The organism is Veillonella sp. (genome assembly GCF_041333735.1).
In the GTDB taxonomy this organism is placed as follows: domain Bacteria; phylum Bacillota; class Negativicutes; order Veillonellales; family Veillonellaceae; genus Veillonella.
The window spans coordinates 1,194,043-1,250,728 of the sequence record NZ_JBGKFB010000001.1 but is presented as its reverse complement, the minus strand read 5'-3'; the positions used below and the strand labels follow the sequence as shown (position 1 = coordinate 1,250,728).

General features: G+C 40.6%; 72 protein-coding genes and 9 tRNA genes (2 of these 81 running past the window's edge). 2 read left to right on the top strand and 79 right to left on the bottom strand.

What is annotated here, in order from left to right; all coding sequences use genetic code 11:
• From hemL to rpsD, 31 genes are all read right to left on the bottom strand, one after another.
• A protein-coding gene (gene hemL, locus ACDF53_RS05730; RefSeq protein WP_370815699.1) for a glutamate-1-semialdehyde 2,1-aminomutase crosses the window boundary here: on the bottom strand, positions 1–234 show its beginning. 1,074 nt of this gene lie to the left of the window's left edge; 234 of the gene's 1,308 nt are visible here — the first part of the coding sequence; the start codon lies at positions 232–234; the stop codon falls past the left edge of the window.
• Positions 235–243: 9 nt separating this feature from the next.
• Positions 244–1,218, bottom strand: coding sequence for a porphobilinogen synthase (hemB, locus tag ACDF53_RS05725; RefSeq protein WP_039969007.1), 975 nt, complete (start codon positions 1,216–1,218; stop codon positions 244–246).
• A 9-nt stretch (positions 1,219–1,227) separates the two neighbouring features.
• Complete coding sequence (gene cobA, locus ACDF53_RS05720) at positions 1,228–2,736, bottom strand: uroporphyrinogen-III C-methyltransferase (protein WP_370815698.1); 1,509 nt, start codon at positions 2,734–2,736, stop codon at positions 1,228–1,230.
• Entirely contained in the window at positions 2,733–3,671 is a 939-nt protein-coding gene (hemC, locus tag ACDF53_RS05715) for a hydroxymethylbilane synthase (RefSeq protein WP_370815697.1), read from the bottom strand. Before hemC ends, cobA begins: the two co-directional genes overlap by 4 nt.
• Before the next feature lie 4 nt (positions 3,672–3,675).
• Positions 3,676–4,947: a glutamyl-tRNA reductase gene (gene hemA / locus ACDF53_RS05710; protein ID WP_105094157.1), complete on the bottom strand. Its 1,272-nt coding sequence runs from the start codon at positions 4,945–4,947 to the stop codon at positions 3,676–3,678.
• Positions 4,916–5,563: a bifunctional precorrin-2 dehydrogenase/sirohydrochlorin ferrochelatase gene (locus tag ACDF53_RS05705; protein ID WP_370815696.1), complete on the bottom strand. Its 648-nt coding sequence runs from the start codon at positions 5,561–5,563 to the stop codon at positions 4,916–4,918. The genes hemA and ACDF53_RS05705 overlap by 32 nt, the downstream gene beginning before the upstream one ends.
• A 57-nt stretch (positions 5,564–5,620) precedes the next feature.
• Positions 5,621–6,406, bottom strand: coding sequence for an RNA-binding protein (locus tag ACDF53_RS05700; RefSeq protein ID WP_105084894.1), 786 nt, complete (start codon positions 6,404–6,406; stop codon positions 5,621–5,623).
• 2 nt (positions 6,407–6,408) lie between these two features.
• On the bottom strand, positions 6,409–7,203 hold the full coding sequence (gene proC / locus ACDF53_RS05695; protein WP_370815695.1) for a pyrroline-5-carboxylate reductase: 795 nt from the start codon (positions 7,201–7,203) through the stop codon (positions 6,409–6,411).
• Positions 7,204–7,229: 26 nt separating this feature from the next.
• Positions 7,230–7,727 (bottom strand): cell division protein SepF, encoded by a 498-nt coding sequence (locus tag ACDF53_RS05690; protein ID WP_295867637.1) that lies wholly within the window; start codon positions 7,725–7,727, stop codon positions 7,230–7,232.
• Between the two features lie 51 nt (positions 7,728–7,778).
• Complete coding sequence (locus tag ACDF53_RS05685; protein ID WP_295837935.1) at positions 7,779–8,465, bottom strand: YggS family pyridoxal phosphate-dependent enzyme; 687 nt, start codon at positions 8,463–8,465, stop codon at positions 7,779–7,781.
• A gap of 129 nt (positions 8,466–8,594) precedes the next feature.
• On the bottom strand, positions 8,595–9,449 hold the full coding sequence (gene pgeF, locus ACDF53_RS05680; RefSeq protein WP_370815694.1) for a peptidoglycan editing factor PgeF: 855 nt from the start codon (positions 9,447–9,449) through the stop codon (positions 8,595–8,597).
• A 9-nt stretch (positions 9,450–9,458) separates the two neighbouring features.
• Positions 9,459–11,186, bottom strand: coding sequence for a radical SAM protein (locus ACDF53_RS05675; protein ID WP_370815693.1), 1,728 nt, complete (start codon positions 11,184–11,186; stop codon positions 9,459–9,461).
• A gap of 137 nt (positions 11,187–11,323) precedes the next feature.
• The gene (locus tag ACDF53_RS05670; protein WP_370815692.1) at positions 11,324–12,043 is read right to left on the bottom strand and encodes a DUF421 domain-containing protein; all 720 of its coding nucleotides are present in this window, start codon (positions 12,041–12,043) and stop codon (positions 11,324–11,326) included.
• Positions 12,044–12,055: 12 nt separating this feature from the next.
• Entirely contained in the window at positions 12,056–12,517 is a 462-nt protein-coding gene (locus tag ACDF53_RS05665) for a DUF3290 family protein (protein ID WP_129823898.1), read from the bottom strand.
• A gap of 123 nt (positions 12,518–12,640) precedes the next feature.
• Positions 12,641–13,150 carry a hypothetical protein gene (locus ACDF53_RS05660; RefSeq protein WP_370815691.1) on the bottom strand — a complete coding sequence of 170 codons (510 nt, stop codon included), beginning with the start codon at positions 13,148–13,150 and terminating at the stop codon, positions 12,641–12,643.
• Positions 13,151–13,294: 144 nt separating this feature from the next.
• A complete protein-coding gene (gene ilvC / locus ACDF53_RS05655; RefSeq protein WP_370815690.1) occupies positions 13,295–14,302 on the bottom strand; it encodes a ketol-acid reductoisomerase in 1,008 nt (335 codons plus the stop codon).
• A gap of 184 nt (positions 14,303–14,486) precedes the next feature.
• The gene (locus ACDF53_RS05650; protein WP_370815689.1) at positions 14,487–15,272 is read right to left on the bottom strand and encodes an ABC transporter ATP-binding protein; all 786 of its coding nucleotides are present in this window, start codon (positions 15,270–15,272) and stop codon (positions 14,487–14,489) included.
• 11 nt (positions 15,273–15,283) lie between these two features.
• The gene (ilvN, locus tag ACDF53_RS05645; protein WP_316596506.1) at positions 15,284–15,772 is read right to left on the bottom strand and encodes an acetolactate synthase small subunit; all 489 of its coding nucleotides are present in this window, start codon (positions 15,770–15,772) and stop codon (positions 15,284–15,286) included.
• Positions 15,772–17,481, bottom strand: a complete 1,710-nt coding sequence (ilvB, locus tag ACDF53_RS05640) for a biosynthetic-type acetolactate synthase large subunit (protein ID WP_370815688.1) — start codon at positions 17,479–17,481, stop codon at positions 15,772–15,774. Before ilvB ends, ilvN begins: the two co-directional genes overlap by 1 nt.
• Before the next feature lie 18 nt (positions 17,482–17,499).
• Complete coding sequence (gene ilvA / locus ACDF53_RS05635) at positions 17,500–18,723, bottom strand: threonine ammonia-lyase (protein WP_370815687.1); 1,224 nt, start codon at positions 18,721–18,723, stop codon at positions 17,500–17,502.
• A gap of 42 nt (positions 18,724–18,765) precedes the next feature.
• Positions 18,766–20,436, bottom strand: a complete 1,671-nt coding sequence (gene ilvD / locus ACDF53_RS05630) for a dihydroxy-acid dehydratase (protein ID WP_370815686.1) — start codon at positions 20,434–20,436, stop codon at positions 18,766–18,768.
• Positions 20,437–20,628: 192 nt separating this feature from the next.
• A complete protein-coding gene (locus tag ACDF53_RS05625; protein ID WP_267471744.1) occupies positions 20,629–20,760 on the bottom strand; it encodes a hypothetical protein in 132 nt (43 codons plus the stop codon).
• A gap of 240 nt (positions 20,761–21,000) precedes the next feature.
• Positions 21,001–22,404 (bottom strand): DASS family sodium-coupled anion symporter, encoded by a 1,404-nt coding sequence (locus ACDF53_RS05620; protein ID WP_370815685.1) that lies wholly within the window; start codon positions 22,402–22,404, stop codon positions 21,001–21,003.
• 87 nt (positions 22,405–22,491) lie between these two features.
• Positions 22,492–22,935 carry a cupin domain-containing protein gene (locus ACDF53_RS05615; protein ID WP_370815684.1) on the bottom strand — a complete coding sequence of 148 codons (444 nt, stop codon included), beginning with the start codon at positions 22,933–22,935 and terminating at the stop codon, positions 22,492–22,494.
• 66 nt (positions 22,936–23,001) lie between these two features.
• The gene (locus ACDF53_RS05610; RefSeq protein WP_370815683.1) at positions 23,002–23,310 is read right to left on the bottom strand and encodes a heavy-metal-associated domain-containing protein; all 309 of its coding nucleotides are present in this window, start codon (positions 23,308–23,310) and stop codon (positions 23,002–23,004) included.
• Between the two features lie 14 nt (positions 23,311–23,324).
• Positions 23,325–23,567, bottom strand: coding sequence for a twin-arginine translocase TatA/TatE family subunit (locus tag ACDF53_RS05605; RefSeq protein ID WP_004695192.1), 243 nt, complete (start codon positions 23,565–23,567; stop codon positions 23,325–23,327).
• Between the two features lie 36 nt (positions 23,568–23,603).
• Positions 23,604–24,359, bottom strand: a complete 756-nt coding sequence (gene pgl / locus ACDF53_RS05600; protein ID WP_060923795.1) for a 6-phosphogluconolactonase — start codon at positions 24,357–24,359, stop codon at positions 23,604–23,606.
• Positions 24,360–24,529: 170 nt separating this feature from the next.
• Complete coding sequence (locus ACDF53_RS05595) at positions 24,530–25,321, bottom strand: enoyl-CoA hydratase (RefSeq protein WP_296008561.1); 792 nt, start codon at positions 25,319–25,321, stop codon at positions 24,530–24,532.
• A 185-nt stretch (positions 25,322–25,506) separates the two neighbouring features.
• Positions 25,507–25,899 (bottom strand): 30S ribosomal protein S9, encoded by a 393-nt coding sequence (gene rpsI / locus ACDF53_RS05590; protein WP_005377846.1) that lies wholly within the window; start codon positions 25,897–25,899, stop codon positions 25,507–25,509.
• 20 nt (positions 25,900–25,919) lie between these two features.
• A complete protein-coding gene (rplM, locus tag ACDF53_RS05585) occupies positions 25,920–26,360 on the bottom strand; it encodes a 50S ribosomal protein L13 (protein ID WP_005381375.1) in 441 nt (146 codons plus the stop codon).
• A gap of 214 nt (positions 26,361–26,574) precedes the next feature.
• Positions 26,575–27,162 carry a 30S ribosomal protein S4 gene (gene rpsD, locus ACDF53_RS05580; protein ID WP_295287217.1) on the bottom strand — a complete coding sequence of 196 codons (588 nt, stop codon included), beginning with the start codon at positions 27,160–27,162 and terminating at the stop codon, positions 26,575–26,577.
• Positions 27,163–27,459: 297 nt separating this feature from the next.
• Here rpsD and ACDF53_RS05575 point away from each other — a divergent pair, with 297 nt between their 5' ends.
• Together ACDF53_RS05575 and ACDF53_RS05570 are read left to right on the top strand one after the other, a co-directional pair.
• Positions 27,460–28,359, top strand: a complete 900-nt coding sequence (locus ACDF53_RS05575; protein WP_105094174.1) for a LysR family transcriptional regulator — start codon at positions 27,460–27,462, stop codon at positions 28,357–28,359.
• A 110-nt stretch (positions 28,360–28,469) separates the two neighbouring features.
• Complete coding sequence (locus ACDF53_RS05570) at positions 28,470–28,793, top strand: YnfA family protein (RefSeq protein WP_105089692.1); 324 nt, start codon at positions 28,470–28,472, stop codon at positions 28,791–28,793.
• Between the two features lie 122 nt (positions 28,794–28,915).
• Here the strand turns inward: ACDF53_RS05570 and ACDF53_RS05565 are convergent.
• The 48 genes from ACDF53_RS05565 to rplW all read right to left on the bottom strand — a co-directional run.
• A tRNA-Val gene (locus ACDF53_RS05565) sits at positions 28,916–28,991 on the bottom strand.
• 3 nt (positions 28,992–28,994) lie between these two features.
• Positions 28,995–29,069, bottom strand: a tRNA-Glu gene (locus ACDF53_RS05560).
• A 9-nt stretch (positions 29,070–29,078) separates the two neighbouring features.
• Positions 29,079–29,154: transfer RNA gene (locus ACDF53_RS05555), tRNA-Asn, on the bottom strand.
• Between the two features lie 7 nt (positions 29,155–29,161).
• A tRNA-Gly gene (locus tag ACDF53_RS05550) sits at positions 29,162–29,236 on the bottom strand.
• A 3-nt stretch (positions 29,237–29,239) separates the two neighbouring features.
• Positions 29,240–29,315: transfer RNA gene (locus ACDF53_RS05545), tRNA-Val, on the bottom strand.
• A gap of 5 nt (positions 29,316–29,320) precedes the next feature.
• Positions 29,321–29,395, bottom strand: a tRNA-Glu gene (locus ACDF53_RS05540).
• Positions 29,396–29,399: 4 nt separating this feature from the next.
• A tRNA-Lys gene (locus tag ACDF53_RS05535) sits at positions 29,400–29,475 on the bottom strand.
• A gap of 5 nt (positions 29,476–29,480) precedes the next feature.
• Positions 29,481–29,556 (bottom strand) — tRNA-Asn (locus ACDF53_RS05530).
• A gap of 5 nt (positions 29,557–29,561) precedes the next feature.
• Positions 29,562–29,636 (bottom strand) — tRNA-Gly (locus tag ACDF53_RS05525).
• A gap of 198 nt (positions 29,637–29,834) precedes the next feature.
• Positions 29,835–30,938 (bottom strand): nicotinate-nucleotide--dimethylbenzimidazole phosphoribosyltransferase, encoded by a 1,104-nt coding sequence (locus ACDF53_RS05520; protein WP_325192562.1) that lies wholly within the window; start codon positions 30,936–30,938, stop codon positions 29,835–29,837.
• Positions 30,935–31,972, bottom strand: a complete 1,038-nt coding sequence (locus tag ACDF53_RS05515) for a nicotinate-nucleotide--dimethylbenzimidazole phosphoribosyltransferase (protein ID WP_105094176.1) — start codon at positions 31,970–31,972, stop codon at positions 30,935–30,937. The genes ACDF53_RS05520 and ACDF53_RS05515 overlap by 4 nt, the downstream gene beginning before the upstream one ends.
• Positions 31,973–32,162: 190 nt before the next feature.
• Positions 32,163–33,050: a prephenate dehydrogenase/arogenate dehydrogenase family protein gene (locus tag ACDF53_RS05510; protein ID WP_105089695.1), complete on the bottom strand. Its 888-nt coding sequence runs from the start codon at positions 33,048–33,050 to the stop codon at positions 32,163–32,165.
• 101 nt (positions 33,051–33,151) lie between these two features.
• Positions 33,152–34,498 (bottom strand): MATE family efflux transporter, encoded by a 1,347-nt coding sequence (locus ACDF53_RS05505; RefSeq protein ID WP_370815681.1) that lies wholly within the window; start codon positions 34,496–34,498, stop codon positions 33,152–33,154.
• Between the two features lie 72 nt (positions 34,499–34,570).
• Complete coding sequence (locus tag ACDF53_RS05500; RefSeq protein WP_370815680.1) at positions 34,571–35,290, bottom strand: LemA family protein; 720 nt, start codon at positions 35,288–35,290, stop codon at positions 34,571–34,573.
• Complete coding sequence (locus tag ACDF53_RS05495; protein WP_370815679.1) at positions 35,283–37,133, bottom strand: MAG1210 family protein; 1,851 nt, start codon at positions 37,131–37,133, stop codon at positions 35,283–35,285. The genes ACDF53_RS05500 and ACDF53_RS05495 overlap by 8 nt, the downstream gene beginning before the upstream one ends.
• 340 nt (positions 37,134–37,473) lie before the next feature.
• Complete coding sequence (locus tag ACDF53_RS05490) at positions 37,474–38,346, bottom strand: 2-oxoacid:ferredoxin oxidoreductase subunit beta (protein WP_105089698.1); 873 nt, start codon at positions 38,344–38,346, stop codon at positions 37,474–37,476.
• Between the two features lies 1 nt (position 38,347).
• Positions 38,348–40,099, bottom strand: a complete 1,752-nt coding sequence (locus ACDF53_RS05485) for a 2-oxoacid:acceptor oxidoreductase subunit alpha (RefSeq protein ID WP_295782839.1) — start codon at positions 40,097–40,099, stop codon at positions 38,348–38,350.
• Positions 40,100–40,369: 270 nt separating this feature from the next.
• Entirely contained in the window at positions 40,370–41,155 is a 786-nt protein-coding gene (gene truA, locus ACDF53_RS05480; RefSeq protein ID WP_370815678.1) for a tRNA pseudouridine(38-40) synthase TruA, read from the bottom strand.
• Positions 41,152–41,955 (bottom strand): energy-coupling factor transporter transmembrane protein EcfT, encoded by an 804-nt coding sequence (locus ACDF53_RS05475; RefSeq protein WP_370815677.1) that lies wholly within the window; start codon positions 41,953–41,955, stop codon positions 41,152–41,154. The genes truA and ACDF53_RS05475 overlap by 4 nt, the downstream gene beginning before the upstream one ends.
• Positions 41,945–42,805 carry an energy-coupling factor transporter ATPase gene (locus ACDF53_RS05470; protein WP_296005979.1) on the bottom strand — a complete coding sequence of 287 codons (861 nt, stop codon included), beginning with the start codon at positions 42,803–42,805 and terminating at the stop codon, positions 41,945–41,947. Before ACDF53_RS05470 ends, ACDF53_RS05475 begins: the two co-directional genes overlap by 11 nt.
• Positions 42,805–43,749, bottom strand: coding sequence for an energy-coupling factor transporter ATPase (locus ACDF53_RS05465; RefSeq protein WP_370815676.1), 945 nt, complete (start codon positions 43,747–43,749; stop codon positions 42,805–42,807). The genes ACDF53_RS05470 and ACDF53_RS05465 overlap by 1 nt, the downstream gene beginning before the upstream one ends.
• 282 nt (positions 43,750–44,031) lie before the next feature.
• Positions 44,032–44,367 (bottom strand): 50S ribosomal protein L17, encoded by a 336-nt coding sequence (rplQ, locus tag ACDF53_RS05460; RefSeq protein ID WP_004695155.1) that lies wholly within the window; start codon positions 44,365–44,367, stop codon positions 44,032–44,034.
• A gap of 12 nt (positions 44,368–44,379) precedes the next feature.
• Complete coding sequence (locus ACDF53_RS05455) at positions 44,380–45,384, bottom strand: DNA-directed RNA polymerase subunit alpha (RefSeq protein WP_303930891.1); 1,005 nt, start codon at positions 45,382–45,384, stop codon at positions 44,380–44,382.
• Between the two features lie 71 nt (positions 45,385–45,455).
• On the bottom strand, positions 45,456–45,845 hold the full coding sequence (rpsK, locus tag ACDF53_RS05450; RefSeq protein ID WP_004695151.1) for a 30S ribosomal protein S11: 390 nt from the start codon (positions 45,843–45,845) through the stop codon (positions 45,456–45,458).
• A gap of 19 nt (positions 45,846–45,864) precedes the next feature.
• A complete protein-coding gene (gene rpsM, locus ACDF53_RS05445; protein ID WP_004695149.1) occupies positions 45,865–46,233 on the bottom strand; it encodes a 30S ribosomal protein S13 in 369 nt (122 codons plus the stop codon).
• A 23-nt stretch (positions 46,234–46,256) separates the two neighbouring features.
• Positions 46,257–46,370, bottom strand: a complete 114-nt coding sequence (gene rpmJ / locus ACDF53_RS05440) for a 50S ribosomal protein L36 (RefSeq protein WP_004695148.1) — start codon at positions 46,368–46,370, stop codon at positions 46,257–46,259.
• A gap of 26 nt (positions 46,371–46,396) precedes the next feature.
• Complete coding sequence (infA, locus tag ACDF53_RS05435; RefSeq protein ID WP_004695147.1) at positions 46,397–46,615, bottom strand: translation initiation factor IF-1; 219 nt, start codon at positions 46,613–46,615, stop codon at positions 46,397–46,399.
• A 23-nt stretch (positions 46,616–46,638) separates the two neighbouring features.
• Positions 46,639–47,409, bottom strand: a complete 771-nt coding sequence (map, locus tag ACDF53_RS05430; protein WP_005385514.1) for a type I methionyl aminopeptidase — start codon at positions 47,407–47,409, stop codon at positions 46,639–46,641.
• A 3-nt stretch (positions 47,410–47,412) separates the two neighbouring features.
• Positions 47,413–47,976 carry an adenylate kinase gene (locus ACDF53_RS05425; protein WP_005385513.1) on the bottom strand — a complete coding sequence of 188 codons (564 nt, stop codon included), beginning with the start codon at positions 47,974–47,976 and terminating at the stop codon, positions 47,413–47,415.
• Between the two features lie 12 nt (positions 47,977–47,988).
• Entirely contained in the window at positions 47,989–49,251 is a 1,263-nt protein-coding gene (gene secY, locus ACDF53_RS05420) for a preprotein translocase subunit SecY (RefSeq protein ID WP_039968988.1), read from the bottom strand.
• A gap of 1 nt (position 49,252) precedes the next feature.
• Positions 49,253–49,696, bottom strand: coding sequence for a 50S ribosomal protein L15 (gene rplO / locus ACDF53_RS05415; RefSeq protein WP_060923780.1), 444 nt, complete (start codon positions 49,694–49,696; stop codon positions 49,253–49,255).
• 22 nt (positions 49,697–49,718) lie between these two features.
• The gene (gene rpmD, locus ACDF53_RS05410) at positions 49,719–49,898 is read right to left on the bottom strand and encodes a 50S ribosomal protein L30 (protein ID WP_004695138.1); all 180 of its coding nucleotides are present in this window, start codon (positions 49,896–49,898) and stop codon (positions 49,719–49,721) included.
• Positions 49,899–49,912: 14 nt separating this feature from the next.
• Entirely contained in the window at positions 49,913–50,416 is a 504-nt protein-coding gene (gene rpsE / locus ACDF53_RS05405) for a 30S ribosomal protein S5 (RefSeq protein WP_004695136.1), read from the bottom strand.
• A gap of 18 nt (positions 50,417–50,434) precedes the next feature.
• Complete coding sequence (gene rplR / locus ACDF53_RS05400; protein WP_005385510.1) at positions 50,435–50,815, bottom strand: 50S ribosomal protein L18; 381 nt, start codon at positions 50,813–50,815, stop codon at positions 50,435–50,437.
• A gap of 17 nt (positions 50,816–50,832) precedes the next feature.
• Positions 50,833–51,378, bottom strand: a complete 546-nt coding sequence (rplF, locus tag ACDF53_RS05395) for a 50S ribosomal protein L6 (RefSeq protein WP_295782855.1) — start codon at positions 51,376–51,378, stop codon at positions 50,833–50,835.
• Between the two features lie 24 nt (positions 51,379–51,402).
• Complete coding sequence (gene rpsH / locus ACDF53_RS05390) at positions 51,403–51,789, bottom strand: 30S ribosomal protein S8 (protein ID WP_004695128.1); 387 nt, start codon at positions 51,787–51,789, stop codon at positions 51,403–51,405.
• Between the two features lie 27 nt (positions 51,790–51,816).
• Complete coding sequence (gene rpsN, locus ACDF53_RS05385) at positions 51,817–52,086, bottom strand: 30S ribosomal protein S14 (protein WP_005377140.1); 270 nt, start codon at positions 52,084–52,086, stop codon at positions 51,817–51,819.
• Positions 52,087–52,102: 16 nt separating this feature from the next.
• Positions 52,103–52,642: a 50S ribosomal protein L5 gene (gene rplE, locus ACDF53_RS05380; protein ID WP_314357409.1), complete on the bottom strand. Its 540-nt coding sequence runs from the start codon at positions 52,640–52,642 to the stop codon at positions 52,103–52,105.
• Positions 52,643–52,665: 23 nt separating this feature from the next.
• On the bottom strand, positions 52,666–52,986 hold the full coding sequence (rplX, locus tag ACDF53_RS05375) for a 50S ribosomal protein L24 (RefSeq protein WP_005385506.1): 321 nt from the start codon (positions 52,984–52,986) through the stop codon (positions 52,666–52,668).
• Positions 52,987–53,004: 18 nt separating this feature from the next.
• The gene (gene rplN, locus ACDF53_RS05370; RefSeq protein ID WP_004695117.1) at positions 53,005–53,373 is read right to left on the bottom strand and encodes a 50S ribosomal protein L14; all 369 of its coding nucleotides are present in this window, start codon (positions 53,371–53,373) and stop codon (positions 53,005–53,007) included.
• A gap of 24 nt (positions 53,374–53,397) precedes the next feature.
• The gene (gene rpsQ / locus ACDF53_RS05365) at positions 53,398–53,658 is read right to left on the bottom strand and encodes a 30S ribosomal protein S17 (protein WP_005385504.1); all 261 of its coding nucleotides are present in this window, start codon (positions 53,656–53,658) and stop codon (positions 53,398–53,400) included.
• Positions 53,659–53,697: 39 nt separating this feature from the next.
• The gene (gene rpmC, locus ACDF53_RS05360; RefSeq protein WP_004695115.1) at positions 53,698–53,901 is read right to left on the bottom strand and encodes a 50S ribosomal protein L29; all 204 of its coding nucleotides are present in this window, start codon (positions 53,899–53,901) and stop codon (positions 53,698–53,700) included.
• Complete coding sequence (rplP, locus tag ACDF53_RS05355) at positions 53,891–54,328, bottom strand: 50S ribosomal protein L16 (protein WP_004695114.1); 438 nt, start codon at positions 54,326–54,328, stop codon at positions 53,891–53,893. Before rplP ends, rpmC begins: the two co-directional genes overlap by 11 nt.
• Positions 54,328–54,993 carry a 30S ribosomal protein S3 gene (gene rpsC / locus ACDF53_RS05350; RefSeq protein WP_105084923.1) on the bottom strand — a complete coding sequence of 222 codons (666 nt, stop codon included), beginning with the start codon at positions 54,991–54,993 and terminating at the stop codon, positions 54,328–54,330. Before rpsC ends, rplP begins: the two co-directional genes overlap by 1 nt.
• A gap of 16 nt (positions 54,994–55,009) precedes the next feature.
• Entirely contained in the window at positions 55,010–55,345 is a 336-nt protein-coding gene (rplV, locus tag ACDF53_RS05345) for a 50S ribosomal protein L22 (RefSeq protein ID WP_004695112.1), read from the bottom strand.
• A gap of 13 nt (positions 55,346–55,358) precedes the next feature.
• Positions 55,359–55,640 carry a 30S ribosomal protein S19 gene (gene rpsS / locus ACDF53_RS05340; protein WP_005385498.1) on the bottom strand — a complete coding sequence of 94 codons (282 nt, stop codon included), beginning with the start codon at positions 55,638–55,640 and terminating at the stop codon, positions 55,359–55,361.
• A gap of 23 nt (positions 55,641–55,663) precedes the next feature.
• Complete coding sequence (gene rplB, locus ACDF53_RS05335; RefSeq protein WP_005385496.1) at positions 55,664–56,494, bottom strand: 50S ribosomal protein L2; 831 nt, start codon at positions 56,492–56,494, stop codon at positions 55,664–55,666.
• 26 nt (positions 56,495–56,520) lie between these two features.
• Positions 56,521–56,686: the 3' portion of a 50S ribosomal protein L23 gene (gene rplW, locus ACDF53_RS05330; RefSeq protein WP_004695108.1), read on the bottom strand. Its footprint extends 119 nt past the window's final position; the window shows 166 of its 285 coding nt (coding positions 120–285); its start codon lies beyond the right edge, outside the window; it ends in the stop codon at positions 56,521–56,523.

Here is a 56,686-nt window from a genome sequence, read left to right as displayed (position 1 = left end):
TAAGCTTGCAATAACTTCAGGGTTCGCATGGCCCAAAATCATAGGGCCCCAGCTCAACACATAGTCGATGTATTCGTTATTATCGATATCATAAATACGGCTACCGCTAGCACTGCTAATAAACGGAGGGTTAGAACCTACACTGCGGTAGGAACGAACAGGACTGTTTACGCCACCTGGCATATAACGTTTAGCCTCTTCAAAGGCTTTTTCAGATTTACCGAGTTGGAACATGGTTTCTCCTTACTTTTGTAACCATTTAGCAATATCTATAGCATGGTACGTAATGATGATTTTAGCACCGGCGCGCTTCATAGAAAGCATTGTTTCCATAACGAGGCGTTCTTCGTCGATAAGACCAGCTGCTGCAGCGGATTTAACCATCGCATATTCGCCAGATACATTGTATACCGCCACAGGTAATTCATAGCGGTCACGTGTTTCGCGAACGATATCCAAGTAGGACAATGCTGGTTTAATCATAATAATATCTGCACCTTCAGCGATGTCGAGTTCGATTTCTCTGAAAGCTTCCAAGCGATTTGCTGGGTCCATTTGATAGGATTTACGATCACCAAATTTAGGAGCAGAGTTAACGGCACCACGGAATGGACCATAGTAAGCGGATGCGTATTTTGCAGCATAGCTCATGATGGACACATTAGTATAACCTGCCGCATCAAGGGCTTCACGGATAGCACCTACACGGCCGTCCATCATATCGGATGGAGCCACCATATGAGCACCTGCTTCTGCTTGGCTTACCGCTACTTTACAAAGCAATGGCAATGTTTCATCATTTAAGATTTCATGATCATCAATCATGCCGCAATGGCCTGTTGTTGTGTATTGGCACAAGCAAACATCAGCTACCACCAATAGGTTTGGCACAGCTGCACGGATGGCTTTGATAGCTTGTTGTACAGGTTGGGACATATCCCATGCAGAGGAACCTTGTTCGTCCTTATATGTAGGAATACCGAAGATTTCTACCCCAAGAATACCAAGATCATATACCTCTTGAGCCATTTTTACAGCTTCATCAACGGATAAGTGGTATTGGCCTGGCAACGTATCGATTTCTTTTTTGATACCTTCACCAGGAACGATAAATAATGGATAAATTAAATCAGTTACGTCGAGTGTCGTTTCCCGTACCAAATCACGCATTTCTGGATTGATACGCAAGCGGCGAGGACGGTATGTTAAATCGTACATGTAATCCTCCTAAATGTCCTTAACAATAGCATTTACCAAGCCATCAGTTGTATATACATCGCTGATAACAGCTGGTTTAAGACCTGCACTCATAGCTGTAGCAGCTGTGATAGGTCCGATGCAAGCAATCTTTGTATTGCCTAATAATTTTAATGCATCATCGCCCAATAATTGGATTGTATTGGTTACTGTAGAGGAACTTGTAAACGTAATGTAGTCTACAGTACCTGCAGTTAATGCATTGACTAATGCTTCTTGTTGAGATGTATCTTGTGTCGTTTCATATAAACGCAAAATATCTACATCTATATCGTGATGACGCAAAGAGCGTGGAATTACGTCGCGCGCTACTTTTGGTTGGATGAGCAATACGGAGTCGCCTGCTTTAAGTTCTTCTTCAAGAGCCTTTACAGCAGATTCAGCTTTATAGTCTACAGGAATAATATCTGGAACAATGCCGTATTTTTGAAGTTCCCGAGCTGTAGCACAGCCAATAGCTGCTACTTTAGAATTACCTAATGCACGTGTATCCTTGCCCTCTTTGTAAAGAGCATCAAAGAAGTAACGAACTCCTTCGCCAGATGTGAATACAATGCATTGGTATTGTTTTGTATTATTGATGATACGACGATCTTCATCAAACAACTCCAATGGAGATGTTTTAATCGCTGCCGCTTCGACTACATTAGCACCTTGAGCTTCTAATTTTTCGCGGAATGCACTAGCTTGGGAGCGAGCGCGTGTAACTACAATAGTTTTACCGAATAACGGTTTATTATCGAACCATTGTAATTTTTCACGAAGGTTAACTACATCGCCTACTACGATGATAGCTGGCGCTTTTAGTTGTGCCTTTTCTACGTCTTCTACTACATGTTCAAGGGTAGATACGAGAACTTCTTGAACTGTTTTTGTACCCCAACGAACAAGCGCAACTGGTGTAGAAGCTGGGCGTCCATGAGCCATCAATTTTTCTGCAATGGTAGGTAAATTGCCAACACCCATTACAAAGCAAAGTGTATCAACCGCTGTAGCAAGGCCTTCCCAATGAATGCCAGATACTGCTTTAGTTGGATCCTCATGACCGGTTACAACCGCAAAGGATGTAGCCATAGCGCGTTGTGTTACAGGAATACCTGCATAAGCAGGTGCTGCGATTGGAGATGTTACGCCTGGTACGAATTCAAATGGTACACCAGCTTCCCCAAGAGCCATCGCCTCTTCACCACCGCGTCCAAATACGAGTGGATCACCGCCTTTTAAGCGCGCTACGATTTTTCCTTCTTTACCTTTTTGAACTAATAACTCGTTGATTTCCCATTGGTGCATTGTGTGATCTTTACATTGTTTACCAGCGTAGATCAACTCTGCATCTGGGCGAGCCCATTCTAACAAATGAGCATCTGCTAAATAGTCATATACAATTACATCTGCTTTTTCAATGCATTCGCGACCTTTTACAGTAATGAGTTTAACATCGCCAGGGCCTGCACCGATTAGATATACCATACCTGTCATTTTATGATTCCTTCCTCTATGAGAGCATCCACAATATGTTTGCCCCCTTCTTCATATAAGGCTTTTGCAAGGTTTTTACCAAGAATTTCAGCTTTCTTTGCTGGGCCAGAAATTTCTCCTTCGTACACAGTTTTACCGTCGAGGGATGCAATCATGGCCTTTAAGGTCAATTGACCTTTATTGATAGTACCATGTACCCCCATCGGCACTTGGCAACCACCATTTAACTGACGCAAGAAGCTGCGTTCCCCTTCAACAGCATAGCGTGTAGCTTCGTCGTTAATAGGAGCTAGCATTTCAAGCATTTCCGTATCGTCAGCACGACACTCGATAGCGAGTGCCCCTTGACCAACAGCAGGAATCATTTCATCCGCTTTAAATACTTGGGTAATTTGATCATCTAAGCCCAACCGTTTAAGACCGGCTTGTGCCAAGATAACGCCATCTAGTTTTTCTGTTTCAATCTTACTCAAACGAGTTTGTACATTACCGCGGATAACCTCGACCTTAAGGTCGGGACGGACATGTAATAATTGCGCTTGACGACGCAAGCTACTTGTACCGACGCGAGCACCTTCAGGCAATTTATCTAATGTTTTATACATGGGGCTCACAAGCGCATCGTAAGGCACTTCACGAGCAGAGATAGCACCAAGAGTTAGCCCTTTTGGCAACTCTGTAGGCATATCTTTCAAGCTATGTACGGCGATATCAATGTCGCCTTTGTGCATAGCTTCTTCTAATTCAGCTGTAAACAAACCTTTACCACCAACTTGAGCCAGTGGTTTTTCTAAGATACGGTCCCCCTTTGTATTGAAGTGAACTAGCTCGACCGTAATGTTTGGGTACAGACGTTGTAACTCTGCACTAATATGTTCAGCCTGCCATAGGGCAAGGGCACTTTTTCGCGTGCCGATTCGAATATGGTCTCTCATGGCCTTAGCCTTCTTTCTCAAGATTAAACATATCTTTGAATAAATCCCAGTACAAACCTTCTTCCTCTGTACCAGCGATTTCGTTGAAGTGAATCATCGGTTCACGCAACATTTTGCGGATGATCATGCGACTCATAGAGTCCATAATGCGGCGCTCTTTATCAGAAATATCAGGTAATTTTGCTAATGCCCGATGCAATTCACGACGGCGAATGCGTTCTGCTTTTTCAGTAAGCAATGCCATCATAGGACGCACCGTTAAATAGCTCAATTTGTCCAATAATTCTTCAATAGCATCGTGAATGATAGGCTCCGCACGACGAGCTTCCTCTTCGCGCTGTGCCTTATTTTCTTCTACTACGCTTTCAAGGGAGTCAATATTGAATAAATAAATACCTTCCATATCTGCCACAGCAGGATCGATATCGCGTGGTACCGCAATATCAATCATAACGATTGGCTCACCTTTGCGAAGGGAGGTAATTTTCTTTGCTTCACGTTCCGTAATAATATAGTGCGGCGCCCCTGTAGATGTAATGAGGATATCCGCATCTTTAGCGTAATCTACAAAGTTATCTAGCTTAACAGCTTTACCATTAAATCGCTCTGCTAGAGCCTCTGCCTTAGTAAAGGTTCTATTGGATACAAAAATCGTTTTTACGCCCTTTGCTTGTAGATGCGTTGCTGTCAACTCACTCATGGTGCCAGCACCTAAGATGAGCACCGTCGCTTCAGATAATGGTTTATCTAGGCTGTCCTCCGCAAGGTTAACAGCGGTGTAACTAACGGATACAGGCGTATTAGCAATACCTGTGTTCGTCCGTACCTTTTTACCAACACTGATAGCACGTTGGAATAAGATATTAAAAATTGTGCCTGTGCAACCTGCGCTATAAGCCTGAATATAAGCTCCTTTTAATTGGCTCAAAATTTGACCTTCCCCCAACACAAGGGAATCAAGACTTGCAGATACGCGGAATAGATGTTCAATGCAATCGCGCTCTTCATAGAAGAAAAAGGCATCTTCATCGATGTGGTCGGCACCTTTTAAATCCTTTAACACAGCCAGCATATATTCTTTAGGGAACTCTACACCTTCTAAAGCCGCATAGATTTCAGTTCTATTGCATGTAGACAATATAACGCATTCTGCTACACAGTCGAATTCATAGAGGCGGTTCAGTGCTGAAGCGACCTCGTCCTTATCAAACGAGAAACGCTCACGCACCTCAACAGCGGCACTTCTATGATTTAGACCTAATACCACTAATTTCATGGTCAAGTTTCTCCTCTATAGTCATCCACTCTCCCTTGAGAATGGCTTCAAAAGTTTCTACGGTCAGATGGTCTCGCCAAAATTTCTGTCGAGCCTCTGGGGTAGGAAGTAGTAACTTTACTTCTTCTCTAAATATTTTAAGTCTAGGCATAGCCTTTTGCAACTGACCATAACGATTCATCATATCTTGCTTTACGAGGCGATTGATACGAGGTCCTACGTTATTAGCGCTAATAGCGATATGAAGATCGCCTAGTTCAAGAGATGAAGGCACAGTAAATCTGCACGCCCTAGGGGCATCACTGCGATTAGTCCAAACGTGGTATTTTTTCCCCATATTATATAACGTATCGTTTAATTCGCTATTATCTGTGCAGATAAAGAACAAACTGCTCGTTATAATATGGTGTTCATCATCCATTGTGAAAGCACGGTCGTGCCAAGTGATACGATTATCCTTTGCCCATTGGCTAATCGTATCTGTTACATTGGGAGCAATCACGACAATGTTGCACGGCTCATCAATAAAGAGCTGTATTCGTCGCTCTGCGACCTCCCCGCCACCAACGAATAGAATTGTATCTTCAGTTGTAGGTTGAAATGTTATGGATACCATGGCTGTCCTACTATATATAAAAAAATCGGCTTGATGGTCAAGCCGATTTTCAATTGCCTACATGAATCGTTTCAGATATACGCCGATACGCCCCTTACGAGATGTACCTGTAATGGCTTCTACCTTCATTCGGCCACGACCACGCATAGAGATTACATCCCCTTCTTTAACCTCTTGGGATGCACCCTTAGCTGGTTGCCAGTTTACTTGCAATAATCCTGCATTAATAGCGCTCACCAATTTAGTACGAGACACGCTAAAACCAGAACTTGCCACCGCATCTAAGCGCAACGAAGCAACTGTAGTGCGGACTTCTTTAATTTTTTCTTCTTTTGGTGCAATATCTGATAGGTCAATAGCCTCTACAGACACGGAAACCATAGCGATTTTTGTGAAGTTTTGAATCACAAAGTCTGCTACGCTTTCATCCACCATAATTTGAGCGCCCCCTTGCTGAACGATAACGTCACCAAATTTGGAGCGATCAATGCCGAGCCCCATCAAGGAGCCTAGCACATCGCGATGGGTAAGCAATCGGAACCGTGGGTCCCAATTTACCTTAAGGGCGCGAATGCCCATGTCCACCGTACCGTTAAAGTCGCTATCTACAAAGGCGATACGGATACGTTCCGCCCCTTCATAGCCACCATCGGTCTTAACGATAAGCTGTGGGTAGTTAGCCTTGATTGCATCTGCAATGACAAGACCTGCAGGGCTCGTAAAGTCCGCCACGCGATAAGGGCGACCTTTTACAACCTGCTCAGCCAAGTCTAGCATGCGGCGAGCTTCCTCACCGCTGCCACTGGCTTCAAAATATCGAATTAATTTACTAGTATCTGCCAAAATTATTTCCCCAATTCATTCGACCGAGCAAGACATGCTACTACGCCGTCTTGGAGAGCACTGCGAAGTCCACCTTTTTCCATGGCACCAATACCGGCAATGGTCGTGCCACCTGGACTTGTTACTTGATCTCGTAGTACTGCTGGATGATTGCCGCTTTCAAGAGCCATCTTACCAGCACCATACATCGTTTGAGCCGCTGCCTTGATGGCCAAGTGACGAGGCAATCCAATGCGAACGCCCGCATCAGCTAACGCATCAAGAATGACGAACATATAGCCAGGGCCCGCACCAGATAGTGCACCTAAGCGATCTAAATCAGCTTCGCTTACCACGGCCACTTCGCCGACAGCCTCAAACAAGGCTTGCACAGCGCGACCTAAGTCTGTATTTACATCATCCCCTGCAAGAGCCGTCATGCCTGCACCGATAGAAGCCGGTGTATTTGGCATAGCTCTAAACCAGTTAGCTTGCGGAATCGCTGCATCTAGAGTATCTAAGGTAATACCTGCAGCAACGGAAATCATAACAGTCCCATAAGGTACTTCTTTTAACGTCTCTAATACAGATGGTAACACTTGTGGTTTTACAGCCAAGAGAATAGTATTGTACTCATGCACATTAGGCATAGTCGTAAAACCTACTACACCAAGCTCCTCTGTAAGAGCCTTACATTGTTCTTCGCGACGTACTAGAATGTGCGTATCACTTGCTTTCAACACGCCATGCTGTAATGCACCGCGCAATAAAGCGCCCCCCATCGAGCCAACGCCAATACATAAGGTTTTACCTAACATCGTTGTCACCACCGTTTATAGAGAAATTATTTGTTTTCCCAAGCGTATTCGTTTTGCTCAGTTTTGTTACTTTCATTATCAGAATAATCAATGGAAATATTTACAGGTACGCACATGAAAATGTCCTTACCCACCTTTTCCAATTTGCCATCCAATGCAAATGTCGCACCAGATACGAAGTCCACAATACGCGCTGCTTCATGAGGATCTGTATTTTCAAAGTTAATCAATACAGGACGCATGTCGCGCAATTGATGTGTAATATTTTCAGAATCTTCAAATACTTTTGGTTCAATTACAACTACTTTCATAGCTGTTGGACGTTGTGTCATCGTAGATTGGCCTCCTACCTTGCGTGGATGAAATTCAGATGCGCCGGATACAGGTGCTGCTGGAGCTACTGGAGCTGGTTCAGCTTCATATTCCTCATCATCTTCGTAGTCATAATCATCATATTCATAGTCATCATCATTTTTGCCTAAGAATAAGTTTTTTGCTTTGTCTAAATAATCTCCCAATGCCATTTGGATTTCCTCCTAATACATAACGCTACCGATTACTAGGCAACCCGAGCCTTAATAATACACACGTTCCCCAAAAATTGCTGTGCCTACACGAACAATATTAGCCCCTTCTTCCAAAGCGACTTCAAAGTCGTGAGTCATCCCCATAGATAAATATTGAATCTGCCCTTCTTCAAAATAGCCCTTCATATCCTCATACAAGGCATTGGCTATACGGAAGATTGGACGTGCTTCCTCTGGATCATCGAAAAATGGTGCCATACACATCAAGCCCCGAACACGGACATGAGGTAATGTCTTTGCATAGTCTCGTATTTCCGGAAACTCTTCAACGGTCATACCCGTTTTAGATGCTTCGCGAGCTACATTAACTTGCAACAATACATCTTGTACCTTATCGTGCTTTGCTGCCACCTTTTCGATTTCATCTAATAATTTACGGCTGTCTACAGAATGAATTAAATCAAACATAGGCACCGCTTGACGCACCTTATTGACCTGTAAATGACCAATCAAGTGCCATGTTAATTGTGGACCTTTATAGGTGAGCTGTTTTTCTTTGGCCTCTTGTACACGGTTTTCACCCACATGAGTTACACCGAGACGCGCCACCTCTTCCACCGCTGATACGGGATGGTTCTTGGTAACCGCTACCAATAATGCTGTATCTACGCGACCAACGCGCGCCATAGCATCCGCCATGCGCTGCTGTATAGCGTGTAGGGATTCTTCTATCATGTGATCCCCCTTCAATCTATATATAAAACCATAAAATATATTTGTATAGACTATTCTATTATATAGTATTTAGTATTGATTGTACATCATTTAGGTCTTATAAAGCCTATAAATCTATGTATGTATATACTACCATTCTTGTAGCATGCCAAATAAAGCCATGCGACCTGTTTTACCAGATTCCCGACGATAGGAATAACAAACTCTATCTGTTACTGTATCGGTACCGCCAATAGCGATATTTTCTTTAGGCACACCATTCACCATAAGTCCTTCGGCGATAAAGTTCCATAAGTTGATATAGGCTTTATCTAGTTTATCACCTGGATAGTTTACAATATCAGCCACACTACGGTCGGTCATACCACGCCAAGCTATTTCAAAACGTTTTCCTAACTCTACATCGACTTCAAAGGATTCTGGTCCAATGCTAGGCCCAAGATATACATAACAGTCTTTGAACTCAGTGCCGTAAGTTTCTTTCATAGCCTCAATAGTGAGCACCGGCAAATGACCAATGGCACCACGCCAGCCTGCATGTACCGTAGCGATAGCGTGATGCTTAGCATCATAAATACCTACAGCTACACAATCAGCAGTAAATAAAAATAGCGGTACATTCGGTAATTTTGTAAATACAGCATCACAATCGGCTATAGCTGTATCCTCTCCAAAGGCTCCAGCACCAACGAGATCTTCTGTGATTTCTACAGCTTTTAAACCATGTACTTGATTACCACAAGAGATTCGTTCTGGTTCAACACCTAAATATTCAGCAATAATAGCACGGTTTTCACGAACATACTTAGGCTCATCCCCTACGTGAAATGCTAAATTTAGTGATTCATAGGGCTCTTGAGATACACCACCATGACGGTACGTATCACCTATTGTAATAGGAAAACGATCTGCCCAATTAGGAGTTTCATAGGACCAAGTACCATGAGGACCTTTTACATCTATACGTTTTACAGATTCATTCATGAGTGCCTCCTATTTACAAACACCACAGCGCTTACAGCCTTGTACACATGGAGGTGTATACGCTTCATCGACGGAACGTTTCCATTCCATTTCAAGATATCCCTCATCCATGCCCATATCGAGATGACTCCACGGCAAGAATTCATCAAAGCTACGTTCACGATAGTTCATATCGTCCATATCAAGGCCTGCTGCCTTCATTTCAGACTTAAAGGACTTACTGCCACGATCTGCTGCACATGCCGCAAGAACAGCACCAAGACGGCGATCACCACGAGCTAGTACGCCTTGGATATACGCCTCTTTAGGTGATTCAACGAGCACCTCTATACGACGGTTCTTTTGCAATGCTTTTTTAATATATTGAAGTTTTTTCTCCACCGTTTTTTGATGATCCATAGCCATCCATTGGAATGGTGTAAAAGGCTTTGGAATAAATGGATTGATACTGAGCGTTAAACGACCTTTACAGCCTACCTCTGCCATATGGGCTTGCGTCCGTTCTGCCAGACCTACAATTGCTTCAATATCTTCGTCAGTTTCCGTTGGCAACCCAATCATAATGTAGAGTCGCATATGTTGGATACCAGACTTAGCGGATAAAGTGGCAGCATTTTGTAAATGCTCTTCGCTAATACCCTTATTAATTACGCGCCGCAATCGTTCACTGCCCGTTTCTGGCGCAATGGTAATCGTCTTTTGCCCACTATCTGCCAAGCCATCTACAACGGCTTGTGTTAAGGAGTCTGCCCGCAAGGATGCGCAAGAATAACGCATATCTTTAGAACGAATATAAGTAACTAACTCATCTACCTCTGGATAATCAGAAATAGCGGCCCCCATAAGGCCTACCTTTTTACCTAATTTCTCTGCTCTATCTACGCCTTCTTTTAATATGTCTAAAGGTCGTACGCGCGGTACACGGAAACAATACCCGGCCATACAGAATCGACAATGTCGTCCACAACCACGTGCCACCTCGATGATGTACATAGCGCCAAATTCTGTATAGTTTGTTGCTACTACGGTTTCGCCGCCACTAGTGAGCATTTCAAAGTGGCGTTTAATCGTCTTCGGCGCACCGTCTGCAATATCATAGCCTTTAAAGCCCCCATCTTCGCTATAAATCGGCACATATAAGGATGGGACGTACACGCCAGATACATTCGCTAATTGACGCAAAATAGCATGTCGATCTAGACCCTCCATTTTGCCATCGCGAATGATATCTAGAACGCGACTAACGATACCTTCCCCTTCACCGATGATGAAAGCATCGATAAAGTCAGCAAATGGCTCAGGATTAAAGGTAGCACATGGGCCACCGGCAATAACGATAGGATCAAATTCGGTGCGGTCCTTCCCCATAATAGGTACGCGTCCATGACGTAACATCAACGGAATATGAAAATAGTCCATTTCAAAGGTCACGTCAAAGGCCACCACATCAAATTGATGCATAGGCCGCTGTGTTTCAACACTCATCAACGGTGTCTTAGTCTTATCGTATGCTTCTAATTCCTTTTTCTCAGGCAAGAAGATACGTTCACATACGCTATCATTGCGTAAGTTGATTTCCTCATAAATAATGTGGAGACCAAGATTACTCATGCCTACAAAATATGTATTAGGATAGACGATAGCTACCTTCTGCCCTGCATGAGGGTTTACCGTTACCCGACTATCTTCGTCTTTATATAATGCTTGTAATCTATCAATTAAATCTTTACGATTCACTAATTTCCTTTCTATATAAGCCCACTACGAATAGTGGGCTTAAAAACATTTTATATATCGTTTGTATGTCTATATTTGTATGTCTATAAGAGTAGTATATAATACTTATCTTAACTATACTATAAGACCAAGAAACATTACAATTTAGATTTCAATTTATCCTTTGTATGAGAGGTCTTATCTTTAAGTGTTTTTACAATTTGAGGGCGATGTTTTTTTTCATAAGGGTAAATAACAACTTCCCCATCTTTGTATTCTGCAATGTATACCTCCTTAATTTTATAGCCTTGCTTTTCAACTTCTTCTTCTAGCCAATCCTGGCCTTTTTCAATTACATCTAATGTAAAATGATTAATCTGACCATCATCAATAAGGTCAAATTTAATATTTTCATCACCAAATTGAACAACGCTTAACTGACCATTTTGTTCTAGTACAGCACGTTTTACATCGGTTACATACTGAACACCAGCAGTACGCAATTTCAATTTAAGCTCTGCAGCTTGAATACCATAGCGCATACATTCATCTGTTAAAATATGACCTCGTTCAATTACAATGACTGGATGTCCATCTAGAATTGTTTTAAAGAAACGAAGATTACCTTTTAAGAACTTAAGAGTCATTACAAGAATAGTCCATAAAATGAGGACTAACATAAATTGTAAAATACCAATTTGATCATTATAAATGATGGCACCAATAATACCACCAAGTACATAGTTTTGCAATTGGTCAAGTGCAGAGGTTGGAGCTAAGTTCCCTTTCCCCATTAAGTTAATTTGTAAAATAATCGCCAAGAGACCAATGGCGAGTTTGGCAAAGACCATCCCATAGACGGCCATAGCTTCTGTCATATGTGGTCCTCCTTATGGTAATACATCCTCGACATCATGAATTCGATCAGTAGGGCTTACCTTATAGACACGGGTAATCGTATAGGTTGAAAACTCTGGGTTGAACTGAACCTCATAATAAGCATCATTAACCTTTAAAATCATACCATTACGAATCTTTAAGGAGTTAACCGCCAGTTGTTCACTTGGTATGGATTGATCAGTACTAAACGAATGTAGAAATTGAGCCATACGAGAAGAGTCTTCAGAGTATGTTTTCATTCGGTTATATTCTTGATACTCCAGTCCTAAGAAAAACACTACAACTAAAGACAAAATAACCAATAAATCACGATAGCGATTAGTAAAACCATTTCGCAATACCTGTACACCTAGAACAAGCAGTGCTAAAAGAATGGCAACAAAAACGATAAAGCCCCATGTTTGGCCTGTCACAGCCTGACTTTCAACATAGGCCAACGTGTAAAAATCCATATTGTTCTCCTTTCATATATTATTCTTTATTATATCACAAATAAATATGCTAATAACCAACAACGACTTATAAAAAATAGAGCTACCACAACGATAGCTCTATTAAACAGTTTCTATACTAATTTATTTACATTCACGGTACACGATGATATAAGCATGGGTATTCGCTGTAAAACCAGATTCTAATTCTAGTTCAACTTCTAAAACGGCATCGTCAACGTCACCTTTATAATACGCCTTACGTTGTTCCGCGGAATAGAAATACATAGCCGCATTATATTCATTACCTGCTTGTACTGGAATTGTGATAGTAACAGGCTGTGTTTCAACATTCTTTGTTTTAGTGCCTACATTATCCGTTGTGTAATATACGGATTCAATGGTATGTTCTCCTGGTGTTACTGCCACAATGACTTGACCATATTGACCAGTTTTATGATCAATAGTAGAAAGGTCCTTACCATCAACCTTTACAGATTTACCATAAATATGAAGAATCGCTTTATTAGCATTCTCTTGTACAAATTGTTGTTCACCGGCTTGTCGTTTTTTATTGAACTTCATAAATACGGCAAACAAAATGGCCCAAATGACTGCAACCGCCACGATGATAATAATAGTTGTAGAACTCATAGTATCTCTCCTTATACCAAAATATACTACACTGACTCTACGTTAACTATATCATACGTACTTGTATTACTCAATAAAAAGCGACCCCAAATGGGGTCGCTTTCAGTAAGCCTATGCTTATCAAGAAATTACTAATGTAATCTCTTATTTCAACCAGCTCATCAAGTTGCGAAGTTCTGCACCAACTGGTTCGATTGGATGGTTAGCAGCTGCTTCACGATGTTCTTTAAGGAATTTTTGACCATTTTTGGAGTCAGCCAAGAATTCGTCGGCGAATTTACCAGATTGGATATCAGCCAAGATTTGTTTCATAGCTTCTTTAGTTTCTGCAGTAATTACGCGAGGACCTGCATGGTAGTCACCATATTCAGCAGTGTTGGAAATGGAGTGGCGCATTTTTTGGAAGCCACCTTCGTAGATAAGGTCTACGATCAATTTCATTTCATGCAAGCATTCGAAGTAAGCGTTTACAGGTTCATAACCAGCTTCTGTTAATACTTCGAAACCAGTTTTGATCAATTCAGTAACACCGCCGCACAATACAGCTTGTTCACCGAAGAGGTCAGTTTCAGTTTCAGATTTGAAGTTAGTTTCCAAGATACCGGAACGGCCACCACCGATACCAGAAGCCCATGCTAATGCAACTTCTTCAGTATCACCAGATGGATCTTTTTCTACTGCGTACAAGCAAGGAACACCGGAGCCTTCTTGGTATGTACGACGTACTAAATGACCAGGGCCTTTAGGAGCTACCATGAATACGTTGATGTCTTCACGAGGTACGATTTTACCAAAGTGAATGTTGAAGCCGTGAGCAAATGCCAAGTATGCACCTTGTTTTAAGTTAGGAGCAATATCTTGTGCATATACGTCTGCTTGTAATTCGTCTGGAATCAATACCATAACGATGTCAGCACCTTTAACTGCTTCTGCAGTTTCTTTAACTGTAAGGCCTGCTTCTTCTGCAGCTTTCCAGCTAGAAGAACCACCACGAAGACCAATTGTTACGTCCATACCATTTTCTTTCAAGTTCAATGCATGCGCATGACCTTGGGAGCCGTAACCTAAAACTGTAATTTTTTTGCCTTCCAATTTGCTCAAATTACAATCTGCATCATAATAAACTGTAGTACCTAAAATTTTACCTGCCATACTAGACAACCTCCAATATATATTCAATAGAATATTTAATATATATACTGTACACAATCTCACAAATAAATGCAAGATTTGTAGTGTATATCGTAATTTATCGAATAGTCAAATAGACTAATCTACAACTTAAATTTGTACCCTTTTTGTATTAAGAAAAAATGAATTATCCCAGTTTTAGCTCTTACTTAACTATAATCCATGGGCGATTTTTCTCCCATACAACAGATACATCAATACCAAATACGTCGCTTAGAATTTCATCTGTCAAGATGTCTCGCTTCTTGCCTTTATACACAATGAGGCCATCTTTAATAATAGCTACATGTGTAATACTGGGCATAATCTCTTCAATTTGATGAGATACATAAATAAAAGGCTTATGCTCCTCTCGTGCCATATTCTCAACAGTTCTTAAGAATTGCTCACGAGCAGGCAAATCAAGTCCAGAACAAGGCTCATCTAAAATGAGCAAATCTGGATTAGCCATAATAGCACGTGCTAGTAAACCACGGCGCTGTTCACCAGCAGATAGTGTATGAAATCTATGGCCTTCCAAATAGGACAAACCAAATTCAGACAATAATTGCAGTCCTCGTTCACGTACTTCAGGCTCTACCTGTTGATAAATACCAATACTATTAAAAGCACCAGAAATAACAACATCTTCTACCACTTGTTTATCCAAGGTGGACTGGAATTGTCCAAGCGCCGAACTAACAAAGCCTAATCGGGCCTTGATCTTAGGCCATGCATATTTACCAAATTCATGACCAAATACGCGTAATAATCCTGTTGTAGGAATTTGGTAAGCTGGAATCATGCTGAGCATCGTCGATTTACCAGCCCCATTAAGACCTAATAAGGCCCAATTCTCTCCTTCTTCAACATGCCAATTAATGCCTTTTAAAATTTCGCGGCCTTCACGACGAAACTTGACGTCTTCATAATGGAGTAATTCACTACTCACACAACCATCTCCTAAATCTTTTCTCCACGGCTCATTGCTGTAATGCCAGTTTTGGCAATTTCAAGGACACCATAAGTTTCCATAATTTGAATGAAACCGCGTAATTTTTCTACGCTACCAATTACTTCAATAATCATAGAAGTAGGAGAAATATCGAGCACATTGCCACGATATACGTCGGCAATTTGTACTATTTGTGACCGTGTTGTAGCCGTTGCTTTTACCTTAATGAGCATCAATTCACGACATACTACATCATGATCTTCAAAAACTTTAACCTTTACAACATCAATGAGCTTGTAAATTTGTTTTTGAATTTGATCTAGGATGCGATCATCGGCCTCAACGGTGAGGGTAATGCGTGCATAGCCTGGTGTATTGGTAATACCAGATGTCATTTTTGTAACATTAAAGCCACGACGGTTAAAGAGTGCCAATATACGTGCACCAATGCCTGCTGTATTTTTTGCAATCACTAAGACTTGATGTTCTCTCGCCATTATAGCACCCCTTTCTTGCCCATCATCCCACTTACGGTACCGCCAGCTGGAATCATCGGCAATACATTATCTTCTCTTGCTACACGGCAATCCAAGATGATACTTTCATCAGATGTAATGAAAGATTTAAATTCTTTATTGAAATCCTCTACATTATCGATACGAGCAGCTTTCAAATCAAAGGCATCTGCCAATTTCAAGAAGTCTGGACTCGTTTCCAAATCTACATAGGAATAACGGCGGTTATTAAAGATTTGTTGCCATTGACGAACCATGCCAAGGTAACCATTATTAATGATAACAATCTTAATTGGTAAATTATATTGGCGAACCATCATGAGCTCTTCGAAGGTCATTTGGAATCCACCATCACCAACAACAAGGATAACTTGTTTATGAGGTGCCCCCACTTGAGCCCCAATTGCAGCTGGTAAACCATAGCCCATTGTACCTGCACCACCAGATGTAACAATGGTATGTGGTTTTTTATGAGTTAAGAATTGAGCCGCCCACATTTGATGTTGACCTACGTCAGTTACGATAACTGCATCTTCTTTGGCAATCCTATTAAGTTCAGACAAGACGTATTGTGGATGTAATACGCCATCTTTAGATTCAGGAATTACCATAGGGTATTCCGCTTGCCATTCGCGAATTTGAGCAATCCACGGTTCATGAGTTGTAGGTTCCACCAGTGTATTCAGTTCGGTTAAGACGCGCTTTAAATCACCTACGATTGGTACGTTAATAGTGACGTTCTTATCAATTTCTGCTGGATCGATATCGATATGAATGATTTTAGCTTTTTTACAGAAGAAATCAGGATGGCCTGTAATGCGGTCGTGGAAACGAATACCTGCAGCAATAACAAGGTCAGCTTCTTCCGTACTATTATTAGCCGCTACAGAGCCATGCATCCCTACCATACCAAGAGCTAACTCATGATTACCTGGGAAGCCACCAAGGCCAACTAAGGTATTTGTTACAGGGATTTGAGCTTTTTCTGCCAATTCCTTTAACTCATCCATAGCACCAGATTTCAATACACCAGCACCGGCAATAATAAGAGGGCGCTTTGCATTTTTAATGAGAGTAGCCGCTTTTTTAATTTGCCCTTGGTGACCTTTATAGGTTGGATCATATCCTTCAAGGTGAATCGGAACTTCATATAATTTATTGTATTCCGCCATGGATATTTTTTCTGTTTGAATATCCTTTGGAATATCAATGAGAACAGGACCAGGACGGCCTGTACCAGCAATAAAATATGCTTCTTTAATGATGCGAGGTAAGTCGCGAATATCTTGAACTAGGTAGTTATGTTTTGTAATTGGCATTGTAATACCTTGAATATCCGCTTCTTGGAAGGAGTCTTTGCCAATAAATGCACGACCAACCTGACCAGTAATGGCTACCATAGGTACTGAATCCATATACGCAGTCATAATACCTGTTACAAGGTTTGTTGCACCAGGACCAGAGGTAGCAAGACATACACCAACTTTACCGGATACGCGTGCATAACCATCTGCTGCATGTGCTGCACCTTGTTCATGACGAACAAAATAATGTTTAATTTCAGGGAAGCTATAAATTTCATCGTAAATTGGAATTACCGCGCCACCTGGATAACCAAACATGTCAGTTACACCAAGGCGATGCAATGTTTCAAGGACAATGCGTGCCCCATTGATTGTTTCTGCGCTCATAGGAACCCTTTCAACCAGCTATTCAGATAAAATCTCGCTGGAATTTAATCGTTTAATAATGTAACCATTATTTTTGAAAGTATCAATAATGTGTTGGATGTGTTCTTCACCATTTGTTTCTACAGTAACTTGCAATTCCACTTCGTGGAAGCGGTCAAGGTTTTTAAACTGATTGTGATCAAGTTTAATAACGTTTGCATCCGCATCGGCAAGCATTTGAGATACCGCAACCAATTGACCTGGTTTATCAGGAAGGTTAACGGAGAACGTAAAGATACGGCCACGCAATACGAGACCTTTATTGATCATAGAGGAAATAGTAAGTACGTCGATATTACCACCACTGACAATAGCTACCACTTTTTTGTCTTTGCAGTCTAATTTTTTTAGACCTGCTAGTGGTAAAATACCAGAGTTTTCTGCAACTAGCTTATGTTTTTCTACAAGCAATAAGAATGCTTCCATCAATTCATAGTCTGAAACAGTAACAATTTCATCTACGTATTTTTTGATATATTCTAATGTAGTTTCGCCGATTTGACGCACAGCAGTACCATCTGCAATGGTAGCCACTTCATTGAGTGGTACAGGATGATCAGCTTTTAATGCAGCGATGGCACTAGCAGCACCTTCCGGTTCTACACCAATAATCTTGATGCTAGGATTTTTTAATTTGGCAGCAGCTGCGATACCAGAAACAATGCCGCCGCCACCTACAGGAACTAACAATACATCTGCATCAGGCAATTCTTCAAGAACCTCTAACGCAATTGTACCTTGCCCTTCAATTACATCTTCATCATCGAAAGGATGAACGAACACATAACCGTGTTCTTGTTGGAGCTCCATCGCTTTTTGGTAAGCTTCATCATAAATCTCACCAGATAATACGACTTCAGCACCATATTGTTTCGTCGCATTCACCTTGATAAGAGGCGTATGTTTTGGCATAACGATTGTCGCTTTAATGCCTAGGCGTTTTGCCGCAAGAGCCACACCTTGTGCATGGTTGCCGGCAGACGCGGCGATAACGCCGCGCGCCTTTTCTTCTTCTGTTAATTTTGCGATTTTATTATACGCACCACGAACCTTAAAGGAACCTGTTATTTGTAAGTTTTCTGGCTTGATATATACATCATTGCCAGATTCATCGGAGAACACATCGCTGTGAAGCAATTTTGTTTTCACAGTGATTGTGCTAAGTCTCTCGCGAGCCTCCATAAAATCATACAACTTATGCATGGTCACCATCTCCTCTAGATAGTATTAAATTAAAGTCTAATATTAGTCTTCCAACACTTCAATAGCACCTTGTGCTGCAGAGGATACGTGAAGAGCGTATTTTTTAAGGTATCCAGTTACATTGGATTTGAATGGTTTCAATGCTGCTTTACGACGAGCGATTTCTTCATCAGAAACAGCCAATTCCAATTTGCCGTTTGGAATATCGATGTTGATGATATCGCCATCTTCAACAACCGCGATTGTACCACCAGCAGCTGCTTCTGGAGATACGTGACCAATAGATGCACCACGTGTAGCACCAGAGAAACGACCGTCAGTCAACAATGCTACATCTTTATCAAGACCCATACCTGCGATCATAGATGTTGGTGTCAACATTTCACGCATGCCAGGGCCACCTTTAGGACCTTCATAACGGATAACGACAACATCGCCTTTAACGATTTTACCGCCTGTAATAGCTTCAACAGCTTCTTCTTCGCTGTTGAATACCTTTGCTGGACCAGAGTGAACGAGCATATCTTCATCTACGGCACCTGCTTTTACAACGGAACCGTCTACTGCAAGGTTACCTTTTAGGACTGCGATACCGCCTGTTTCATGAACTGGATTATTCCATGGATGGATAACATCTTCATCCACAACATGAGCAGCCTCTGCAATTTCACCTTGTGTTTTAAGAGCTACAGTTTTGCAATCTGTATGCAAACGACCATTTTCTGCTAAGCGTTTCAATACCGCAGATACACCACCTGCAGCATACAAGTCTTCAATGAAGTATTTACCAGATGGAGAAAGTTTAGACAATTGAGGTGTATTTTGTGCAATACGATCAAAGTCATCTAAAGACAATGGAACACCTGCTTCGTGAGCGATAGCTGGCAAATGAAGTGCTGTATTAGAAGAGCCACCCAACGCCATATCTAGAGCTACTGCATTTTCAAAGGCTTCACGAGTCATGATGTCTTTAGGGCGAAGATTTGCTTTCAATACCTCTACAGCTTGCATACCTGCCAATTTAGCAAGACGTAAACGTTCAGAATATACAGCAGGGATTGTACCATTGCCAGGAAGGCCCATACCAAGAGCTTCAGTTAAGCAGTTCATTGTATTAGCTGTGTACATACCAGAGCAAGAACCACATGTAGGGCATGCAGTGTTTTCGATTTCAGCTAACTCAGCATCACCCATTTCACCAGTTTGATGTTTACCTACTGCTTCGAATACGTCAGACAAACCAATTTTTTTGCCATTATGTACGCCAGCAAGCATAGCGCCACCAGATACGAATACAGATGGAATGTTAAGACGAGCTGCAGCAATCAACATACCAGGTACTACTTTATCGCAGTTTGGAATGAATACCATAGCATCAAACGGTGTTGCCATAGCTGTTGCTTCGATGGAGTCAGCAATGATATTACGTGTTACCAAGGAGTATTTCATACCGATGTGGTTCATAGCCAAACCGTCGCAAATACCAATTGTATTGAACTCGATTGGCACACCACCTGCGTTGCGAATGCCGTCTTTTACGGCTTGTACAATATTTTTCAAGCCCACGTGACCAGGGATAATTTCGTTGAAAGAGTTCGCAATACCAATGACTGGTCTGCCCATTTCTTCATCAACAAAACCAAGAGCTTTTAGCAAAGATCTGTGTGGTGCACGTGCTACGCCTGTTTTTAAATTGTCACTTCTACAACTCATGTTAATCTCCTCACTTTTCTTGAAAGCATCCACTTGGATACTTTTCAACTTAATAAAAAAAGACGATTCTTATGAATCGTCTTAAAAGTTTACAAATGATATTCCTTTTGTTTACAGAATTCCTATGTACATAAACGACCTATGTATCCCTTGGAATAAATACACATAAGAAACAAACCGTATAGTCAAATCTTATTGATTGTATATTAAACCATTCGTGGAACCTTTAAGACAAAAACGTGTTAAGTTGTTGTTCATAATTCGAATGTCTTTAATAATCACGACGAGCGCGATAATCAACAAGCTAATGACTAAACCCAACATGTTTCCTCCTAAAGTAATCTGTAATCATAAAATAATAATAACACTTTATATAATGTCGTGCAATAAATATTCTATAGATTTATTATATAAATTTTTAAAGTTTACCATATATAAAAACTATAGCAAACACTAATGGATACAACACCTATATAGCAATCATACAAAATAAATAGATAACAAACCTATATAGTCCTCAGATTAAATGAAAAATCCCTCACCGTAGTGAGGGATTTATAGGCATTATAGAATACCGAATAGCCACATACCGAGGGTACCACCCCAGAAGTGAATTAAGAAGCTAACCACAGAAATAGCAAGGCCTACACGCCACCATGTTCCTTGTGGTACATAGCCTGCACCGAAGAAGATTGGTGTTACACCAGAGCTGTAATGCGTTAATGTACAGCCAGGGCTGTTCATCAAACCAAAGAGCAAGATGGTAAACGGAATTGGTGCACCCATTGCCACCAAGATTGCTGCAAAAGCGGAGAACAACGCTGTAATACGCGCTGTACCACTGGCAAAGAAATATTGAGAGTATACAAAGGTTGCAGAGATAATAAAGGATGCCCAGAACCAATCAATACCTACAAGATGTTGACTTACAAAATCTGCAAATACAGCTACAACACCTAATTTACCAAGTAAACCAGCCATACCTACAAGTGTACCCATCCAGATAAGGATATCCCAACCAGTGCGTTCACCGAGAATATCTTCCCAGGTAAGGGAGCCTGTAACTACACAAGCAAGAACGCCCATCATAGCAACTACTGTAGGATGTAACTTCGTCCAAATCGCTGTAGCCCAAAGTAAGATACAAAGTATAAAGATGATAGCCACAGAAATTTCAGCCTTCGTAATCGGCCCAAGCGCATCTAACTCCTTTTGAGCCATTTCAGCTGCTTGCGGAGTTTCTTTAATTTCAGGTGGATAGATTTTATAAATAAACCAAGGCATCAAAATCATGCAAAGTACACCAGGGATGACACCTGCTTGGAACCATTCCCACCAAGAAATATCATAGCCAAATAATTTGGCCCCTAATGATGTAATCAATAAGTTACCACTACACGCAGTTAAGAAGATTGTTACGGTTATTGTGTTTATCGTATGAGCCGTAGTCATCAAGTACGCCCCTATGCGACGTGCTGTACTACCATTCGGTTCAGAGTCAAACGCTAAGGAAATGTTTTGTACGATTGGGAAAATAATACCGCCCCCACGCGCCGTATTAGATGGCGTGGCAGGAGAAATAATAAGATCTGTACAAGCCAATGCATAAGCTAACTTTAAAGAACTAGTCCCAAATGAACGAATCAGAGTATACGCGATGCGCTTACCGAGACCAGAATTAATAATGCCTCTAGAAAAGAATACGGCAGCCACGATAAGCCATACATTAGCCTCAGCGTAACCACCTAATGCTTGCACCATGGTAATAGAATTTGTTGCTACTGCCGCAACAATACCAAAGAGTGCCATAATACCTGTTGGCCAAGGTCGTAAAATAAAACCTACAATTGTAGCCGTGAAGATAGCTAATAAATGCCAGCCTTCAGGCTTAATCGCCTCTGTGTGAGGCAAGAACCAAATCACAAGTCCTACCAGTACCGTCAGTGCGGCGCGTGTAAAGGTATTCATAGAACCTCCCTATCAAACTACACATATCAACAGTTACTGTTGATTATAAAACTATATGGCGGTCATTACACATAACCGCCATATAAATTAGCAACTTTCCAAAAATTCTTTAATCTTTGGATTAGAGCGCAATGTATCCATCTCTTCAGGAGTTAATAATTTCACCTTGTCCCGATCTTGGTTAACCAAACAAAGAAATCCGATATAATCTCCTTTATTAGCCCGGAATTGATGTATCGTTTTACCTGGAATCTCAATAAAATCACCAGCTTCTACATCATGGATCTCATCGCCTAATAAGACTTGACCCTTCCCACGGAATATCATAACCATATGTGTATGTTCATGATATTCAAGCGTAGAATACCCACCTGGCAAGCATTCAAAATAGCGGAATTGGCATGGAATATCAAAGGCCCCATCGTATAAAACTTGACGTGTTACATCTTTAAAAGGGCTACCATCTTGTTTATATACCAAGGTATCGACGCCATCCCACTTGAAATTTTTAGCATCAAACTTGCGTAACATTTTATTACCTCTTTATGAAAAAAGGCTGCATCGAAACAGTGTTTCAATACAGCCCTATGGGTTCGATTATTTGAAGAAACGTTTCAATGTTCCTAGTAAACCATGACTATGTTCTTGTACACCATCTGCAACGCTTTCTACTTCAAAGCCTGTACGTTCAACAGCTTTTGTAATAACTTCAACAGATGCTTTTTCTGGATCAAAAGAAACAGTCGCTGTTTTCTCTGGCAAATTTACCTCTGCGCTCAAAACACCAGGTAAACCAAGGGATGCACCTTCAACAGTTTCTTTACAGTTATTGCACATCATACCAGGTACAGTAAATACCTTTGTTACAACGCCATTATCTTCACCGCAACCACAATCTTTACACATAGTGATACCTCCTATTAATCATTAGCTTCTTTATGTTTATCGTCGTTTTTAGCCCCTGCTGTTACGTCGATAGTAGTCGCCTTTTTAACGGCTTCTTTCGTTTCATCAACAGCTTTTTTAGGGCCGGAAATAGCATCTTTAAATTCATTGATGCCCTTACCAATAGCTTTACCTACTTCAGGCAACTTACCAGGTCCGAAGATAACTAAAGCGATCACTAATATAACTATTAATTCAGGTGTTCCTATAGATCCCATATGTATCTCCTTTATATTTACTAAAACTTACATCTTTTAGTGTACATCATTATAGGCTGCCTTGTCCACATACCAGGTCACAGCTTCTTGTGAAAGCACAGCACCAGGCAATGTACGGCCAATGCGTTTTTCCCACGTTAAATCCTCGTAATCTTCGCGTTGGTATAAAACCTTTGTCAATGCAGTTCGCTTGCTTTCACCAGTCACAGTAAACCAGACAGCATCAGATTTTGCTAGGAAAGAAAATGTCATAGAAATGCGTTCCCATACCTTGCCATCTTCAACGGCCACTACATCTTGATCAGCTACGCGCAGTGCGTGAGAGCCTGCAAATAATCCTGCCGTATGACCATCCTCGCCTAGATCAAGCAACGCTAAATCAAGACCAGATTTTTTACATGCCTTTAGGACATTGCGAACCTCTTTTTCATATTCTTCAGCCGCTTCATGTACGGTTTTAGAATCCGTATTAATTGGCAAGAAATGAGCAGCTCCCTTTGCCTTGCATAGCAAATGAGGTTTTACGCGATTGAAGTAATTATCCTCATGCGCTTGTGGTAAGAAACGCTCATCAGTCCACAAGAAGAATATCCGTTCCCAATTAAGGCGCTCAATATATTCAGGAGAGTTAAGTAATTCTAACAAACCATTTATAACAGTACCCCCAGTAATACCAACGATGCACGTTTCAGTACGGCTAATTTCATCATTAGTAAAATCAATAAAATCCTCCGCCAATGCTTGGACTACATCACTAGGACCGTCATAACATTTAATTGTATCTTGAGCCATGTAATAATGACCTCCTAAAACTATTATAATAGTACTATTATATACACTTTTGCTTTTTTATGAAAGCAAAAACCGATGTAACTCAATATATAGAGCCACATCGGTTCGAATTATATTAGTAACTGCTTATAAAATACATGATATTTCAAAGAATTACAAGAGAATAATTATTATTTTTGACCAAATTTAGGGCGACGACGTTCTGTGAAAGCTCGTACACCTTCCTTAAAGTCTTCAGAAAGACCTAAGGAGCATTGATTTTCTACTTCAAACTTCTTGTACTCTTCCCAGCCAGATAAGAAGCTATTCCACATCATTTCTTTCATAACGCGGTAAGATTGGGCAGGACCTTTAGCTAATTTTTCAACAAGACGTCTTGTAGCAGTTTCTAAGTCCTCAGGTTCGCAAACTTTATATACAAAGCCCCATTCTTTGCCTTTTTCAGCAGATACAGCTTCGCCAGTCATAACGATATGCATAGCACGGTTCATACCAATAGCGCGAGTCAACAAGAACAACCCGCCTGCATCAGGAGCAAGACCTACGTTCACGAACGCTTGAATGAATCGTACATTGTTAGCTGCTACCACAAAGTCCGCTGCTAACGCCATATTAAATGCCGCACCTGCTGCAGCACCTTGAAGGCTCATAATAACAGGTTTAGGTAAGCGTTTCATAGCCATAGAAATTTGAGCTACGAGCTCAACAATTTCAAACAAGGATTCTGTATCGCCATCATTTACAGCCCGTTCCATTTCTGTTAAGTCACCGCCAGCAGAGAATACTTTACCCTCTGCATTGATTAGCAATGCACGCACACTTTCATCGTTGTGAGCTTTATCTAAGACCTCAAGAATCTCCTTACACATTTCGATGTTAAAACCGTTCGCCACTGCAGGACGATTAAATGTCAACGTACCGATACCATTATCTACTACGTATTGAATTGTATTATAAATCATATGAGTTCTCCTATATGAAAATCTATATTCGAAAAAATTCGATGATATATCTCTATTATAGGGGAATTAAATATAGATGTAAACGTAAAAATAAATTTCCACTCTAGCGACAATATTATATTAATCATAGTAAAAAAAACACCTGCAGACATTGTCTGCAGGTGTAATAACCTGTTTTCCAAATATTAACGTTTGGAGAATTGGCTTGCTTTGCGGGCTTTTTTAAGACCGTATTTTTTACGTTCTTTCATACGTGGGTCACGAGTCAAGAAGCCAGCTTTTTTCAAAGATTGACGAAGTTCGCCATCTACGTCCAATAACGCACGGGAGATACCGTGACGAATTGCACCAGCTTGACCGGAAGGACCGCCACCAGCTACAGTTGCGATTACATCGTATTGTTCAACTGTATTAGTCAAGTTCAAAGGTTGTTTTACGATCAATTCCAAAGTTTGGCGACCGAAATATTCATTAAGTTCACGTTTGTTAACAGTGATTTTACCTGTGCCCGGTACCAGACGAACTCTAGCAACGGAAGATTTTCTACGACCAGTGCCGTAATATTGTGCTACTGCCATTATATGTTCCTCCCTCTAGATTATCGTACGGAAATTTCTAATACTTCTGGTTTTTGAGCTGCATGTGGATGCTCAGGACCAGCGTATACGTTTAATTTACGGTATTGTTGTGCACCCAATTTATTTTTTGGAAGCATACCACGAACTGCCATTTCAACAACACGTTCAGGTTGTTTTTCAAGCATCATGGACAATTTAGTGAAACGGGAACCACCTGGGTAACCAGAGTGACGGAAGTATTCCTTTTGTTCCAATTTTTTACCAGTTACGCGAATTTTTTCTGCGTTTACAACGATCACATGGTCACCAGTGTCTACGTGTGGTGTGAAAGTTGGTTTATTTTTGCCCCGAAGAACTTTTGCAACTTCGGCAGCAAGGCGTCCTAAAGTTTTACCTTCAGCGTCAACAACATACCATTTCCGTTCGATTGTGTTCGGATTGGCCATAAATGTAGTTTTCATGCTGCATATCCTCCTAATAACGTCATAATTCTACCAAAATCAGCTAGTCCTCGCTTCCGGGGCTAATGGAAACACGACTAAAGCTTACTCAAAATAGTATACAGATTTTGGTGTTCTATGTCAATTGTTTTTTACACTGTTATAGCCCATTAACAGTGATATGTCATAAAGAAAAAACCACCCAATTCTGAGTGGTTTTCCCATAAGCGCCAAATTATTTGGAGTACAATTCGACGATAAGTGTTTCGTTAACTTCGATAGGAAGTTCTTCACGTTGAGGAAGACGAGTGAAAGTGCCTTTGAAGCCTTCCAAGTCTTTTTCAATGTAAGGAAGTTCGAAAGAACGAAGTTCTTGGAAATTAGTTTTGAACATTTCGTTGTCGCGGGAAGCTTCACGAAGTTCAATAACATCACCTGGTTTGCAGGAGTAGGATGGAATGTCAACACGACGACCATTTACCAAGATGTGGCCATGGTTTACCATTTGACGAGCTTGACGAATGGAGTTACCGAAGCCGATGCGATATACAAGGTTATCAAGACGTTGTTCCAAAAGGATCAACATGTTTTGACCTGTAACACCTTGCATTTTTTTCGCTTTATCATAATAGCGTACGAACTGGCGTTCTAGCAAGTTGTAGTAAGCTTTAACTTTTTGTTTTTCTAATAATTGTGTGCCATACTCAGACATTTTTTTCTGACGTTGGTCTTTTTTGACGCGATTCAAGGCTTTTGCGTGACCGAATACGTTCACACCAAAGCGACGACAAAGTTTGAATCGAGCCTCTCTTCTCGTTGCCATGTGATTATCACCTCATAAGATTAATATAAACCTGTACCTACACAGAATGGTACCCATGTATAATATCATTTTCATTTACTTATGTCAATTATTGATAATTGTGAAAGTCATTGAAATAAGTGCATAATCGCATTTATTTATCACGATTTTTTACGATAATATTGCCCACTATATCGATTGTGCATGATTCATCATATTTTATAGATTTAGATGAAAAAACAATTATAGTATGCTACAATATGAGTAAGAAAGGTAATAGGTATCATTGGAGTTTTATGTCAATATTGGGGGAATACTATGAAAGAGTTACCTACAATGCAAGAGCTACAAAGTTTTATTACCTATAATAAAACAGGAAGCTTTACATTAGCTGCACAATCTATGAATATTACACAATCAGCTTTCAGCGCTCAAATGAAAAAATTAGAGCGTCTAGTTGGTGTGAAATTAATATCCCGCTCTACAAGAGGTAGCCGTTTGACGCCTGAAGGCGAGTTATTCCTACCAGAAGCAGAGCAAGTTCTTGACACATTGGAACGCGCTATCCAATCGATTCGTTTAGCCAGCAAGGTAGAGCGTCCAATATTAAATATTGGTGTATTACGTAGTTTAGGTGATATCCGCCTCAATGGCTATGTATCTCACTTCTTCCAAAACCATCCTGAGTTTTCAGTTAGCATTTACGACATGGAAGAAGAAGAATTGATGCTCGACTTACGCGAAAATCGTATTGACATCGCTCTCCTCTACTTACCAAACAACAAAGATATGTCAGCCTATGAATCTACGGCCCTTCGGGAGGACGAATTCGTATACTATGCTCCAAACATTATCGATGGTATGGAAGTTGCTAGTTTGAAAGCAATTCAGCAACAACCGTTGCTTATGTATCCACCTAAGTACTTTATGTATCGCACATTGAAAAACTATGTGGGTAACGGCCAACAAAATCTACATATTAGAGGCAGCCGTTTATCCAACCCATATACAATGATCGACTACTGCAAAAAAAATAAATCTGGCTGCATCGTAGCACGCCAAATCTTAAATTCTTTAAATATCAATGATGGCTTCATACCTTTAGAAAAACCATTTAAACTACAAGTGTGCTTCGCATTCAAGAAAAATAACTCTAAATCTGAAACAATGCATACCTTTATGGACTATGTACAAAGCGAATCACCAGCACGTTTATAAGAACGACTCAAAGCCTGTACACAAATACGTGTACAGGCTTTTTTTATTGCCCTCTACCGCAACAAGTTGTAAAATAGAGAATAGATTTCAATTAATATTGTGAGGTTATTATGCTATTATCTATTTTCTTCTTTATATTAGCTGGTTTAGCTGAAATTGGTGGCGGTTATTTAGTATGGCTGTATATGCGTGACGACAAAAGTCCTGTCTATTTACTGGCCGGTGCCATCATCCTATTTTTATACGGCATCATCCCTACCTTCCAACCAGAAGCCAGCTTCGGCAAAGTTTACGCAGCCTATGGTGGCGTATTTATCGCCCTCTCCATCCTATGGGGTTGGCTCATCGATGGTTTACGACCAGACACATATGATATCATCGGCGGTCTCGTATGTCTTGTAGGTGTCTATATCATCATGTACGCGCCGCGTTAAATACTAAAAATCCAACTGCTACATAAAGTACATAAAGTGCAAAGAGTACAACTACTACAGTTGTACTCTTACTTTTTATTTCTATAACAAAAAAGCGGTCATCCGAAGATAACCGCTTACGTTGGTGGACGATGACAGGATCGAACTGCCGACATCCTGCTTGTAAGGCAGGCGCTCTCCCAGCTGAGCTAATCGTCCATGTGGTGACCCGTCCGGGAATCGAACCCGGGATACCGCCGTGAAAGGGCGGTGTCTTAACCGCTTGACCAACGGGCCATATGAAATTGGCTCCTCGAGTAGGACTCGAACCTACGACCGATCGGTTAACAGCCGATTGCTCTACCAACTGAGCTATCGAGGAACATTAATGGAGCGGGAAACGAGATTCGAACTCGCGACCCCCGCCTTGGCAAGGCGGTGCTCTACCGCTGAGCTATTCCCGCATGTGGTGGACGATGACAGGATCGAACTGCCGACATCCTGCTTGTAAGGCAGGCGCTCTCCCAGCTGAGCTAATCGTCCATATGTGGTGACCCGTCCGGGAATCGAACCCGGGATACCGCCGTGAAAGGGCGGTGTCTTAACCGCTTGACCAACGGGCCAGAATGGTGACTCACCCGCGACTCGAACGCGGGACACCCTGATTAAAAGTCAGGTGCTCTGCCAACTGAGCTAGTGAGTCATAAATGGCTCCTCGAGTAGGACTCGAACCTACGACCGATCGGTTAACAGCCGATTGCTCTACCAACTGAGCTATCGAGGAATGTATGGAGCGGGAAACGAGATTCGAACTCGCGACCCCCGCCTTGGCAAGGCGGTGCTCTACCGCTGAGCTATTCCCGCATACAGAACCGATAATTAATATAACATAATCATCAATCTGTCGTCAAGAACAATTTATGTCTGTCCTGACTGCCCTATAATAATATCAATTTACACATATAGTGTCAATGGTTTTTCCATGAAATTCTCAGTTAATTTTGCATAATTGAGCATAAAACATATAAAAAGAGGGATTTAATACTCCCTCTTTTATATAGATTAATCTTTGTTCTTTTGTCTACCTTTACCGGCTCCATCTTCAGCTGCTTTAACCTCAGCTTCCACGAAGGTTTTCATATCATTTAACATATGCATGGATGCATCGATAGTGGATAGTCCCATTGTGGAGCCCAATGCTTCATCAATTTGTAAGTTATAGTGCAAACATGGTTTTACACCTAAGAATCGACATTGCTCCTTATGGATTGGCTCCTCATATGCGGCGGATGGGAATATATAGTCCTTAACTAATGGATCAATAGTAACGGCAGCCAATACAGCTGCACCTGTTACGGCATTATCAAATACTACCGCCATACGATGACTAGCAGCACCTAAGATAAAACCAGTTAAGAATGCAATATCTAAACCACCTGCGACATGAAGCAAATGCAATACCGCATCACGACGCTCGCTTTCACTCAAAGCAGACCAATCATCAACATCAATGTTGAAACGATCTACAAAGGAATGAATATGAGCAGCTCGTTGCTCAATGGTAGGTCCACATTCAGTATGGACTAGAATATCGTCATAAGCACAACCTGTAATAGTTGCAGTCGTTACAAGGGAATCGAGGAATGCCCTCTCCCCTATGTTACCAAGAGCAACGACTTGTAATCCTTCGTTGTGCAGTTTATCAGCATAGGAAAAGCCTAGTTCAATAGACGCTTCTAACTCATCACGAGAAATAACAGGTTCTACACCAAAGAAGTGGGACCCCTTACGGATAACCTTTTGGTCAATATTCGTCAAATCTGTCGTATCTTGTTCAAGGCCTATATTTACTACATGTACAGCTGCTTGTAACTTATTTGCCGCACCTTGCGTAGCCGTTCTACCATCATTGAAACGCTTAATAGCTGCGTTGCTTTCACTGCCATGCTGACTATTTTGAGGACCATCTACCAAGTGATCCGCCGCCACCACAAGTACACCATATCGCAAATGATTTGGTTGAGGATCTGCCAGAATGCCTGCAAAACGCTCAGCTATTAACTCTAATGTTGCAAGGCTATAAATAGGTTTTGTTAAATTATCGATACGTAATCGGCATGCTTCCATGGATGGCGCATGTAATGGTTCAATTGTAAAAGTTCTCATGCCTTACCTCCTGTAACAGCCAAATACATATGAACGGCAAGATCTAGCATCCCCATTTGAATGGACCCACCAGAGGCCTCACCGAGACAAAGACCTAAATCAACATAGGCTTCAAGGCCTAAATTTTCTAAAGAAGATTTAGCCGCTTTTTCAGCAGATAAATGAGATGCCATTACATAATCCATCGTCTGTGGAACTAATGTTTTAGCAACCAATGCACAAGCAGATGTATTAAAACCATCAATAATAACAAGTGCATTATTCGCTGCAGCACCTAGAATAACACCTACGATACATGTAAATTCAAAGCCGCCCACAGAGGATAAAATTCCGATTGCATCATCTTTCGGAATATTTTTATATTTTTCTAATACATCATGCACAATGCGTTGCTTTAATTTTAGACGCTCATCAGAAATATTAGTGCCTCGCCCTGTAGCTTCCTCTGCAGTGAGTCCTGCAAACTTGGCTGTCATAAGAGCACTAGCAGTAGTATTGGAAATGCCCATTTCCCCTACTAAGAAAACATTAAAGCCTTCGTCGATTTTCTCTTTTACAAGGCGGATACCTGTTTCAATGCCTTCAATGGCTTGTTCACGTGTCATGGCCGGTTCTTCAACAAAGTTTTTTGTGCCCATACCAAGTTTATGACTACGGAGTCCTGGTACCCAGCTCATATCTGCATCAATGCCCATATCGATGACTTCCATTTGAGCACCACAGTAATTAGCTAAGGAATTGGCACCCGCCCCTTTAGGAATTAAGTAGTTTTGTGTCATCCCTACAGTTGTTTCCTTTGGATACGCACTTACGCCCATATCGGCCACGCCATGATCGGCAGAGGCAATAATCATACAAGGCTTTGGAACCGTTAAATGTTCCTGATTTGTAGCCGCACCATATTGAGCCACCACGTTTACAAGTCGCCCATATTGTTCTACAGGTGACCCTGCATTCCAATTATCGATTATATGTTGTTCAATTTCATGACTGCGACCTCTAATAGCGTCACAAGTTTCTTGTAACAAACTCATGGTATCTCCTTAACTAAATAATATGTTAAATGTATATTCTTTACGAACCCTAGTATACACATTATACTGCATAAACCGCGTTGCTTCAGCTACATAAATATACATCAAGTTCAAATGAATGTTAATTATTCATTGTCAGTATTCTATGAGTGCTAATCAATGTATAGCCTTAGCTAATAATTATTTATCATTAGCTATTCTTTATTTGACCGGTTAAATATGGTAATTTACCGCGGATTTCTCTTCCTCGTTCAAGATAGGATTCTAAAGCTTGACCTTCATCTTCTTGTGAAAGTATCTCTTTTACCCGTTTGATTTCGGATTCGATTTGTGAAAGACCTTCAATTACATTGTGTCTATTACCATAAATGATTTCACGCCACATAGATGGCAAACCACCGGCAACACGTGTACAATCTCTAAAGCCTCCTGCAGATAATTTCATGCGCAACTCGCCTAATTCATCACCACCGGAAACTTGAGTTAAAATGGATGCCAATAAATGTGGCATATGACTCACCATAGCTAAATACGCATCGTGAGCATAGATATCGACGAATTCAATACGTGATCCTACAGCGCGTCCCATTTCAGCTAGTTCTTGAGCAACCTCTTCATTATATACATCAGAGGCCTTATCCTCTAGTACAATCCAACCCATACCTTTAAATAGGTTTTTATGAGATACTTCGTAGCCACCCTTTTCAGAGCCAGCCATAGGATGAACAGACACAAAAATTGTCCCTTTCGGAATAGAATCATATACAGCTCGTACAAAGTTTTCCTTTGCACTAGATACATCAGTCACCACTTGTCCTGGTCTAAAAAGATGTGCCATTTCTGTAAATAGTCTTGCATTTGTATCTGGAGGCAATGAAAATACAACGATATCTGAATTTTCAATCAATGGTTCTACCTCAGTCCAAGCAGCTTTTACCACCCCATCCTGAATGGCCGCATCACAAACCTCTTGGCGACGAGCATACCCTACCACCTCATAATCGGTATAGGCCTTTAAAGCCTTCGCCAACGAACCACCTAATAGACCTAAGCCAATAATGCCTACTGTCTTACTCATATAAACCTACTTTCACAAATAATTAGCCTTACACTCTCTAATGTAAGGCTAACTATATCTACAAACTACTAAAAGTATATTGAAATCGTGTAAATATAAGACTATGCCTCTATGAGGCGTCTATTTTTCCACTTCCCACTATACCAGCGATATACAAATAATAAACCTCGTAAAATTTCATCTACCGCCATGGCAATCCAAATGCCTACGAGCCCCCATTCCCAGTAAATTCCAAATAGATAGGACAATGGTACAGCACATAACCACATGCCAAAAATGCCTACGAGCATCGGTGTTCTAATATCCCCTGCTGCTTGTAAGCAGCCAACCATAACAATATTAACGGCACGACCTAACTCAAGAAAAATCTCAATCAGTAATACATTATGTGCTAACGATAGGATTTCTGGATCCGTAGTAAATATGGATAGTACAATATCACTGGTAATATAAAAGAACGTAGCCAGTCCTACACTAATGGCAATGGCTAACAACATAGAATGCCATACGCGATTTGTCACCTCAGCTTGTCGTTTAGCCCCCATCAGGTAACCCACAATAACTTGAGATGCATTTGCTAATGCTATGGTATATACATAGCAAAGCATGGCAATAACTGATACATACACCTTTGTATTAATAACAGCTAGCCCTAGGATGTTGACCATTTTCATAATCGTTGTCTGAGATAGCTGATAGCTTAATGTTTCACCACCAGAGGGAACACTGATATTCAGTAAAGACTTAACCGTATGCCACGGGAATGGTTTTAAAAATTTGAAGCTCACCTCTAAAGTAAGCAACTTCTTAAAGGTATAGCCAATAATTACGAGGCCTACCACCTTAGATAACCAGGTAGAAATTGATACCCCTAGTACACCAAGGCTTGGTATGGGACCATGACCAAATATTAATACATAGTTAGTTGTGATATGGATAACATTCATAACTAACGCGATATACATAGTAACACGCGTTAATGAATGGCCTCTAAATACGGCAACCAGCGCATAATACATAGCCTGAATCGGTAATCCTGCGGCCACAATGGTCGTATATATCGACGTATCACTCATCGTTTCGGGAGGTATACCTAGCCATGTAAAAATCCATTCATGACAGGTGATAAAGAATACGGCCGCAACAGATGAAAACAAAAAGTTCAACACCAAACTGACCGTACACACCTCAGATAGCTTAGACTGATTCTTAGCCCCTAAATACTGGGCAATCAAAATCGTCGTAGCTGTACTCATAACAATGATGAGCATAATAAAGATATTTAAAATTTGATTGGCATTAGCCACAGCTGCTACCGCTTGAGGAGAGTAATGGCTCATCATTATTTGGTCTATATTACCTACTAACAGCTGTAGGAATACTTCGATAAATATAGGCCAGCTCAATGTCCAGATAGACAAGCTAATCCCTTTTTCATAAGACTTCATAGTATCCCCTTATATACTAATGTCAGATTTTATAGTATGCCCTTTATACACTAACGCCCCATTACTTAGCCCTTAAAAGAAAACGCCTTTAGCCTTTTCTTTAGTTTCTTGATCAGCAATAAATGGAATTCTTGTAGTTCTACCTTCTTTAGCAGCTACAATCTTTTTAAATGGGAATTCAAAGATTTCTCTATTCCAAGTATTTACCGCATCATTGTACAACGTTCTAGCTGCAGTAATTTCTTTTTGCAAATAAGAGTTTTGTTGCATTGCATCGCGAATTGTATCTTGGCTTTGTAATTCTGGATAATTTTCTATAGCCACATTAAGAGCTCTTGTAGCCTTGTTAAGTTGAGAGTTCACATCACTTCTAGACTCTTCAGAGAAATTACCACTTCTATACTTAGCAATATCTACAAGAATATCTTTATCTACTTCAATAGATTTTTCCACTAATTTAGCCGCATTGGAAAGAATCACCACACGTTGCTCCATATAATTGTCGATTTCAGAAGCAGCATTTTGGATTCTTTGTTCCATCATATTAAACTCTGAGCTAATTTGTTTTAATCTCCACCATGGATAAATTAGCACGATTGCACCAATAATGGATACCAGATACTTGTCAATAACTATGCCTAAAACGATACCAATAACACCGATAGCCATAAGAATAGTAGGTAACATTTTTTCAAAACCACTAGTTTCTACAGGGATTACCTTCGCAATAACATTTACATCTCTGCCTTCAGACATAATTTCCGGATTCATTTCGTCGAGTTGATTAGCCATTTTTAGTACCTCCACATTGTTCATAAATAGTATTTAATAAATCGCCTAGAGACTGATTTTGTCGATATAGTTTACCTGCCATAAAGTGATCATATGCAAAGGATCTATCCCTATTATCTTCAGATTTTTGATAATGATCTAAGCCTTTAATATGATTGAAATCATCTCCTGTAGATTTGATTTCTGAAACCTCTATAAATTCTTGTTTTGTAACCGGCACATACTCATCCCAGCGAACTGGTACATAATAGGTTCTACCATTACCCGCTCGCACAGGTACTTCATCTATGTGTTCAATCGTTCTATACGAATAGGCATCTACCTTAATCACTTCTGAGTCACCTTCATTTTTATGGTGGCTCGTCTTAAGGATTGTTTTTATATTATTCCGCTGAGCCGCATTAGGAGGAACAAATAAGTTAAGCCCCATTTTATTGGCTAGCATTTCTGTAATGTAATCATTATATTTAAAATTATACGACTTACCATAAATATAATCATTAGACGCCATTTGTTGATACACAGGAATTGCTAAAATTGGCAGGAATGAGAAATACATGTGATCAAAGTAACTACAGTTGTAATTAATGAACTTCTCTTTAATCTTTTCGAATGAAAAATCATAATATTGAGATGGCGAAGTATCAAAATCCCAGTTTTGAGAGTTGTCAGCTTTAATCTCATTAATTTTACATTCTTTGTTAAATACAAAATCATCGCCATACGGTGAGTTTTCAAAAATATCCTTGTAGTTGCTTTGTGCTAATGGCGTAAACAATACTCGGAACTCAACTTCATTATTTCGATCTAATGCATTAAATTGAGCATCAAACTCTTCATTCGCTAAGGCTTGGAAATTACCTCCATCCTCCAATGAGTCTTGCCCTTTCTTTCTAAGACTAGCAATGCCTTTCGCTAATCGACTCTTGGCACCACCAAAATTAAAGAATCCTTTTTCCGGTGGTTTTCTATGAAATGTTAAGTTAGGTGCCGCATGATTGCCATACACTAAGGATACTCTATTGGCATAATACGGACCAGGTTGTCGTATGACTGCACGTAGTGTTTCGTTAACATCTCTAGTCTTCAAATTCCCATTAGAATCTACATACTCCTCTGTATAGGTAACATCTAATGTTCCTTCATAGGTATAGTCGTCCATCCAGTGGATTATGCGCTTAAGAAACACAAAGGGATTTCCTAAAATTTCGCCAGATGCAATATCTAATGTGGAATGGTTCACATCGCCCTTTTCTAAGAATCCATAGTCTTTAACGAGCTGTTCATATCGTTCAATATTAAAATTAGAATCCATATGAATAAAAGGAATCGCCTTTTTTATGAGTTCCATAGTCATTTCACTATGAAAGAGATTATTCAAAGGCGCCATCATCTCATAACCTTCTTGGCGCATTTGAGCTAAGGTCGCATCTAAGTCCTTAAGCTTTTCCTCAAGGCTCTTACTATTGGGCTTAATCCAGTACAGATATAAACCTACACATAGAACTAGAACCGCAATACAAATAATGATAGATACAATATCTACATGATTTTGTGAAAACTGATAGATACCATAAATAATGGCCCCTATACCGATAACAATATCAACCTTTTTAATAATGCCAAATCGTTTATATGATGTATTCGATTGATCTCGATTCTCTGATACAGAGGTGTATTTATCTATCAATACTTTATTAGTATCGATATCTACCTTGGATTGATTGACTAAATCTTGAAAGTACTCCTCGGTGACTTGCTGGAAGGCATCCTTTAACTCTTCCCGGTAATACTTAAGTGGCTCTAGCAATGCTTCATTATATTCATTCGACACGTTACTCATTCCCTCTCCTTAATGAATCGTATAGTAAGTAATACATCTATACGTTTCCATTATGCCTCATATTCTGAAATAACAGCCTCATATACTTATATGTTTCAATTTTTTACTTAATTATAAATATCCTAAATTATAAATTAGTATATCAATTAAGAAAAACTCCGTAAAGTAAGAATACTATTCATAACACAATAAAGTAACCATATTACTTATATCACTATAAAATAACCATACTATTCATGACACGCTAAAGTAATCATACGATTAATAATGTAAAAACCCCTCTTTACTGGACATCCAGTAAAGAGGGGTACAGATCATAAATGACTCGCTTTAAATAAGATTATTTAAATTGATTGCAAAGGCTATCAAATAGCGCTTGATCTGGTTTTACAACATCTTCAGTCAATGGGCGAGGATGTGGACCACCATTTGCTGCAGCCATAGCTTTTTCGAAGGAAGGTTTAGTAGTATCTTGATAAATAAGACCTGTAACCAAACCATCTGTTTCACCCAAAGTTTTAAGTGCTGTTGCACGATCTGTTGGGTCATAACCTTCTGGCAATGCAACTAGGTGTTCTTTGAACCAGTCATAGCTGTTGTGTTTATTATAAGTAACACATGGGCTGAATACGTTAATGAAGGAGAAACCTTCGTGATCCATTGCTTGTTGAATCAAATCAACAAGTTCTGCACGGTTAATCATGTAACCTTGGGCTACGAATGTAGCACCTGCAGCAATTGCAGTTTCACAAACGGACAATGGAGATTCGAATGCCCCACGAGGAGTTGTTTTTGTAACAAAACCGATGTCGGAACGAGGGGATGCTTGACCTTTAGTCAAACCATATACATGGTTATCCATAACGATGTATGTCATGTTTACATTACGTTTGAAAGCATGGATAGTGTGACCCATACCAATAGCGAATGCATCACCATCACCGGAGCAAGCGATAACTTCTAAGTCTTGGTTAGCAAGTTTAACGCCTTGTGCGTAAGGAAGCGCACGACCATGAGTTGTATGTGCACCATATGCGTAGAAATAACCACCGATACGGCTAGAGCAACCGATACCGGAAATTACTGCTAATTTTTCTGGTGGAATATTTCTTGCTGCTACAGCATCAGTAATTGCTGCTTGAACCCCATAATGGCCACAGCCAGGACACCAGTTTGGACGAATATCGTTTCTGTAATCTTTAGCTGTTGTCATATTATAGGACCTCCTTAATAGCATTTTTCACATAACTTTTTGTGAATGGATTACCATCGTATTTCAAGCAGCTGGAAATTTTAGATTTCTTATGCATGTTGATTTTAAATAAGTTAGTCAATTGGCCTGTTGCATTGTGTTCAACGATAACCACTTTTTTCGCAGCATCCATGAATGGTTGTAATTGTTTTGCTGGGAATGGTTTAATCAAGCGCAATTGTAAATGGTTAACTTTAACGCCTTCTTGATCGAATTCAGCAACTGCTTCTTCGATAGCACCACGGCTGGAAGCCATACCTACAACGAGTACATCTGCTTCGTCGTATTTAGCATTATTCAAGAATGGTTCATAGTTATCAGCTACAGTTTCCAATTTGCGGAAACGTTTATCAGTTTGCGCTACGTGCATTGTAGGCGCTTCTGCTGGTTTACCTTCTTCATTATGTTCAAGACCTGTAGAAAGGAATAGACCATTTTTCATGCCAGGAATTGTACGAGGAGAAATGCCATCTTCAGTCAATTCAAAGCGTTTGAAATAATGAGGTTGTTCCAATTCAGGAAGGTCAGCTTCTTTCATCATTTTACCGCGGTTAATAGGCACACGGTTCAAGTCGAAGGAAGGAACAGATTGTTTATTCAAACCTTGTTGTAAGTCAGGCATGAAGATAACTGGGCATTGGTACATTTCTGCCAAGTTGAATGCTTTTTGAATTTCATAGAAGCATTCTTCGATAGATGTTGGAGAAATTACGATACCAGCGTAATCGCCATGTGCATTGTAGCAAGCCGCATCAATATCGGATTGTTCAACCTTTGTAGCCATACCTGTGGATGGGCCGGAACGTTGAACGTCGATAACAACCATTGGCAATTCAGCCATGGAAGCCATGGATAAGGATTCAGCCATCAAGGAAAGACCAGGGCCAGAAGTACATGTGAAGCCACGAACACCTGCGTATACGCCGCCCATAGCTGTCATGCATGCTGCGATTTCGTCCTCTGTTTGAACGATTGTAGCACCCAATTTATCCATGTTTTTAATCATATATTCCATTACTTCAGATGCTGGAGTAATAGGATAAGATGCCATGAAACGGGAACCCGCTGCGATAGCACCTAAAGCACATGCTTCATTACCTAATAAGAACATTTGATCTTTCTTACCAGGAGCTGGCAATGTATCGATTTCAACATCGCCTAATTTTTCCATTACAAGGCTATGACCATCGTCAAAAGCAGCCAAGTTTTTATCCACGATTTCTTGGGATTTTTTCGCAAATTTAGCAGCAATCGCATCTTTGAACATCTTAGTATCAAAACCAAGAAGTGCAACAGACATACCAAGTGCAACGATGTTACGCATCAACATGGAACCTTGTTTCATTGCTGTTTCAGAAATTGGCAAGGACAAGCAATTAACCTTTGTACCTTCAAATTTAGAGAAGTCAGGATTTACTTTGCTGTCACAAATGATGTAACCGCCATCGCGAACTTCGGAACCATGCATATCAACTGTTTCTTGATCAAGAGAAAGCAAGAAGTCTACGCCTTCACCAATGGACATAACTTGTTCTAATGCAACGCGCAATGCGAATGTAGTATGACCACCTTTGATACGAGATGCAAACAAACGTTGGCTATACAAGGAATAACCTTCTTTAGCGAGGATTGTCGCCATGATTTCGCCACAACTCTCAATACCTTCACCTTGTTGGCCGCCCATTTTCCAGATAAAATCTTTACGTTTTTGCAAGAGATTCACCCTCCTTAGGATAAAAATTACACTGCTGACAAGAGTCTACCTTACTATGTTAATGTTTTATAGTACGAACCTGTCTATATCGTCATTGTATCATGTATATTTTGGGTTTACAATGTATCATTTCACATAATAATAGGTATAAATTAAGGCATTATAACTAAAAATTATAAGAGAAAAGGATACTACATGCTAAGTAGTATCCTTTTAGTATTAATGGTTATCGTTTTAAATAAATTATAGGAGAATGTAGTCTATACAAAATTATATAGAATATTTATTCTGTAATACCTCTTGCTGCCGTTCTTCGGTAAAGAAGATTTCCTCTAAGCACAAACCTTGGGCTGGCGCTGTTTTGCCTATAACACGGCGATCTTTAGCCGCTAAATAGCCCTTAATATCCTCTACCTTGCGTCTTCCCAGCCCTACATCGACAAGTAATCCTGCAATATTGCGAACCATGTGATATAGGAACCCATTGCCCACTACTGAAATAGTAACAAGAGGGCCTTCGGCCTCTACATGGATGCCCATGATAGTCTTTACAGGATCAGCAGGCGTTGAATTCGTTCCCTTTAAGGTAGTAAAGTCATGCGTGCCCAACAGTTCATTACCGGCAGCCTGCATGAGCTCGATATTAAGAGGTTTCTTAACGTGCCAGTGGTATCGTTTTGTCAGTGGATTCGCGATGAGTTGATTATGGATAGTATATACATACTCTTTACCATATATATTCCATCGCGGCTTCCAATCGAGGGGTATTTCCATCGCCTCAAGAACAACTATATCCTTTGGAATATGAGCAATCATAGCGCGAGGAATATTTTCTGCCGGTATAGCTCCAGATGTTTGGAATGTACAGACTTGAAACTTCGCATGTACCCCTGCATCTGTCCTAGAAGCGCCGTAGATTTGAATTGGTTCATTACAAATTTTTGACAATCCATATTCTAAACAACCTTGCACCGTTAAGCCCTTATCGTCAGGTTGCTTTTGATAGCCTGCTAAGTCAGTGCCATCATAAGCGACTATAATCCGTATATTTCTCATAGATCAAGCCACCATAAAAGGATGAGTACAATGGTAACTAAAATGACAGCTCCTACACCGATATAATCTACATAGGTAACTTGTAGTTCTTTCATGCGCGTACGATTCACACCGCCTCTATAACAGCGAGCCTCCATGGCAATAGCTAATTCATCAGCGCGTCTGAAAGCACTAATAAATAATGGTACTAAGAGAGGCACCATGTTTTTAGCACGTTGAATGATAGAGCCTGTCACAAAGTCTGCACCACGAGCAGATTGAGCTTTCATAATACGATCTGTCTCATCTAGTAGTGTAGGAATAAATCGCAATGCAATGGTCATCATCATTGCTAATTCGTGAGCTGGCACACCAATACAACGGAATGGATTGAGCAAATGTTCAATACCATCGGTCAAACGAATTGGTGATGTTGTATAGGTCAATAGGGAGGAGAACAAGATTAAAAAGATTAATCGCGCCGCCATTTGTAGACCCATAGCCAAGCCTTGATCTGTAATATTAATAATCCACCATTGGAAGATTGTATTACCTGGTGTTGTAAAGATATGAATACCCATGGTAAATACGATGATAATCCAAAGAGGTTTAATAGCAGACCACATCAAGCGTAATGGCAATCGTGATAGCAACATAGCAAAGATTGTAAATGCCCCTACTAAGCCATACGCAAGAGGAGAGTTCGCTAGGAAGATAGCTACTACGAATATTGTGGTAGCAATAATCTTTGCGCGAGGATCCATGCGATGTAAGAAGGAGTTTCCTGGGAAGTATTGCCCTATAGTAATATTATTTAACATGGCTACCTCCTTCTAGAATGGCTTGTACTGCATCATCTACAGATAATACACGATTAGACACATCTAGTCCCTGTTCACGCAAATACTCCATAGTGACAGATACTGGTGGTACGTCTACACCAACAGCCTGTAATTCATCGCGATGATTATTAAAGATATCCATCGGCTCTCCATCGAGAACGATGCGACCTTTATCAAGGACTACAAGGCGAGATGCCATGCGCGAAATATCTTCCATATTGTGAGATACAAGGATTACTGTAATCCCCTTTTCTTTATGAAGACGAATAATTTCTTCAAAGATTTCTTCACGACCAAATGGGTCAAGGCCTGCAGATGGCTCATCAAGAACTAGGAAGTCTGGATCCATCGCCACTACACCAGCAATGGCAACGCGACGCATTTGACCACCAGATAGGTGGAATGGAGAACGCTCTGCATAAGTGTCATAGTCAAGACCTACAAATTTCATGGCATCACGTACGCGTTCATCCACTTCATCTGCGCTAAGGCCTAAGTTTTTAGGACCAAATGCAATATCTTCGGCAATGGTTTCTTCGAATAATTGATGTTCTGGATATTGGAACACCATGCCTACCTTATGACGCATCTTCTTAGCTTCCTCTGTAGAAGCGCTAATATCTACACCATTAACGGTAACGGTTCCTGTTGTAGGATGTAATAAGCCATTCAAATGTTGTACAAAGGTAGATTTACCAGACCCAGTATGACCAATAATGCCTAAAAACTCACCGTTTTCAACAGTAAGAGATACACCATGAAGAGCCGTTTTTTCAAATGGAGTACCTACACCATAGGTATAGGTAATATTATCTAATACAATCGCCATTAGTGTACGCCCTCCCCGCTTACTACATCTGAATTTTCATTGATAGGAGAACTAATCGTATTAGCACCTTTATGTTCACTTAGTAATTGATCAGCCAATTTAGAATGTTTTAGACCTTCTGCTAATTCTTCATTGTTGATGATACTCTTACCTACTTCATAACCTTTTTCATTCAATTTGAAAGCAATTTCAGACGCCACAGGTACATCGAGGCCAAGGCCTTTTAAGGTATCTACATGGCTAAAAATCTCACGAGGAGTACCATCATGTAACTTCACGCCATTTTTCATTACCACCACACGGTCAGCCGTAACAGCTTCCTCCATAAAGTGTGTAATGTACACGATAGTGATACCTTCTTCTTTATTGAGTTTATGAACTGTTTCAAGCACTTCACGACGACCTTTAGGGTCTAGCATAGCTGTTGGCTCATCAAGGACGATGCAATCTGGTTTCATTGCAAGTACGCCGGCAATGGCAATACGTTGCTTTTGGCCACCAGACAACAAATGAGGACCATGTTCTCTATATTCAGTCATATTTACAGCCTCTAACGCTGCATCGACACGTTTTCTAATTTCTGCGCTAGGAATACCTAAGTTTTCTGGACCAAAGGCAACGTCCTCTTCTACGACAGCTGCCACAATTTGATTATCAGGGTTTTGGAATACCATGCCCACATGTTGGCGTATATCCCAAATATGCGCTTCATCACGCGTATCATAGCCACATACATTGATATGACCTTCACTAGGTTGTAATAACACGTTGAAATGCTTAGCTAGTGTACTTTTACCACTACCATTCGTACCGATGATACAAACAAACTCACCGCGCTTAATAGATAAATTTACATCATTTAATGCATGTACATCATTGCCATTTTCATCGGTATAGATATGACTCATATGATTGACCTCAATCATAATGTCTTTTTCATTCATGGATAACCTCATATCTTTCTAGTCAATTTCGTTTCTATAAAAGTAGAACCATTTACAAATCAATCATTCCCATATTGAGCCTACTAGCATCAATATAATATGTCCTGTTCATACACATAGAATGAAATAGTATCTAAGGTATTCTGTAAAAGGTTAACAATAGACATTTAATATTTACGATAACTGCTAATATATTACGATATTATACTCATCGATTGTACCATAAAATTGACAATAAAAAAACGGTGCTGCAACATAAGTTACAACACCGTATGAGTTTGATTAAACTAACTCGATAATAGCCAAAGGTGCAGCGTCACCTTTGCGAAGACCAGTTTTGATTACACGAGTGTAACCACCTTGACGGTCTGCATATTTTGGAGCAATTGTATCAAACAATTTTTTTACTACGCTTTCATCCATGAGGTATGCAAGAACTTGGCGACGTGCATGAAGATCACCACGTTTAGCCAAAGTTACCATTTGATCAGCTAAAGAGCGAAGTTCTTTCGCTTTAGCTTCTGTAGTTTCAATACGCTCATATTGGAAGAAAGATGTTAACATGCTACGGAACAACGCTTTACGAGCGGAGCTGTCGCGGCCTAATTTTCTGTACATTCGTCTTCCTCCTTATTCGCCTTTTTGTTTAAGTTGAAAACCACCTGGATGATTGTTGAGTTTTTCTTCAATTTCATCGATGGATTTTTTGCCTAAATTGCGAACTTTTCCTAAGTCATCAATGGTTTTGTCTAGCAAATCTGCAATTGTATTAATGCCAGCACGTTTCAAGCAGTTATACGCACGAACAGAGAGTTCCAACTCATCGATGGAAATCTTTGCTGGGCCGTCATCTACAGCTGGTTCTTCATTATCAGAACCTACTGGATCAACAACGATACCGCCTTCACCTGTGTTTACATCTACAACATCTGCAGAGTGCGCTAATTTAGTGAAGTTCCCTAAATAACCAATCATAATGGCAGCAGATTTTGCCACTGCATCAGCAGCAGTAATGGAACCATCAGTCCAAACTTCTAATGTAAGTTTGTCAAAGTCCATTTCATTGCCTACACGAACATCACTCACTTCGTATTTGGCACGAAGAATTGGAGAGAAGATGGAATCGATTGGAATACAACCGATTACATCTGTGTCTTTTTTATTCTTCGTAGAAGGAACGTAACCTTTGCCACGTTCAATCACTACGTCCATTACGAAATGAGCTGTCTCATCCATAGTCGCAATCACTAGTTCAGGATTCAATACTTCCACTTCTGGTGGGAATTGCTCAGCTAAGTCAGCAGCTGTCAATACACCATCCTTTTGGAAGTCAAAGTGAACTTCCAATGGTAGTTGCACATCTTCTTCAACTTTGATGCACAATTGCTTTAAGTTAAGGATGATATCCGTAACGTCTTCGCGAATACCAGGAATAGTAGAGAATTCATGAAGAACTCCATCAATTTTGATAGAGGTGATAGCTGCCCCATCCAAGGATGAAAGCAAAATTCTGCGTAAGCTATTACCGAGAGTGATACCATAACCACGGTCTAATGGTTCACATACGAACTTACCATAGCGACCGCCTTCGGCGATGTCCACCTTCTCGATTTTAAGTTTCTTTTCTTCGCTCATCAGGAACATCCTCCTATACAACACACGTTCATAGTTTAATTATAGCACCGTATCAAATCGGCCGCTATTAATTATACACGACGGCGTTTTGGAGGGCGACAACCATTGTGAGGAATTGGAGTTACGTCTTTAATGGAAGTAACTTCAAGACCTGCAGCTTGTAAAGCACGGATTGCAGCTTCACGGCCGGATCCAGGACCTTTTACGAATACTTCAACAGTGCGAAGACCATGTTCCATTGCAGCTTTAGCAGCTTGTTCAGCAGCCATTTGAGCAGCGAATGGAGTGGATTTACGAGAACCACGGAAGCCCAAGCCACCAGCGGAAGCCCAAGACAACGCATTACCGTTTGTATCTGTCAAAGTTACGATAGTGTTATTGAATGTAGAACGAATATGAGCCGCACCGGATTCAATATGTTTCTTTTCTTTTCTTTTAGTTCTAACAACTTTTTTAGCCACGCTTTATCCCTCCTTTATCTTATTTCTTTTTACCAGCAATTGCTTTTCTAGGACCTTTGCGAGTACGTGCATTCGTTTTAGTACGTTGACCACGAAGTGGTAAACCCATACGATGACGTTTGCCTCGATAGGAGTTGATTTCAATTAAGCGTTTAATGTTAAGAGCTTCTTCACGACGAAGGTCACCTTCAACTTTGTAATCAGCATCTAACAATTCACGGATTTTCGCTACTTCATCTTCAGAAAGATCACGAACACGTGTGTCAGGATTGATGCCAGTTTTAGCAATGATTTCAGATGCTAAAGTTGGACCAATACCATAAATATAAGTTAAACCAATTTCCACTCGTTTATCACGAGGTAAATCTACACCGGCGATACGTGCCATCTAATCATCCACCTCCTATCAGATTATCCTTGTTTTTGTTTATGTTTTGGATTTTCGCAAATAACCATTACACGGCCTTTGCGTTTAATGATTTTACATTTTTCGCATATCTTTTTAACTGATGGTTGAACCTTCATTAGTACCTCCTTTGTGGACCCTATGCTTATTTGAAGCGATAGGTGATGCGACCACGATTTAAGTCATACGGTGTCAGTTCCATAGTAACTTTATCACCAGGAAGAATACGGATAAAATTCATACGCATTTTACCTGACACATGAGCCAATACGATATGACCATTTTCCAATTCAACTTGGAACATGGCATTCGGTAAAGCCTCAACTACCGTACCTTCCACCTCAATAACGTCTTCTTTTGACATATCTTTTCCTCCGGTTACCTGTTTTATTTAATTAACCGCGGTTCATCACGCATGGTTAATATTTCAGGGCCGTTTTCTGTAACAACCACTGTATGTTCGAAATGAGCAGCAGGTTTACCATCTACGGTAACTGCTGTCCAGTCATCCCCTAATACATGAACACGATAACTACCCATTGTAATCATCGGTTCAATACACAATACCATACCTGGTTTCATTAAAGGTCCTTGATCAGGACTACCATAGTTTGGTATTTGCGGATCTTCATGCATTTCGCGGCCTAAACCATGACCTACGAAGTCGCGAACGACGCCGTAACCATGTTTCTCACAATACGTTTGAACAGCGTGACCGATAGCACCGATACGGTTGCCAACTTTCACTTGTTCAATTCCCTTGAACAGACTTTCTTCTGTAACTTTTAACAATTTCATCACATCTGGTTTGACGTGACCGATAGGAATCGTCACAGCCGAATCGCCGTGATATCCATCAATAGATGATACAAGATCAATACTGAGGACATCACCGTTTTTAAGCTTACGCTTAGCGCTCGGAATACCATGAACAACTTCATCATTGATAGAAGCACAGATTGTAGCAGGGAATCCATAGTACCCTTTACAACTTGGTATACCACCGTGGCTGCGAATATATTCTTCGGCAATTGTATCTAACTCAAGCGTCGTGATGCCAGGTTTAGCCTTTTCTACTAACAAGGACAACGTGTCTGCTGTAAGCTTACTTGCCTTGCGGATACATTCAATTTCATGGGGCGATTTCAAAATAATCATGGATTATTTCTCCAAAGCCTTAATGATGTCAGCAAATACTGCGTCTACATCTTGTAAACCATTAATTTCTTCATATAAGCCGCTGTTGCGGTAGTAATCAATTAAAGGTTTAGTAGATTCTTCGTACACAGCTAGACGTTTCTGTACTGTTTCAGGGTTATCATCAGCACGATTTTCTAGAACAGCTCGTTCGCTAATACGTTTAACTAATTCCTCGGAAGGAACATTTAAGTTAAGTACAGCGTCCAAAGAAATTCCTAATTCTTTAAGGATTGCATCCAAGGACACAGCTTGCGCTGTTGTTCTTGGGAATCCATCAAGAATAAATCCAGATTTGCAGTCATCTTTCACCAAGCGATCACGTACGATACCAACAGTTACACTGTCAGGTACCAATTGACCAGCATCGATGTATTTCTTAGCCTCAACTCCAAGAGGTGTTTCGTTCTTAATCGCAGCGCGGAACATATCACCTGTTGAAATTTGGGGAATACCGTATTTTTCAATAAGTCGAGCTGCCTGAGTGCCTTTACCAGCACCAGGAGGTCCCATTAATAGAATATACATATTGTTTCCCTCCTATTTCACAAAGCCTTTATAGTGGCGTGTTACCATGAGCGACTCAATTTGTTGCATTGTATCAAGTGCTACACCTACAACGATAAGGAGAGCCGTACCACCAAAGTATACGCCTTGGACGCCGGTAATACTACCGAGGAAATTCGGTATAATAGCAACGACAGCTAAGAATACAGCGCCAGCCAAAGTGATCTTGGTCATCACGTTATCCACATAATCAGCAGTTGGTTTACCCGCACGAATACCTGGGATAAAACCACCGTATTTTTTCATATTATCTGCCATATCTGTAATGTTGATAGAGATTGCAGTATAGAAATACGTAAAGATAAAAATCAATAATGCATACAATGCCGTTTGTAACGGCGTACCCCATGTAAAGAGATCTGCAATTTTATGAACATATTCATTGTCAATAAATTGCGCAATTGTCACAGGGAACATCAACACAGATGACGCAAAGATAATTGGGATTACACCTGCCTGATTAACTTTCAACGGCAAGAATGTAGAGTGACCACCGTACATTTTACGACCTACTACGCGTTTAGCATATTGAATCGGAATACGACGTTGGCCTTGTGTAACTGCAACTACGACAGCAATCATCGCAAGAGCAATTACAGCAAATAAGAATGCTTGGAACATATTGATTGTTCCGTTTTGGATATATTGATAAATAGTTTCTAAACCATCTGGTAATCGAGCTACGATACCAGCAAAGATGATCAAGGAAATACCATTACCTATACCATATGCTGTGATTTGTTCACCAATCCACATCAACAAGCATGTGCCTGCTGTTAGGATGATGGCCACAACGAATACACTAAGGAAATCATTATTTACCAAAGCGTTGTTTGCTCTAAGAGCAAATGCCATGCCTGCGGCTTGTACAAAGCCGAGGACTACGGTGCCATAACGAGTTACCTTCGCTATTTTCTTACGCCCGTCTTCACCATCTTTACTCCATGCTTCAAACTGAGGAACTACAGACTGAAGCAGTTGCATGATGATGGAAGCATTGATGTAAGGTGTAATACTCATTGCAAAGATAGAGAACTTACTAAGCGCACCACCAGCAAACAAGTCTAATAGACCGAATAGGTTACCGGATGTAAACAAGGATTCGATAACAGACGCATCAACGCCTGGAACAGGAATGTGGATACCAGCTCTAAAGATGGCAAACATCATTAATGTGTAAAGAATCTTATTACGTAATTCGGTAATCTTAAAGATGTTCGAGAGGCTATCTAGCACCCTAGATCACCTCTACTTTTCCGCCTGCTGCTGTAATTTTTTCTTCAGCAGATTTAGTGAAGCCATTAGCGATAACTGTTAAGTTTTTAGTTTCCAATGTACCGTTACCTAAAATACGAATGCCATCGCGTACATTTTTCAAAATGCCAGCTTCAATAAGAGCTACTGGATCAACTGTTGCACCGTCTTCAAAACGGTTCAATTGTTCTACGTTAACTTCAGCATATTGTTTAGCAAAAACGTTGTTGAAACCACGTTTTGGTAAACGACGATAAAGAGGCATTTGGCCGCCTTCAAAACCGGAGCGAACGCCACCGCCAGAACGGGAGTTTTGACCTTTTTGACCACGACCAGATGTTTTACCCAAGCCAGAACCTAAACCACGGCCTACACGAGTACGAGCTTTTTTGGAACCAGCAGCTGGTTGTAATTCATGAAGTTTCATTCAGTGCACCTCCTTATCAGTATTAAACTTCTTCAACTTTTACTAAATGTCTAACTTTGTGAAGCATACCTTCGATTTGAGGTGTTACTTCTTTTACAACTTGAGAATTAGTTTTTTTCAAGCCCAAAGCTTTAACTGTCGCGCGTTGATCTTCAGGACGACCGATTAAGCTTCTTGTTAATGTTACTTTAACTTGTGCCATTTCTTGTCTCCTTATTACGCGTTATAAATTTCTTCAACGGTTTTACCACGAAGTTCAGCAACTTCGCTAGCGCGTTTCAAATCTTTCAAACCTTCGATTGTAGCGCGAACCATATTGTTAGGGTTAGAAGAGCCCAAAGATTTAGTCAAGATGTTACGAACACCTACTAATTCCAATACGGCACGAACAGGGCCACCAGCGATAACGCCAGTACCTTCAGCAGCTGGTTTCAAGAATACGCGGCCTGCGCCGAATACGCCTGTTACGCTGTGAGGGATTGTACCATTTTTAATTGCTACGTTTACAATATTTTTCTTAGCATCATCGATACCTTTGCGAATTGCTTCTGGTACTTCCGCTGCTTTACCTAAGCCAACGCCTACATAACCGTTGCCATCACCAACAACTACAAGAGCGCTGAAGGAAAAACGACGACCGCCTTTAACTACTTTGGCTACGCGGTTGATGAATACTACTCTTTCTTTAAGATCAAGACTGGTGTAGTCAATTCTCGCCATGTCTATAGTTCCTCCTTCTTAGAATTTTAAGCCTGCTTCACGAGCACCTTCTGCAAGGGCTGCTACGCGGCCGTGGTAAATGTAACCACCACGGTCAAACACTACAGTGTCAATGCCTTTAGCGATAGCTTTTTTAGCAACTGCTTCACCAACAGCTTTAGCAGCAGCTACGTTACCACCATAGGATAAGTTCAAATCTTTATCTAAAGAGCTAGCAGCAACCAAAGTTGTACCTGCTACGTCATCGATTACTTGTGCGTAAATGTTGCTCAAAGAACGGTAAACGTTCAAACGTGGGCAAGTTGCCGTACCAGAGATGTGACGGCGAATACGAAGATGACGTTTTGCTCGAGCGATATTTCTACTAGATTTACGAGGCAAGATATTCACTCCTTTCATTCATATAGATGATATTACTATTTACCTTTTGCACCAGCTTTACCAGCTTTGCGACGAACAACTTCGCCTTCATAGCGGATACCTTTACCTTTGTAAGGTTCAGGTTTTCTCCATTTACGGATATCAGCTGCTACTGCGCCTACAACTTCTTTGTCTGCACCAGAAACAACGATTTTGTTAGGAGCTGGAACTTCAATTGTAATACCAGCTGGAGCTTCCATTTCTACTGGATGAGAGAAGCCAAGTGTAAGAACTAATTTATTGCCTTGTTTAGCCGCTCTGTAACCAACACCGTTGATTTCAAGAGTTTTTGTGAATCCTTCAGATACGCCTGTTACCATATTAGCAACAAGAGCGCGAGTCAAACCGTGAAGGGAACGATGAGCTTTATTGTCGGAAGGACGAGCTACTGTAATTGTGTTACCTTCAACAGTGATATTCATATCTGGATGCAAATCGCGAGATAATTCACCTTTAGGACCTTTTACGTTCATATGATGGTTATCATATGTAACAGTAACGCCTGCAGGGATCTCGATAGGCATTCTACCGATACGTGACATTATTTCTACCTCCTATTGCTACTATTACCAAACGTATGCGATTACTTCGCCACCAAGACCTTCTTTACGAGCTTGTTTGTCGCTCATAACGCCTTTGGATGTAGAAATAACTGCGATACCCAAACCACCAAGTACACGAGGAAGTTCTTCCTTTTTCGCGTAAACACGTAAACCAGGTTTGGAAATACGTTTAATTCCTGTAATAACTTTTTCGTTATTGGAACCATATTTCAAAGTTACTTTTAAAGTGTTTTCTTCTTTTTCTACGTTCTTTACGAAACCTTCTTGTAAAAGGATGTCAAGAACAGCTGCTTTCATTCTAGATGCAGGAATGTTTACCGTTTCATGAAGTGCAGCATTTGCATTACGGATGCGCGTAAGCATATCCGCGATAGGATCGGTCATTACCATAATCTAAAAACCTCCTCTCGTCTAATATTACCAGCTGGCTTTTTTAACACCAGGAATTTGTCCTTTGTACGCCAATTCACGGAACGCAATACGGCTGATACCGAATTTGCGCATATAGCCGTGAGGACGACCAGTTAAGTTGCAACGGTTGTGTAAGCGTGTTGGGGATGCGTTTGCTGGTAATTTGGACAAGCCTTCATAATCACCTGCTGCTTTTAACGCTGCACGTTTAGCTGCATATTTTTCAACGATTTTAGCGCGTTTCTTTTCGCGTTCAATCATAGATTTTTTAGCCATCTATATGTTCCTCCTATTATTTTTCAAAAGGCATACCGAATTGAGTCAACAATTCACGAGCTTCTTCATCTGTTTTAGCAGTTGTTACTACGATGATATCCATACCAGTAACACGTTCTACTTGATCATATTCGATCTCAGGGAAGATGAGCTGTTCTTTAAGACCCAAAGCGTAGTTACCACGGCCATCAAATGCTGTTGCGCTGATACCGCGGAAGTCACGTACACGAGGTAATGCCGCATTGATCAATTTATCGAGGAATTCATACATGCGTTCGCCACGAAGAGTAACTTTTGTACCCAACGCCATGCCTTCACGAACTTTGAAGTTCGCAATGGATTTTTTAGCTTTTGTGATTACAGGTTTTTGACCAGCAATGATAGTCAAATCATTAACTGCTGCTTCCAATGCTTTTGCATTGCCTACTGCATCACCAACGCCGATGTTGATAACGATTTTTTCCAATTTAGGGATTTCCATAACGTTGCCGTATTGGAATTTTTCTTGCATACTCTTTTTAATTTCAGAGTTATATTGTTCAAATAAACGAGACATTTATTTAGCTCCTCCTTTCCTGATTATTTAAGTACTGTACCAGATTTAACTGTAGCGCGAACGAATTTACCGTCTTTGCCTTCAACTTTTTTGATACGAGTAGCTGTTTTAGTTTCTGGGTCAACGATCATTACGTTAGAAACATGGATACCAGCTTCTTTAGTAACGATGCCGCCTTGTGGGTTAGCTTGAGAAGGTTTTGTATGACGTTTTACAGTGTTAACGCCTTCAACAAATACGCGTTCTTTTTTAGGTTCAGTTGCAATTACTGTACCTTGCTTACCTTTATCTTTACCGGAGATAACAACAACTGTATCGCCTTTTTTGATTTGTAGTTTAGCCATATGCTGCGTTCCTCCTTCTTATAATACTTCTGGAGCCAAAGAAACGATTTTCATGAAGTCTTTTTCACGAAGCTCTCTAGCTACAGGTCCAAAGATACGAGTACCACGAGGGGTCTTGTCATCTTTAATAACTACTGCTGCGTTTTCATCGAAACGGATATAGGAACCGTCTTGACGGCGGATACCTTTTTTAGAACGAACAATAACAGCTTTGACTACGTCGCCTTTCTTGACAACGCCACCGGGTGATGCATCTTTTACAGAAGCAACGATTACGTCACCGATATTGCCGAATTTGCGATAAGAACCGCCCATGACTTGGATACACATAATACGTTTTGCACCAGTGTTGTCGGCAACATTCAAAATTGTTTGTTGCTGGATCATCGTCTATTCCTCCTTACATCACTCTTATTTTTGTCTTTCAAGAATTTCAACAACTCTCCAACATTTATCTTTAGAAAGTGGACGAGTTTCTACAATTTTAACTGTATCACCAATTTGGCACTCATTGTTTTCATCATGAGCTTTGAAGCGTTTAGTGCTAACCATTGGCTTGTTATATAATGCGTGAGGTACTTTACGTTCTACAGCAACAACAACAGTTTTATTCATTTTGTCGCTTACAACTTTACCTACGCGGACTTTACGTACGTTTCTTTCTTCTGCCACGATTTTAAGCCTCCTTTTCAACCTTTAACAAATCTGTTATTATGCGTTTTCAGATTTAAGTTCAACTTCACGTTGTACAGTTTTAATACGAGCGATTGTCTTCTTAACTTCACGAATGCGCATAGGATTTTCTAATTGACCTGTTGCAAGCTGAAAACGGAGGTTAAATAACTCTTCCTTAAGACCGGAAACTTTTTGTTCCATTTCGGCAGCGCTCATATTGCGAATGTCATTAACCTTCATTTACGTCACCACCCAATTCTTTACCCTTAACAACAAATTTGCATTTGATTGGAAGTTTATGGCTTGCAAGACGCATAGCTTCACGAGCTGTAGCTTCTGGCACACCGTCCATTTCAAACATTACACGACCTGGTTTAACTACTGCTACCCAGTATTCAGGAGAACCTTTACCGGAACCCATACGAGTACCAGCTGGTTTAGCTGTGATTGGTTTGTCAGGGAAAATTTTAATCCATACTTTACCACCACGTTTGATATAACGAGTCATAGCAATACGGGCAGCTTCGATTTGACGGTTAGTGATCCAAGATGGTTCGCATGCTACCAAGCCGAACTCACCATGAGACACTGTATTACCGCGCATAGCACGACCTTTCATACGGCCGCGGAATTGCTTACGATGTTTTACGCGCTTTGGAATAAGCATTACTTGCCACCTTCTTCCTTCTTAGCAGGTTGTTTTGCTTCTGGCAAAACTTCACCTTTGTAAATCCATACTTTAATGCCGATACAACCATATGTTGTATGAGCTTCAGCAGTACCGTAGTCGATGTCTGCACGAAGTGTATGCAAAGGAATAGAACCTTCACGGTAGGATTCGCTACGAGCGATTTCAGCGCCGCCAAGACGACCGCTTACCATGATTTTAATACCTTTTGCACCTAAGCGCATTGTACGACCTACAGCTTGTTTCATTGCACGACGGAAACCGATACGGCGTTCCAATTGGCTAGCAATGTTTTCTGCAACCAAGATTGCATCCATGTCTGCTTGTTTAATTTCTGCAATGTTAACGTCCACTTGTTTATCAGTGAAACGAGTCATTGCTTTTTTGATATCTTCGATACCAGCACCACCACGACCGATAACCATACCTGGTTTTGCAGTGTGGATAGTCAATTTAATACGTTTATTTGTACGCTCGATTTCAATGCGGGAAATACCAGCAATGAAAAGGGTTTCTTTCAAGAAGTTACGAATTTTTACGTCTTCATGAAGATTAGCAGCGAAATCTTTATCTGCATACCATTTTGCGTCCCAATCTTTTACGATACCGACACGCAAACCGTGTGGATTAACTTTTTGACCCACTCTGTTTCCCTCCTTCTTAAGCTCTTTCTTTAACTACTACTGTTACATGGCTAGTGCGTTTCAAAATTTTGAAAGCTTGACCACGGGAACGAGGATGAATGCGTTTTAATGTAGGGCCTTGATCAACGAAGATCTCGGATACGTAAAGATTGTCAACATTCATATCGAAATTATGTTCAGCGTTTGCGATTGCAGAACGCATAACTTTTTCTACTACATCAGCGCCAACTTTCGGAGTGAACTTCAAGATGGCAAATGCTTCGCCGATGTTTTTACCGCGCACTAAATCTGCAACGATACGGATTTTACGAGGCGCGATTCGGATATGTCTAGCGATTGCTTTTGCTTCCATGTATTATTTCCTCCTATTTTTTGCCTGTAGATTTTTCGTCCTTACCATGACCTTTATAAGTACGTGTAGGAGCGAACTCACCTAATTTATGACCTACCATATCTTCTGTAATGAATACAGGTACATGTTTGCGACCATCATGCACAGCAATTGTGTGGCCTACAAAACTTGGGATAATAGTAGAGGCACGGGACCAGGTTTTTACAACTTTCTTTTCGTTAGTTTCGTTTAAAGCTTCAACTTTCTTAAGCAAATGATCTGCTACGAAAGGGCCTTTTTTAATAGATCTGGACACTATTTTATCTCCTTTCCTTTATCCTATTTTGTACGACGTTTAATGATTAAGCTGTTAGAAGCTTTTTTCTTGTCGCGAGTTTTAACACCATGTGCTGGTTTGCCCCAAGGTGTAACAGGATGTTTACGACCAACAGGAGATTTACCTTCACCACCACCATGTGGATGGTCACAAGGGTTCATTACAACACCACGGTTGCCAGGGCGAACGCCCATCCAACGATGACGACCAGCTTTACCAATTACAAGGTTGCTGTGGTCAGCGTTACCAACAACACCTACTGTTGCACGGCACTCTTGACGAACACGACGCATTTCACCAGATGGTAAACGAAGAATAGCGTAGCCATTATCTTTACCCATCAATTGAGCAGATGTACCAGCGGAACGAACGATTTGGCCACCTTTACCGATTTTCAATTCGATATTGTGGATTTGTGTACCGTCTGGAATATTAGCCAATGGTAAGCAGTTACCAGGTTTAATATCGGACTCAGGACCGGAGAATACAACGTCACCAACTTTTAGACCGTTAGGAGCTAAAATGTAGCGTTTTTCACCATCAGCGTAGTTAAGCAAAGCGATACGAGAAGAACGGTTAGGATCATACTCGATTGTTGCTACTTTAGCTGGAATATTATCTTTAGTACGTTTGAAGTCAATAATACGATATTGACGTTTATGACCGCCACCTTGGTGACGAACTGTCATTTTACCAGTATTGTTACGACCACCTTTTTGGGAAATCTTAGCGAGCAAAGATTTTTCTGGTTTGCTTGCTGTGATTTCGTCGAAGGCGGATACTGTCATAAACCGGCGACCAGCGGAGTACGGTTTAAATGATTTAATTGCCATTAGTGGGCCTCCTTACAACTAGACTCTTAGACACCTTCAAAGAATTCAATGGATTCGCCAGCTTTCAAAGTAACGATAGCTTTTTTGTAATCGCTGCGTTTACCTTGTGTACGACCCATGCGTTTAGTTTTGCCTAAAACGCGAATAGTAGCTACTTTTTCTACTTTTACATTGAAGATTTTTTCAACTGCT

Coding starts and splice junctions, on each gene's coding strand:
- ACDF53_RS05660 (WP_370815691.1), bottom strand. CDS start 13,150: ATGAGTTCTACAACTATTATTATCATCGTGGCGGTTGCAGTCATTTGG.
- ACDF53_RS05425 (WP_005385513.1), bottom strand. CDS start 47,976: ATGTATATTCTATTAATGGGACCTCCTGGTGCTGGTAAAGGCACTCAG.
- rpmC (WP_004695115.1), bottom strand. CDS start 53,901: ATGAAGGTTAATGACATTCGCAATATGAGCGCTGCCGAAATGGAACAA.
- ACDF53_RS05570 (WP_105089692.1), top strand. CDS start 28,470: ATGCTATTATCTATTTTCTTCTTTATATTAGCTGGTTTAGCTGAAATT.
- rplM (WP_005381375.1), bottom strand. CDS start 26,360: ATGAAAACTACATTTATGGCCAATCCGAACACAATCGAACGGAAATGG.
- rplN (WP_004695117.1), bottom strand. CDS start 53,373: ATGATCCAGCAACAAACAATTTTGAATGTTGCCGACAACACTGGTGCA.
- ACDF53_RS05505 (WP_370815681.1), bottom strand. CDS start 34,498: ATGAAGTCTTATGAAAAAGGGATTAGCTTGTCTATCTGGACATTGAGC.
- ACDF53_RS05690 (WP_295867637.1), bottom strand. CDS start 7,727: ATGGCATTGGGAGATTATTTAGACAAAGCAAAAAACTTATTCTTAGGC.
- truA (WP_370815678.1), bottom strand. CDS start 41,155: ATGAGAAATATACGGATTATAGTCGCTTATGATGGCACTGACTTAGCA.
- ACDF53_RS05515 (WP_105094176.1), bottom strand. CDS start 31,972: ATGAGTTTGTTACAAGAAACTTGTGACGCTATTAGAGGTCGCAGTCAT.
- rplV (WP_004695112.1), bottom strand. CDS start 55,345: ATGGAAGCAAAAGCAATCGCTAGACATATCCGAATCGCGCCTCGTAAA.
- hemC (WP_370815697.1), bottom strand. CDS start 3,671: ATGAGAGACCATATTCGAATCGGCACGCGAAAAAGTGCCCTTGCCCTA.
- ACDF53_RS05610 (WP_370815683.1), bottom strand. CDS start 23,310: ATGTGTAAAGATTGTGGTTGCGGTGAAGATAATGGCGTTGTAACAAAG.
- rpsN (WP_005377140.1), bottom strand. CDS start 52,086: ATGGCTAAAAAATCTATGATTGAACGCGAAAAGAAACGCGCTAAAATC.
- ACDF53_RS05685 (WP_295837935.1), bottom strand. CDS start 8,465: ATGATAGAAGAATCCCTACACGCTATACAGCAGCGCATGGCGGATGCT.
- infA (WP_004695147.1), bottom strand. CDS start 46,615: ATGTCAAAAGAAGACGTTATTGAGGTGGAAGGTACGGTAGTTGAGGCT.
- rplP (WP_004695114.1), bottom strand. CDS start 54,328: ATGCTTATTCCAAAGCGCGTAAAACATCGTAAGCAATTCCGCGGCCGT.
- ACDF53_RS05625 (WP_267471744.1), bottom strand. CDS start 20,760: ATGTTGGGTTTAGTCATTAGCTTGTTGATTATCGCGCTCGTCGTGATT.
- hemB (WP_039969007.1), bottom strand. CDS start 1,218: ATGTACGATTTAACATACCGTCCTCGCCGCTTGCGTATCAATCCAGAA.
- hemA (WP_105094157.1), bottom strand. CDS start 4,947: ATGAAATTAGTGGTATTAGGTCTAAATCATAGAAGTGCCGCTGTTGAG.
- ACDF53_RS05595 (WP_296008561.1), bottom strand. CDS start 25,321: ATGATTTATAATACAATTCAATACGTAGTAGATAATGGTATCGGTACG.
- ACDF53_RS05605 (WP_004695192.1), bottom strand. CDS start 23,567: ATGGGATCTATAGGAACACCTGAATTAATAGTTATATTAGTGATCGCT.
- rplX (WP_005385506.1), bottom strand. CDS start 52,986: ATGGCTAAACTACAAATCAAAAAAGGCGATACAGTTGTTGTTATCTCC.
- rpmD (WP_004695138.1), bottom strand. CDS start 49,898: ATGGCACAAGTTAAAGTAACATTAACAAGAAGCTTAATCGGTCGTCCT.
- rplQ (WP_004695155.1), bottom strand. CDS start 44,367: ATGTACAGAAAATTAGGCCGCGACAGCTCCGCTCGTAAAGCGTTGTTC.
- ilvB (WP_370815688.1), bottom strand. CDS start 17,481: ATGAGCGCAGAAACAATCAATGGGGCACGCATTGTCCTTGAAACATTG.
- ACDF53_RS05705 (WP_370815696.1), bottom strand. CDS start 5,563: ATGGTATCCATAACATTTCAACCTACAACTGAAGATACAATTCTATTC.
- rpsE (WP_004695136.1), bottom strand. CDS start 50,416: ATGGCGAGAATTGACTACACCAGTCTTGATCTTAAAGAAAGAGTAGTA.
- ACDF53_RS05470 (WP_296005979.1), bottom strand. CDS start 42,805: ATGGCGATTGTATTAGATAATATTACCTATACCTATGGTGTAGGTACT.
- proC (WP_370815695.1), bottom strand. CDS start 7,203: ATGTTAGGTAAAACCTTATGTATTGGCGTTGGCTCGATGGGGGGCGCT.
- ACDF53_RS05495 (WP_370815679.1), bottom strand. CDS start 37,133: ATGAGTAACGTGTCGAATGAATATAATGAAGCATTGCTAGAGCCACTT.
- pgl (WP_060923795.1), bottom strand. CDS start 24,359: ATGGCTCAAGATACAATTAAATGTTATGACGGTCCTAGTGATGTAGTC.
- ACDF53_RS05500 (WP_370815680.1), bottom strand. CDS start 35,290: ATGGCTAATCAACTCGACGAAATGAATCCGGAAATTATGTCTGAAGGC.
- ACDF53_RS05510 (WP_105089695.1), bottom strand. CDS start 33,050: ATGAGTAAGACAGTAGGCATTATTGGCTTAGGTCTATTAGGTGGTTCG.
- ACDF53_RS05475 (WP_370815677.1), bottom strand. CDS start 41,955: ATGTTAAATAATATTACTATAGGGCAATACTTCCCAGGAAACTCCTTC.
- rplB (WP_005385496.1), bottom strand. CDS start 56,494: ATGGCAATTAAATCATTTAAACCGTACTCCGCTGGTCGCCGGTTTATG.
- ACDF53_RS05455 (WP_303930891.1), bottom strand. CDS start 45,384: ATGAGCGAAGAAAAGAAACTTAAAATCGAGAAGGTGGACATCGCCGAA.
- rpsM (WP_004695149.1), bottom strand. CDS start 46,233: ATGGCACGTATCGCCGGTGTAGATTTACCTCGTGATAAACGAGTGGAA.
- rplF (WP_295782855.1), bottom strand. CDS start 51,378: ATGTCACGTATCGGTAGAATGCCTATCGAGATCCCTGCAGGCGTTACT.
- map (WP_005385514.1), bottom strand. CDS start 47,409: ATGATTATTTTGAAATCGCCCCATGAAATTGAATGTATCCGCAAGGCA.
- ilvN (WP_316596506.1), bottom strand. CDS start 15,772: ATGGCGAGAGAACATCAAGTCTTAGTGATTGCAAAAAATACAGCAGGC.
- cobA (WP_370815698.1), bottom strand. CDS start 2,736: ATGACAGGTATGGTATATCTAATCGGTGCAGGCCCTGGCGATGTTAAA.
- ACDF53_RS05465 (WP_370815676.1), bottom strand. CDS start 43,749: ATGAATGAAAAAGACATTATGATTGAGGTCAATCATATGAGTCATATC.
- rplR (WP_005385510.1), bottom strand. CDS start 50,815: ATGAAAGGAGTGAATATCTTGCCTCGTAAATCTAGTAGAAATATCGCT.
- ACDF53_RS05670 (WP_370815692.1), bottom strand. CDS start 12,043: ATGACAGAAGCTATGGCCGTCTATGGGATGGTCTTTGCCAAACTCGCC.
- rpmJ (WP_004695148.1), bottom strand. CDS start 46,370: ATGAAGGTTCAACCATCAGTTAAAAAGATATGCGAAAAATGTAAAATC.
- ACDF53_RS05520 (WP_325192562.1), bottom strand. CDS start 30,938: ATGAGAACTTTTACAATTGAACCATTACATGCGCCATCCATGGAAGCA.
- ilvC (WP_370815690.1), bottom strand. CDS start 14,302: ATGGCAGGTAAAATTTTAGGTACTACAGTTTATTATGATGCAGATTGT.
- rplO (WP_060923780.1), bottom strand. CDS start 49,696: ATGAAACTTCATGAATTACAACCAGCTGCTGGTTCCAAAAAAGCTCGT.
- ilvD (WP_370815686.1), bottom strand. CDS start 20,436: ATGAGTTGTAGAAGTGACAATTTAAAAACAGGCGTAGCACGTGCACCA.
- rpsH (WP_004695128.1), bottom strand. CDS start 51,789: ATGGTAATGACCGATCCTATCGCGGATATGCTTACGCGCATCCGTAAT.
- ACDF53_RS05665 (WP_129823898.1), bottom strand. CDS start 12,517: ATGGATTTTTACACGTTGGCCTATGTTGAAAGTCAGGCTGTGACAGGC.
- rpsD (WP_295287217.1), bottom strand. CDS start 27,162: ATGGCAACGAGAAGAGAGGCTCGATTCAAACTTTGTCGTCGCTTTGGT.
- ACDF53_RS05575 (WP_105094174.1), top strand. CDS start 27,460: ATGAAAGAGTTACCTACAATGCAAGAGCTACAAAGTTTTATTACCTAT.
- rpsI (WP_005377846.1), bottom strand. CDS start 25,899: ATGGCAGTAGCACAATATTACGGCACTGGTCGTAGAAAATCTTCCGTT.
- ACDF53_RS05620 (WP_370815685.1), bottom strand. CDS start 22,404: ATGAATACCTTTACACGCGCCGCACTGACGGTACTGGTAGGACTTGTG.
- rplE (WP_314357409.1), bottom strand. CDS start 52,642: ATGTCTCGTTTATTTGAACAATATAACTCTGAAATTAAAAAGAGTATG.
- ilvA (WP_370815687.1), bottom strand. CDS start 18,723: ATGCATAAGTTGTATGATTTTATGGAGGCTCGCGAGAGACTTAGCACA.
- ACDF53_RS05490 (WP_105089698.1), bottom strand. CDS start 38,346: ATGACAACAGCTAAAGATTACAGAAACGATATTCGTCCAAACTGGTGT.
- pgeF (WP_370815694.1), bottom strand. CDS start 9,449: ATGAATGAATCTGTAAAACGTATAGATGTAAAAGGTCCTCATGGTACT.
- ACDF53_RS05615 (WP_370815684.1), bottom strand. CDS start 22,935: ATGTTACGCAAGTTTGATGCTAAAAATTTCAAGTGGGATGGCGTCGAT.